Genomic DNA, 54,097 nt, shown 5'->3' with positions numbered 1-54,097 from the left:
GTGGACACCCTTGCCATTAGCTAACAGTTCCTACTGCCAAGCCTGTAGTGGACTTTCACCACCAAGTTATAGCCCATGCCGGGCGCACAAAAAAAGTATCTGAAAGGATTTCCTTTCAGATACATTAAATACGAACCTATTTATTTTGAAAATTATTTTCTAGTAAATCCTTCTTTTTGAAAAAAGATAGTTTTGTTTCTGAAATAAGAATGGCAATTAATATAAGTATTGCACCTATGATCATTCTTGTTGTAATAATTTCACTTAGTAAGATAATAGAGAAAACCATGCCCCAGAACGCTTCTGTTGATAAAATAATCGCTGCTTTTGTTTCGGAAGTATACTTTTGTGCAATTGTTTGGAAACAATAAGCTAATGTCGTAGAAAAGATACCTAAGTACAATACTGATAAAATCCCTTCCGTTTCAAATGAAAAGCTCATTTCTCCATTTAAAATAACAGCAATCCAACCTAATACTGCTGCTACACCCATCTGTATAACCGTTAATAGGATTGGATCTTCATCTTTAACAAATTTCGCAGTATAAAAGATTTGATAAGCAAATGCAAAAGCACAAGCAAGCGTTAATAAATCTCCAATATTTACTTCCGTTGTAAATTGTAGCGATAAAAAGGCAATCCCAATAATTGCAAGAAAGGCACCCGTTAATTCAAACTTGTCTATCTTTCTTCTATAAGCAAAAAACGCTATGAAAGGAACAATTACAACATTCACTGCAGTTAAAAAGGCATTTTTAGATGGTGTCGTATACTGTAAACCTATTGTTTGAAGTAAAAAAGCTAAGTAGAGAAATATCCCTAACAATAACCCTCTTTTCAATGTTGATTTTTTTATTTTCTTTAGACGTTTATAAAAAACGGCACTTAAAATGAGCACACCAATCGTAAATCTTAAAGCAAGAATTTGATAAGGGGTAAAATAATCTAACGATACAGCAGAGAATACAAATCCGCTCCCCCAAATAATTGCCGTAATGATTAACATGGCTTCTCCAATATATTTACGCATGTCTTCCTCCAAGTTTATTAATAATTACAATAAATCTAATAATATCAACTATTATATAATAGTTTCCATGATTTGTTTTCTTATTTTTATACTAAGATTAGTATACTTTTATTTAATTTCATCATTTTGATGAACTTATTAGCATATTGATATAGAGGATATAGAGAAAGTTGGATCATCCTTTAATTTTTCAATGTAGAATATAGAATCTAAGGCAAATAAATGTCATAAATCGGTATATTTTACAAGTTGACCTATTTTATTTCCATTCGACATTATTTCCCGAGAAATGATATTTACAGAATGTGGATAAGAAAATCTAAGTGTATTATGGATTATTTTATCCCATACAATTGTCGATATAGGTAATTTAGCAGTCTCTAAAATATAATATTCCACCTGGAATATAAAAAAAGTTTAAGCACCATTTCTATTAAGTGCTCAAACTCTTATTATTAACTACTTTATGTTGCTCTCTTTATTAATTTGATGAATTGATTTTATAAAGTTCTTAATTAAGAATTCAAAACTCTCTTCAACACTAATAGACATCGCAAATGCACCACTTTGTTCCAATGATGAAAATCCGTGCAATAAACTTCTTAATCCTCGGATTGTATGGATCATGTTATTATGATCTAAATTATAATCCTTTAACACATGTATGATGAGCTCAACAATCTCATCACTAGCTTTTTTTAATTCACCGTCAATTTCTTCAGGGGCCTGAATCGTAATTTCATACAAACCAGGATGTTCTCGTGTAAATTCTACATATGCATAAGCCATTGCAGAAAGGGCTTCATCTTGTTCTTTTCCTTCTATAGAAATTTTTAATTTTTCCAGAAGTAACCTTAAACCATATAACGACATTTCACTTTTCAAACTTGCTAAACCTTTAATATGATTAAATAATGAAGGGGATTTTACAGATAGTTTCCGCGCAAGTGATGCAAGCGTGACAGCTTCCAATCCCTCATTATCTGCTATCTCCACTGCAGTTTGAATAATTTTATTTAAATCTAATCCTACTCTAACCACTTTACATCATTCCTTAAACTGTAACTAATTTCTTTTCTGCTTCATGAATTGCTTGTTTTAATATATCCATTGGATTCTCTAACACTTTACCATGTCCTACAGCTACAAGCGATGGTTCTAATTGTAATATTTTTTTTACACTTTCAAGGGCAAGCTTTTTATTCCACGTACCAAAAGTCGGAAATGGAAACGTTGGTACTAATTGACCTACAACTGCTACTTTACCTTTTGTCTGCATAGCATCTCCAACTATTAATTGTTTGTTGATCGTATTAAATAACGATATAGAACCAGGAGTATGTCCTGGAGTAGAGATAACTTCAAAAGATCCAATTCGATCTCCTTCATTTAAAAGAAGATCCGGTATTGTTTTTAAATTTTTATCAAATCCACCTTTAATAGGCAACTTCGGCTCTTCATCACCTAAAGATTGATCCCCTAGTAATAGTCTGTTATCACGTACAGAAATTGAGACGATTACATTAGGAAACCGTTGCTTTAATTGATCCACTGAGCCAACATGGTCTCCATGGGCATGGGTTAAAATAATATTTGTTAATGGCTTATTAATTCGTTCGATTAAATGAACAATTCCTTTAAAACTGGCAGGCATTCCTGCATCAATAAGAATTAACTCATTTTCTTCTTCATAAAGATAACAATTTACAGGAAATAAACGTGGTAAAAGCGTTAATTGGTAAAGATTTCCAAATTTTGAAATTCTCATTTTTTTAGCCCCTTTAAAAGTGATATGTCGTTCTTAACACAAAACTAATACCGTTAGTTTTATAATATAACTAACACCATTAGTTTGCAACCACTTTTTGTAAATTTTTTTAAATACCTTTTCTCCTGAAACGATTTCATACTTTTACATAAGATGTAGAGAAGACTAAATAAGTAAGGAGTGATTTAGTTGTATCATACGGTATTGCCTGGAGAGACCCTTCTTCAAATATCACGTGATTACCGGCTACCAATAGCCGTTATCATCGGAGCTAATCCTACAATCAATCCAGATATAATTTATGTGGGACAACGCATTCTAATACCAGGATTACCTGATCCAAGCACAATCCCATATCACATTGATGTTTCAATTAATAATAGAAGATTAGATTTATATAGAAATAATGTATTACAAAAATCGTATCCAATTGCTGTGGGACGAATGCTCTTTGGAACCCCCATTGGGAACTTCGTTGTTATTAATCGTGCACCAAACCCTGGAGGTCCTTTCGGAACAATGTGGTTAAGTCTATCAAAAGAACATTACGGTATTCACGGCACTAATGATCCAAGTTCCATAGGTAAGGCCGTTTCAAGAGGATGTATTCGAATGCACAATCAAGATGTGGAAGAACTCGCAGCAATAATCCCGAATGGCACCGCTGTATCTATTCATGCTTGATTTCCAATTATATTAAACTCATTAATTATTTATTATTTTCATAAGATACATACATGTCCACTTCTTGGAGGAAATGTATGTATCTTATTAATAAAGGGTTCATCATTATAATTAGTAGTATTATTATCGCGATAGGTATAAACCTCTTTCTAGTCCCCTATGAAATATTAGACGGGGGCATTATCGGAATTGGGCTTATTCTAAAGTATATTTGGAATTTAAAACCAGGACTAATGATCATTTGTTTGAGCATTCCTATCTTTATGGTTGCTTGGTTTTATTATCGTGATTATTTTTACAATAGTTTGCATGGGATGATTATTTCATCTTTTCTTATAGATTTGTTCAAACCCTTTCAACAGTTCGCTCGCCTGGATCCAATGATCAATTCTATATTAGGTGGAATACTAGTTGGGCTTGGCATAGGTCTAATGCTAAAATATAAGACAAGCACTGGTGGAACCGACTTAATCGCACAATTCATTTGCGATAAAACAGGTATAAACGTAGGGGTTATCATTTTTTTCATAGACGCAGTCATCGTACTATTAGGTGGACTATTAATTTCTACTTCGACACTACTCCTTTCAATCGTAACGATTTTATTTGTTGGGATGACAACAAGCCTAATTACCCGGAATGTAAAAGTTACTACATAAAAAAAGATGTAACTAGTGGAATCTAGTCACATCTCTATAACAAATATAGTAAGAACAATTTAGTTTGTGTAGTTAATATCTTCTTCCTGGAGTTTCAAAACAACTTTTTCGAAATTAATTGGTTTACTAATATAATATCCTTGTATTAATTCACATTTATATTTCACAAGCATGTCAAGTTGTTCTTTCTGTTCAACACCTTCTGCAACAACTTCCAACCCAATATTATGTGCTAAACTAATGATCGTTTCAATAATTCTCTGTTCCTTTTCAGACCTTAACATCATATCAACGAAACTTTTATCAATCTTCACACGATCAATAGGTAAACTATTTAAATAACTTAAAGAAGAATAACCTGTCCCAAAATCATCTAAATGTATTGATATTCCCAATTCCTTTAGCATTTCTAATTTTTTAAAGTTAGTTTCAAAAGATTTCATTAAAGATGTTTCTGTAATTTCTAATTGTAACCATCCTGGTGGAATACCAGTACTTTCTACAATGTATTGAACATTTTCTACAAAATCTTGTTGCATTATATGGACGGGTGAAATATTAACAGAAATTTTTATTGGATTTACAAGTTGCTTATTAATTCGTTTAATTGCTATACATGCGTTCTCTAATACCCAATTATCGATCTCAACAATTTGACCTGTAAATTCAGCAATTTGAATTATTTTTTGAATTCCAAATTGTACCAATTCAGGAGACCTCACACGTAGTAAAGCTTCAATACTCGTAATCTTTTTATCTTTTGTATTATACAGAGGTTGAAAATGGAGTTCTAACCCATTCGTTTCTAAACTTTTACGTATACCTGATTCGATGACAGACTTTTCATGAATCTCCTTTTGAATACTCTCATCAAACAGTCGATAACCATTTTTACCTGAGCCCTTTGCACGATACATTGCCATATCAGCAGTCTTTAATAAATCCTCAGCGGTTGTGCCATGTTCGGGATACATAGATACTCCGATACTTGCCGTAACGTTTAGTATTTTTGAATCAATAACTATTCCCGTATCAAACAGGTCGACGATTTCTTTTGCAACTTCCTCTGCTTGTTGTTCTGACTCAATATCATAAATGAGAAGTATAAATTCATCGCCACTTATTCGAGCAACTTGTTTATAAGGTGGTGATATATTTTTCAACAACTCAGCTACTTTTACAATTAATCGATCTCCGAAAGAATGTCCAAGTGTATCATTTACCATTTTAAAATTATCTAAATCAATAAAAATTACTGCTATTGGACAATCTTTGTCATTTACTATTGATTTAGTTAATTCTTCATTTAATCTTCTACGGTTTAATAATCCAGTTAAAGAGTCATGAGAAGCAAGATGAGCCACTTTTTCTTCACTAAGTTTAAGTACCCTCTGAGATTCTTTTAATTCGTCGTATTTCTTACGTAATTGTTCCTCAGTCCGCTTTATCTCATTATTCGAGATCATTAGTTTTCGGTCACGCTTATTTATTGCTCGAATCATACTATTAAAGCCCATTGCCAAACGAGTTACTTCTTTATAGCTTTTCACATTTGCACGGACTTGGTAGTTACCATTTTCCACATGATTCATGAGAATTCCCAGTTTTTTTATAGGTCTTGTCCAAAGTAATGTAATTCCATAACCCATGAAGCTGAAAAATAATATACAAACAATACCAGCCACTAATATTGGGATTAAGTTTTCGATTAATTTATGGTTCACTTCATCTTCACTGATGGCCGTTAGAATATTCATACCGATTTGTTCTATTTCGTGGGAATGGAGAATAAAATTTTCTTCATTAATTATGTATGGGACATATTTTTCTCTCGTTTCTTCAATTAATGAATGATATTGTTCAGCAAATATGGGTTCACCAAGAAGATAGTTATGTCGATTTGCAATTACCGAACCACTTTGATTTAACAACATGACAAGGCCATCGTTACCAATTGTAGATTTACTAATGATGTCACTCAATTCATCTAATTGAAAATCAACAGCAATGACTCCATCATAGTTTGGACCTTTAACATATTTGGTTGCTGAGATAACAATTTCTTGATCGAGGTAATCTAGGTATGGATCTGTCCAGACTATGTCTTCTTTGTTCCATAATGCTTCCTTATACCACATCCGTTTAATAGGGGTAAAATCATTAGGTATTTCGGTGTCTACGCCTGTATAAAGTTGACCATTAACGTGGCCATAAACAAATGTACCTTTTAATGGAATTATGTATTGATAATCACTAAATAAAGATTCTAATTCATCACTCGTCAATTTTTGGTCAGTGGTAAGTGTTTGTTCTATTTTCTCTATTATTTTTTCAACTATGTTAAATGAACTTTCGAAATAGATGGCCGTACGATTTAATACCGTCTCTGATTCTTGTTCATATTGTAATTCAATATTTTTCTTAATGCTTTTAGAAGCAATAAAACCAAATAATGTCATGGTGGTTAAACACATAAATAGTATTAGTAATATTGCCCAAAACTTTATGCTTTTTGTTCTCAAGTTGGTCACTCATCCTCAAGTTTACTCATTCACTTTTTAGAAAAAATTCTATCATGTAATCTTTACCCAAAATCGTGGCAATATTTCTTATAGAATGATAGATGCTATTATCAACTTCAATGTATCTTTCAATTGAATCATCAAATTCTTCTAATGCTTTGGGTTGTTCTTGATGAATAGCCACCATTGCACTAATAAATTTCTCCTGTATTTTTTCATCAATATTAGTTCCAGCAACAAAAAGAGAACCTGGAATATCTTCTGACTTCCAGATTACTCTATAATCATTTTCGTCGATTTTATTTTCTTTTATTAATTTTTCAAATTGAATACTACTAATTGCTCCTGCATCTACTAGATTGCTTTCTATATCAATAGTTACTTGCTGATGGGTACCTGAGAAATGGACTTCGTCGAAGAAATCTTCAATTTCAATATCTCTACTTCTAAATAATGCAAACGGTAGGACATAGCCTGATGTTGAACCAGAATCTACAATTGAAAATGTGGATCCTTTTAAATCCTCAATGGTGTGAATATCCGATTCCTTCTTCGTTATAATCAAAGACTGATAGTATAATCCATCTACTTTTCTTTCTTGCACAACTAAAGGTTTTAAATCTAATAGACTATCTGCCGCTATATAGGAATATGCACCATACCACCCAATATCGATAGTTCCTTGTTCCATTCCTTTAACAAGACTCGCATAATCATCAGCAATAATAACATTAACTGAAGTCTTTATATTATCTTCTAGATAAAGTTTGATGGGATCAAAGTTATTAATCATCTCTTCTTTGTCTTTTAAAGGAATCAATCCTATCGTTATCTCCTCTTTGTTTCCGTTACATCCTACTAAAATTGAGCATAAAAGGACAATCACTAATGCAAATTTCAATTTTACCATCTATGGATTCACCCCATAATTAGTAGCTTTTTTTACATCATACTATACAAATGTAAATTCATTGTTAAGTCATTTTAATGAATCCATAGATTTCTACTACAAAATAGTATTTTTTATAGGTCTATTACATTCCAAATTTCTGACGAAAACCACATTTTCTACATAGTTCTTCTACTGCTACTCGATTCGAAAATCCATCGACAATACGATTTGCCCTTTCTCCCTCAACGATTTCTGAGAATGACTGTTCGTTAACATTTCCAAGTTTTATAATTCCATCTCCATCTAAGCAACATGGTACAACTGTTCCATCAACTAGTATGGCTGCATGACTTCTTAAGGCATGACAGAATCCTTTGCCTTCATCTTCTGGTGCAAGAAGACTTGGCCATCTGAATTCATGGTCTTGATTTAAGTAAATGTTTTTGTCAATTTTCACTCCGCCACCTGGAACAACTCTTTCTTCAATCCTATAGTCCAAGTTATATTCACGTTCAATAATTTCTAACGTTTCTCGATTTCTTCTCTTAGCAATTTCAGTTGATTGGCCTCTTTGCAAATTCCATAAACGGTAAGAGATAATTACACCATGTTCCTTCGCTTCACGAACAAACTCTAAAATATCTCCAAGGTATTTTTCACGATTTTCCGACCCTTCATGACCATCAAAACTATGTAATGAAAAGTTGATTTGTCTAAGAGCAGGTTTTCCTAAAAGTTTCTCTCGATTTTTCTTTATTAGAGTACCATTAGTTGTAATGTTAACTTTAAATCCTTTTTCATGGGCTGCATCTAATAATTGATCTATCCGAGGGTGCATTAGTGGCTCACCCTTTACATGCAAATAAATATATTTTGTATGTGGTTTTAGTTGGTCTAATATTCTATTAAAATCCTCAAGTTTAATAATCCCTTTCGTACGATTTGTTGGGGGACAAAAACTACACGCGAGGTTACAAACACTTATTATTTCTACATAAACTTTCTTAAAGGTCTTCACTATCTATTCTCCATTTCAGTTATATTGACATTCATTTTATCAAAATCCCTTAATATTAGCATTGTAGTTGTATTATTTCCACAAAAAATGACGTATTTGTTTTTAGAACAAATACGCCATTTATAGAAGTTAAATCATTTTCAATAAAGCTTCTTCACCAATCATGCCTTTTACAATACCAAACTTTTCTGCCTCATAGGTTACTGATTCAAGTGGTGCTTTTAACAATTCGTCAATCGTTTTTACACCTACCGCACGCCCAGCAACAATTTTACGATCTGCCAGTTTCTCATTCAACAATCCAACATCCAAGGCACCACACATTATATAACCAATATCATTAGAGATTGTTAACAATGTAGTCTTAGGTAAATACACAGTCACCGCATTAAAAATGTGCCCTTGAATAGTTAACGTTTCTGTTGATATCATGTAAACCCTCCTCCACTTCTAAAATATGGAGTAGGTTCGAATAGTGTTAACGATAATCACATATTTTGTTAAACCCAAGGACCGACAAGCCTTTTTTCATGTTTGTATTGGTTTATCATTAAACTAAGCATTTGATACCAATTCGTGCACTCTTTTATAGTATCTATATAGTCATCACTGTCTTTTTCTATTGGATCATCCTTCTCTAGAAAAATATACTCAATCGTGTGATTTGAAAAATCATCCACAACCAGCTTCAAAGATATTTTCTTTATTGTTTCATCGTCGTCTTCATATTCTGATTCCTCTGACTCGTAAAGGTTAATAATTGCTTGTCCTTCGTCATTGATTGTACCTCCGATTATACCTTCTCTTGGAAAAAGATATTTCACTTTCCCATCTTCTAAAATCGCTACTTCTAACAATTTTGAAAAAGGGAACGACTTATAGTTAAATTCATCATCAACATATTCTCTATTTGCAACGTAAAAAGTATTTGTTCTTTCATCTATTAACAAACTAGTTAGTAAATCTTCTGATAGAGTTGCTTTAGTATGAGGAATTTCATTTAGCATTTCCCTGGTTTCTTCTAAATCTTCTTCCATTTTTTTATCCATTTCTTTTCTTAGTTCTATATAACCCCATAGAAACATCATAAAAGCGATTAATAAATACGACCCAACCATCAATAGTGGACCTAGGAAAAAAGCTAATATAAAAAATGCTATGCCTAATAAGAAAATCCAACTAATCAAGAACATTTGCATTCTATTTCATCCCCTAATATATATTTTCCAAATTATAAACTTATAAAATTCTATTCGAGTTACTAGAGTTTCATACTTAATTTTTGAAATTTAATAGAAAAAAGTATGGAGAAAGAAAAATTTTAATAGCAAGTCATTGAGAAACATTCGTATAGAAAATTTTACAAATAGTTATACTAATCAATGTTTAGAAAACCTACCAATGATGAAATATGTAGAAATGACTGTATGCGAAGAGAGGGAGCTTAATTGTCTGAAAGTAAAAATACATTATCGATTTTTGCATTAGGTGGAATAAATGAAATCGGGAAAAACATGTATGTCCTTGAATACGGAGATGACCTAATCATTATTGATTGCGGTGCAAAATTTGCAGGAAATGATTTACTCGGAATTGATTTAATCATTCCTGATGTCACTTATTTACAACAAAATCAACACAAAATAAGAGGTTTAGTCCTAACTCATGGACACGAGGACCATATAGGTGGTATCCCCTATTTCCTAAAAAAGTTAAATGTTCCGATTTATGCAACAAGATTTACTCTTGGATTAATTGAACTGAAGTTAAAAGAACATAAGTTATTACGTGAATCGACTTTAGTTGAAATTAATTCAAACTCCAAATTAGATTTTGGCAATATACAAGTTAGTTTCTTTAGAACAAGTCATAGTATTCCAGATTGCTTAGGTATTGTATTCGACACTCCAGAAGGAAAAGTTGTGCATACAGGAGATTTTAAATTTGATTTAACTCCAGTAAATGATCAATATACGGACATTCATAAAATGGCTAACATTGGTGATGAAGGTATCGTTGCTTTAATTTCTGAAAGTACGAATGCAGAAAGACCTGGAATGACACCTTCGGAAAGTGAAGTTGGAAAACATATTGACGAAGCATTCTTTAGTGCGACAGGAAAAGTGATCATTTCGACATTTGCGTCGAATGTAAACCGTGTACAGCAAATTGTAGAAGCATGTAAAAAGACGAATCGAAAATTGGCATTACTTGGTCGAAGTATGGTGAATGTCGTTTCTATTGCTAGAGCAAGAGGATATTTAGATGTACCTGATTGGATGATGGTTGATGCTCGAGATGTGCGACATCTTTCACCTGAGAGTGTAACGATATTATGTACTGGAAGTCAGGGGGAGCCACTAGCAGCGTTATCACGTTTATCAACAAATAGTAATAGAGATGTAAAGGTCTACCCTGGTGATACAGTCATTTTCGCTGCTTCTCCAATACCAGGAAACGAAAAGGATGTCTCGAAAATTGTTGATAACTTATTCCAATTAGGGGCGAACGTCATTTATGGTTCCGCTAAAATTACAGGAATGCACGTTTCAGGTCATGGATATCAAGAAGATTTAAAGTTAATGCTTACTTTAATGAAGCCTAAATACTTTATACCAATCCATGGCGAATATCGTATGCTACACCTTCATCAAAAACTAGCTGAGGCAGTTGGAGTTGAAGAAGGCAATACATTTATTATTAAAAATGGTGAAGTTGTAGATATCCAGCATGGTGAAGCGAGACAAACTCGTAGTGTAACCGCTGGAGACACATATGTGGATAACACCGGTGACGATGAAGTGTTTGATATAGTCCTTCGTGACCGTAAACAGCTATCCGAAGAAGGGATGCTTGTCATTGTAGTTACGATAAGTAAAGAAAATGGTGATCGAATCTCAGACCCAGATAGCATTTCTCGAGGATTTGTTTACGCAAAAAATTCCGAAGAACTGTTAAGTAATATTAATGAAGTCGTAAAGAGAACGATTGATCCATTCAACGATGCCAATGTGCTAGGAATGCGCCGCGCTATTAAGAAAGAAGTCGGAAAGTTTGTTTACGATCAAACAAATAAACAGCCGATGATTTTACCAATCATCATTGCGATTTAAAAGTGCCCTTATGCAGGGCACTTTTTTTAATCAAAGCTTAAATTGAGCAAGTTTAGTCTGGAATTGAGCGATTTTGTCATGGAATTGAGCAACTTTCCACCACAATTGAGCGAGTTCGCCCTGGAATTGAGCAACTTTATTGCCGGATTGAGCAACTTTAGGCGTCTTATGATCAACTCACCATTTTTATTGCAACAAAACCCCATCTATTTTTCAAAAGAGCATTTTACCAATAGAAACTGATTAAGTTTCCACAACTAAGGACATCATTTTTATAAAGAACTATTATTTGCATTAGGAGGATTTAAATGACAAACGATCCATCAAACGAAGAAAAGTACCAAACAAATATTGAAAATGACGATACTCTTACAAACCGACAAGGACACCCAATTACAAACAACCAAAATATACGTACGGTTGGAAATCGTGGGCCTGCAACACTAGAGAACTATGACTTCATTGAGAAGATTAGTCATTTCGACCGGGAGAAAGTACCTGAACGAATTGTACATGCACGAGGTGCTGGTGCCCATGGTTATTTTGAGGCATACGGCACAATTGGTGATGAGCCAGCATCTAAATATACTCGCGCAAAACTCTTTCAGGAAAAAGGAAAGAAAACACCTGTATTCGTTCGTTTTTCCACTGTAGTACATGGAGTTCACTCACCTGAAACAGTCCGTGACCCACGAGGTTTCGCGGTGAAATTTTATACTGAAGATGGGAACTGGGACTTAGTAGGAAACAATTTAAAAATTTTCTTCATCCGTGATGCTATGAAATTCCCAGACATGATTCATGCTTTTAGACCAGATCCTGTAACAAACATTCAAGATGCACGTCGTTTCTTTGATTTTTGTGCAAATTCTCCAGAATCATTCCATATGGTGACCCTTGTTTATTCTCCTTGGGGAATTCCAGCGAACTATCGAATGATGCAAGGCTCCGGAGTAAACACATATAAAATGGTGAACAATGAAGGAAAAGCGGTACTAGTAAAATATCATTGGGAGCCAAAACAAGGGATTAAGAACTTAACGATAAAAGAAGCTGAAGAAATACAGGCGAAAAACTTTAATCATGCTACGCAAGATTTGTACGAAGCTATCGAAAACGGAGATTACCCAGAATGGGAATTGTTTGTTCAAATTATGGAGGATGGTCCACATCCAGAGTTAGATTTTGATCCACTAGATGATACAAAACTATGGCCAAATGACAAATTCCCATGGTTACCTGTAGGACGTATGGTGTTAAATAAAAACCCTGAAAACTATCATAACGAAGTCGAGCAGGTTGCATTTGGAACTGGGGTACTTGTCGATGGACTAGATTTCTCTGATGACAAAATGTTACAGGGAAGAACATTCTCCTACTCAGATACACAACGTTATCGAGTAGGCGCGAATTATCTGCAACTTCCAATTAATGCTGCCAAAAAGCGTGTTGCCACAAATCAAGAAGGTGGTCAATTACGTTATTATAATGACAAAGCACCCGGTCAAAATTTACATGTCAACTATGAACCATCTAGTATGGGAGGCTTAAAAGAAGCTGAACAGGTTGGCAAAGAATATACTCCAATGATCCAAGGTGAGCTTGTACGTGAATCAATCGACCGTAATGATAATACGAAACAAGCAGGTGAAACGTACCGAAACTTTGAACAATGGGAAAAAGACGAATTAATTAATAACTTAGTAAATGATCTAAGTATTTGCCCACAAGATATACAAGATAAAATGATCGCACTTGCTGAACAAGCCGACGAAGAATATGGACGTCGTTTAAGAGATGGACTAAGTGAGAAGAAAAAAGAAGCGAGCAACAACAAAGAGGAATTTGCGGAAGACTTTAATCCACGTCCACTTGGTGCAAAAGATTCGAAGAAAATAATTGATGATGTCATTAAAAAAGCTCGCAATTCCAAACCATATTAACACAAAAACGCCCGTGAATTTTTTTCACGGGCTTTTTTGAATTGTTTGTGTACCAGGTACACAAACAATTCTGAATATTCAAACTACAAAAGGGTTTAACTGAGTACCTGGCACCTAATCACATAAATCTACGGACGTTCTTTTTGCCATCGTAGGTATATAGAATTGGCTTTTCTTCCACAATGCTTTCTAGGTGGACGGGTCTACCCCATAATTTATAAATATATTGAAGTACCCTTTCTAAATAATTTACGTCTAACTCCATTCCTTCATAGCCATGTTTTAAATAAAGCTCACCGTTTCGTAAATAATCGCCATTTTCTACGACGATATAAGGAAATCCTCCATTTACACGCATGGATACTAGCTGATCTCTCACATTTTCATAATCTTTATCACTAATACGATATTCTAGCCCCTTCTTCTCGAAGAGATACATATCTTCTTGCTCAACAAGCTCTTTTGTTAAATAGTTCCTTATAAACGAAATATCCGATTCAATTTCCCGTACTTCAAATATTTTCTCTCTTCCTGTCCCAGGTTTAACTCCTCTTTTTAACATCTCCTCAGTTGGATTATCATAGCGTTTTTCGATATCTTCAAAGATTTTTAAACCGAGATAATAAGGGTTAATAGTCGTTTTTGATGGCTGCACAACACCTGCATTCAATTTTGCATATTCAATAGTCTCATCTGTTGTTAAATTAAGCTCGCGCATAATTCGTTGGTGCCAGTATGAAGCCCATCCTTCATTCATAATCTTTGTTTCTAGTTGTGGCCAGAAGTATAGCATTTCTTCTCGCATCATTGTTAAAATGTCCCGCTGCCATTCCTCTAGTTCTCGGCTATATTCTTCGATAAATAACAGTAAATCTTTCTCAGGCCTAGGTGGAAACTTTTTCTTTCTTGTACGAACTTTATTTTCATCTTTTGACTCGACATCTAAATTCCATAAATCATCATAAGGTGATTTTGGTTTTACAATGATCTCTTCTTCGTCATCCTCAAAATCGCTATACATCAGTTTAGGTCTTAGTAAAGAAGGGTCAATATGCTCTTGTATCGCTAGGACCGCATCTAAAAATTGTTCCACTTCATCTTTTCCATATAACATTTCATAATGAGCAATACGTTCGGCCGTTGAAGTCATGCTCTCAACCATATCTCTTCTTGTATTTGAAAAACGGACATTATTTTTGAAAAAATCGCAGTGGGCTAAAACATGGGCGATAATTAATTTGTTTTGCGTTAACGAATTTGTATCAAGCAGGAATGCATAACACGGATTGGAATTGATAACCAATTCATAGATTTGGCTTAAACCGAAATCGTATTGAAGCTTCATTTTATGAAATTGTTTACCGAAGCTCCAATGAGTGAAACGAGTAGGCATACCGTATGCACCGATTGTATAAATCACATCTGCTGGGCAAATCTCATAGCGCATTGGAAAGAAATCTAATCCAAATCCAACGGCTATTTCCGTAATTTCATCAATCGCCTTATGAAGCTCTTTTTCCATAAAATGAATCCCTCCGTCCATCAATTTTAGGGAATATTTAATTGTTCAAATGTTATGCTTCTACTGGCTTTTGGAAGAATCTTTTCAATGCTTCATATACGTCATTTTTTTGTTTTAAAATATAATATCTAAATTTTGGATCATCAATTTTACGATATACGCTCATTAATGTTGAGTAACGATTGTGTGCATTAACTTCTCCATAACCAAACATACTAGAAACTCCCATCAGTTCTTTTACTAATTTTAAACACTTTTCATTGTCTGTTGAGAAATTATCACCATCTGAAAAATGAACAGGATATATATTGTATCGTTTCGGATTATATTTTTCCGAAACTAATTCTAGCGCCTTTGCATATGCTGATGAGCAAGCTGTACCTCCACTTTCACCCTTTGTAAAAAATTCTTCCTCCGTCACTACTTTTGCCTCAGTATGGTGAGCAATAAATTCAATATCAACATATTCATATTTAGTTCTTAAAAACCGTGTCATCCAGAAGAAGAAACTTCTCGCACAATACTTTTCAAATGTTCCCATGGATCCGCTCGTATCCATCATCGCTAAAACGACTGCTTTTGATTCTGGCTTAATGACTTCATCCCACGTTTTAAAACGTAAATCATCGTTGTTGATAGGGGTAATTTTTGCTTCACCCTTCATTGCATTTCGTTTAATAGCTGAAAGAATCGTTCTTTTCTTATCGATATTTCCCATTAAGCCTTTTTTACGGATATCATTAAATTCAATTTTTTCAATCGTAATATTTTCTTTCTCTTTTTCTTGTAAGTTCGGAAGTTCCAGTTCATTAAACAATAAATTTTGTACTTCTTCTAAACTAACTTCAGCTTCATAGTAATCTTCACCTGGAGCATCGCCTGGTTTATTTCCTTTACCTGGCCCTTTTTCTGCAGTTCCTCGTTCTCGTGCAATTACGTCTCCAACTTTACTGTCGCCTTTTCCTTGGCCAACATGTTTAGATTTGTCGTAGTTATAGCGAATTTTGTATTCATCTAAAGAACGAATCGGTACTTTAATGACTTCTCGACCATTCGACATGATAATACTTTCTTCACTCACAATATCTGGTAGATTATTCTTAATAGCTTCCCTAACCTTTTCCATATGACGTTGTTGATCCTGATGCCCTTTGCGATGGAGGGACCAGTTTTCCTTAGAGATAACAAAGTTTTTTTGATCTTCGCTCATATTATCCTCACCCATCTATATTTTTAATTTTTTCATCGACTTTGGACAACTCGTCAAAAAGTGCAATACCTTGGTGAAATGACAAAGAGGAAAAGCACTTTTCTTATAATATGAGAATTTTCTGACATATTTCACTAAATTTTAAAAAATAAAAAAGAGTCATAGTAAATTCTTTTACAACATTACCTGAAACTTCTAATTATATTGATTTATTTCTTCCATTCGTCATATAATACAAAGCATATAGAAAAAGTTGGTATTATATTTGGAATTGAGGGGTGGCAATGAATATTGAACATATCGAGTCGTTTCTTTACGTCGTCAAGTATAAAAGCATCCATAAAGCAGCAAATGCATTATACTTAACACAACCAACCGTTTCGGCTCGTATTAAATCGCTGGAAGACTCACTCGGAATAACGCTTTTTCATCGTGAAGGTCGTAGTATAAGTTTGACGGATAGTGGAAAGGAATTTATTCCATTTGCAACTAACATTGTAGAATCTTATTACGAAAGTAAAAAATATCTTAATAGAAATAATCCATCTTTGTAGATGTCACACAATCTATGTTTGTGTGACTTTTTTTATTCTCTTTTTTATACAAATAAAGGTGCTTCTCCCACATTAGTCATTCAAACTGTTCATTAGTTTTCAGGTTGCTTAAGGCCCAAACCATTAATGATAGGTATTTTCTATCAACAACTAATGCCATCGTTTAAGCATTTTGTCTTGATAGTATTTTTCTATCACTAACCGTATTGCTAAATTTATCCTTGCAGTGTTAGAATTCAGTAAATTCCAATAATACTTAGCGGTTTGCTAGAAATTAAAAATAAATGTTTTTAGGGGGAGAAAATTTGGTTAAACAAATTCATTTTGGTGCAATTATTCACGGTGTCGGAGGAAACATTTCAGGGTGGCGTCATCCAGAAGTGAAAAAAGATCAAAGCGTTAACCTTGAGTTTTATACACAACAAGCTCAAAAAGCAGAAGAAGGAAAATTTGATTTAGTATTTATCGCAGACGGATTATTCATTAATGAAAAATCAATTCCGCACTTTTTGAATCGCTTTGAACCTGTAACAATCTTATCGGCTTTAGCTGCTCAAACAAAACAAATTGGGCTTGTAGGAACAATTTCAACTTCTTATAGCGAGCCATTTAATGTTGCAAGACAGTTAGCGTCACTTGATTTAATTAGTGATGGCCGCGCAGGCTGGAACGTTGTAACAACTCCATTAGAAAGTACAGCACTTAACTTCAACAAAACAATTGAAGACCATCCAAGTCATCCTGTCCGTTATGAAATTGCGGAAGAGTACCTCGAAGTAGTAAAAGGTTTGTGGGATTCATGGGAAGATGATGCGTTTATCGCAGATGTTGAAAACGACCAATTCTTTGACCCTTCGAAATTACATGTTCTTAATCATAAAGGGAAATATTTCTCTGTTCGTGGACCATTAAATGTAGCACGTTCTAAGCAAGGTCAACCGGTTGTGTTCCAAGCAGGTGCTTCTGAAGCTGGTATTCGTCTTGCGGCAAAAACTGCAGATTCCGTATTTACTCACGGTGCAACTCTAGAAGGAACTCAGGATTATTATCAAAAACTAAAAAAAGCTGTTCGTGAAGAAGGACGTAACCCAGAGGAAGTACTAGTTTTCCCAGGCATATCTCCTATCATCGGTGACACAGAAGAGGAAGCAGAGCGTAAATATTGGGAAGTTGCTAACTTAGTTTCTATCGACAAAGCACTAGCTTACTTAGGGCGTTACTTCGATCATCATGATTTCACGCAATATGATGTAGATGCACCTTTCCCTGAGTTAGGTGAAATTGGAGCAAATAGTTTTAGAAGTACTACTGACAACATTAAAAAATATGCTAAAGAACTAAATTTAACATTACGAGAAGTAGCTTTACGAGAAGCGACACCACGTTCTCCTTTCATCGGTACACCGGAAAGTGTTGCAAACGAAATCATTCGTTGGGTAGATGAACAAGGGGCTGACGGGTTCATTATTGCCACAACTGCACCACATACATTAGATGACTTTGTAGACAAAGTAATACCAATTCTCCAAGAAGAAGGTCGTTATCGTACGGATTATCCAGCTGATACGCTACGTGGAAACCTAGGAATTCCATTTGTTGAAAATCGATATGTAAAAGCAAAACAACCAATCTAATTTTTTGTTTTAAAACCTAGTATTTATATAGGTGTACTGATGAAATGGGGTAAAAATATTGATTCAGCTTTCTAACATTCAAAAAAGCTTTGGTAAAACAGAAGTGTTAAAAGGTATTGATTTACAAGTAAACAAAGGCGATATCGTCTCTATCTTAGGTCCAAGTGGTTCTGGAAAAACGACACTACTTCGATGCATTAACTTTTTAGAAAAAGCAAATGAAGGGACGATCAAAGTTGACAATATTGCCCTTGATGTAAAAACAGCTTCAAAAAAAGAAATAACAGAGCTTCGAAAAAAAACTGCAATGGTTTTTCAAAATTACAACCTATTCCAACATAAAACAGTACTTCAAAATATTACGGAAGGGTTAATGATCGTTCAGAAAAAGAGTGAAAAAGAAGCCATTGAAATTGCTAAAACAATGCTTACTAAAGTGAGCCTTGAGCATAAAGCAAATAACTATCCAAGTGCACTTTCAGGTGGCCAACAACAACGGGTTGGCATTGCCCGTGCACTTGCATTAAATCCAGAAGTTATATTATTCGATGAACCAACTTCCGCCCTTGACCCTGAACTTGTTGGCGAAGTTTTGGATGTGATACAAAAAATTGCTAAGGAAGGTATCACAATGATCATCGTGACACATGAAATGAACTTCGCAAGGGATATTTCGAATCGTGTTGTGTTTATGGATGGTGGCGTTGTCGTTGAAGAAGGCACTCCAAGTGAAATCTTTAACAATCCTAAGAGCGATCGAACAAAACAATTTTTACGAAGATTAGTCCCTGAATTCACATATGAAATTTAATTTTGAAAGGAAGTCAATCAGTTGAATTATAAAATTTCCTTGTTAGATCAAAGTCCTGTACTAAATCAAGAATCAAATGAAGCTACATTGGCACGAACAGTTAAACTTGCTCAAGGCGCTGAAAAGCTCGGATATCATCGTTTTTTAGTGTCAGAACACCATAACTCTTCTGAGGTAGCAGGTTCATCACCAGAAGTCCTTGTCTCTTACTTACTAGCAAAAACTGAGAAAATCCGTATTGGTTCAGGTGGTGTGATGCTTCAACACTATAGCCCATACAAAGTAGCTGAAAATTTTAACGTTCTTGCTAGTTTAGCAGGCGACCGTGTGGACTTAGGTATCGGCAAAGCTCCAGGTGGTCTGCCATTATCAACAAAGGCTTTACAATATAAAAAATTTTCTACCGAAAATGATTTTTATGAACGACTTTCCCTTTTGAACCAATTTATAAACAATACTGTTCCCGAAAATCATGAATTTGCAGAGTTAAAAGCTGCACCGATTCCAAAAGTAAAACCTGAGATCATTTTACTTGGGGCAAGTCGAGGAAGTGCGGAAGATGCAGCAAAACTCGGTATCTCTTTTGCCTATGCTCAATTCTTTAATAGTAATGACGAAGAATTAGAAGCAGCAGTAAAGGCTTACCGTGAACATTTCCCAACTGGACGATTTATTCTTGGAGTCAATGTTATAGCGTCAATAGATGAGGAAAAAGCGAAGGATTTTGCTGCAGGGCAAACACTATACAAAGTACACCTTGCAAGTGGTAAACGATTAACGTTAGTAACGGAAGAACAAGCAGAAAAACTTGGAAGAGAATCCGGAGAAAGCTTTACTATTGAAAAACATGAACCAAATGTTATTAGTGGTACCCCGGTTCAAATAAAAGAGAAACTCGATGAACTTCATACAAAATACGGAGTTGATGAGTTTATTTACCATACACCAGTGTTAAATGAAGAAGTACGTAATGAATCATTCCAATTAATAAGTCCAACTAATTTAGAAAAACTCGGAATCCCTTTAAAGATTTAGGAGGAAATTTGAACATGACAAATTTAAAAGTGGTCGTTTGGGCTAAACAAGGTTGCTCATATTGCGGGGAAGTTAAAAGTTATTTAGAAACAGAAGGGATTGACTACCAAACTATTGATGTAACTGAACACGATGAATTCAGAGATATTTTAGAAGTAAAATATGGAATTCGTTATGTACCAGTAGTAGAAATTGGTCAAGGCAACAAATTCACTGCGGTTACAGAATTAGGTGTTGAACATTTACAAAGTGCACTTGAAAAACTCAAAAATGAAGGAGTACAACTATCATGAAAAAATTGTTATCAGCTATTCTGTTAAGTGCCCTTCTATTATTATCCGCTTGCGGAAACTCTAGTGATTCATCAACTTCAGCTTCAGCAGCGGGCGTTGAGAAGATCATTATTGGTACAGGATCACAATTTATTAATATTTGTTTCTATGATGAAAATGGTAATTTAACTGGTTATGATATTGAACTTTTAAAAGAAATTGATAATCGACTTGAACAATATGAGTTTGAATTTCAAGTGATGGACTTTAGCAATTTACTATTAAGTTTAGAAACGAAGAAAATTGATCTACTAGCTCATAATATGGCAAAAAATGCAGAGCGTGAAGAAAAGTTTCTGTTCAACGAACAACCATATAATGCAATGCCTCTACATGTAGTTGTTCATGAAGACAACACAGAGATTAAGTCTATCGATGATATTAACGGAAAAACAGTTGCTGTAGCACCAACTAGTAATGCTTCTATCTTTGTAGAACAATATGTAAAAGATCATAGTTTTGACACTGAGATTTCCTATATCACTCAATCTGCTGATATGAATAACCAGCTAAAGACAGGAAGAATTGATGCGATTTTCAGTTTCCCATTTGCAGTTGATATTAATAATAATGCTGCTGATGCACAACAAAAAATCGTCGGTGACCCACTACTATTCACTGATATTTTCTTCATGTTTAACAAAGAAGATACTGAATTATCGAATGCTGTAGATGAAGTATTAAAAGAGTTAATCGAAGATGGAACTGTAAAAGAATTAAGCACAAAATGGTTAGGTGCTGACTATTCTGTACAATTATAGAATTTTATGATTGAAAAATTAAAGAAAATTGAGAGGAGGGCATCGTAATGGGAAGTTCCTTTGAACCATCATTAATAGTTGAATCTATTCCGAAGCTATTATCCTACCTGCATATAACAATCGAAATTTTAGCTTTATCTGTAGGACTTGGCCTATTACTTGGCATCCTAATTGCGATGCCAAGACTTTATCACATCCCAATTTTAAAGGAAATCGTAACGGTTTATATATCCTTTATCCGTGGCACACCAATCTTAATTCAATTGTTTTTAGTATTTTATGGTTTACCTGTTGTCGTTGGCCTATTTGGAATTGATATTACACGAATGGACCCATTTTATTTCGTCATTGTAACGTATACGTTAAGTAATGCTGCTGCTTTTTCAGAGATATTCCGTGGAGCAATTACTTCTGTAGATTATGGTCAGACTGAGGCTGCCTATTCAATTGGGTTAACACCACTTCAAAACTTTTACCGAATAGTGTTTCCCCAAGCCTTTCGTGTGGCATTCCCAAATATCGCAAATGCATCCATTAGTTCATTAAAAGACACTTCCCTCGCTTTTTCAATCGGTGTCATGGACATGATGGGACGTGGCGAAACGTTAATATCAGCCACAATGCATGCAGTAGAAATATATATATCTCTAGCAATTATCTATTACGTGATTGTGTTGATATTTGAACGCTTGTTTAAATGGATCGAACGATATTTAAATCGCTATTTGGTGAAAGATGAACTTTCGTTATAAAGGAGGAACATATAATGCAACTTGATATTCCATTTATATGGACAGCATTTACAGAAATCATTAAGGCTTTACCATTAACATTAATCATCGCTATAGCGCCTATTTTAATTGGTCTTTTGATTGGTATTGCAGTTGCGTTCCTTCGAATGAATCCTATAAAAATTCTTACTCCAATTGCGAACTTTTATGTGTCATTTTATCGAGGAACACCTGTCATCATGCATATTATGATTATCTATTTTGGGGTACCGATATTATTTGAATCTACTTTTGGAATTTCCTTAAACTTTGTCCCTATTGCCGTGTTTGTTATAATCGCACTCGCTTTAAATGCGGGAGCTTACCTTTCGGAAATTATTCGATCTGGTATTTTGAGTGTGTCAAAGGGGCAAATCGATGCAGCCTATTCTATTGGTATGACAACATCGGAAACATTAAGACGCATTGTATTACCCCAAGCATTTGCTTCAGCAATTCCAAATTTAACAAATATTATTATCGGATTTTTACACGCAACATCCATCGCCTTCCTTGTTTCTGTTAAAGAATTAACGGGCGCTGCGAATATTGTAGCTTCAAGTAATTTGAAATTTTTAGAGGCTTTCATTGCCGTAGGGATTATTTATTGGGGAATTACAATTATCATTGAATTGTTTGCCCAATTAATTGAAAGAAAAATTACTGCATACAGTAACACAGGTGTTGCGAGAAATTAGAGGAAAGGTGATTAATTTGAAAGCAATTATTATAAATGGCGGTAACAGTTTGAGCTCTCGACTAATTGGAGTTCAACTAGAAATAGAGAAGCTTCTGATTGAACATAATGTAGCATATGAATCGATTATCGTGCATCAATTACCTGCACATGATTTAATAACAGCAAACTTTGCTAGTCCTACGATTATTAGCAATTCACAGAAGGTTGAAGAGGCTGATATAGTTATTCTACTAACACCTGTATTTAAAGGGGCTTATTCGGGAATATTAAAGACATTTTTAGACTTACTACCGCAAAAAGCACTTGAAGGTAAATCCGTCATTCCAGTTGCTATTGGTGGTTCAATTGCTCATTTACTAACTCTTGAGTATGCATTAAAACCCGTTGTTTCGATTTTAGGAGCGACCCATGTTACGAGTCCGGTATATGTTGTTGATAAACAAATAACTAAAGAGAATGAAACATTCGTGGTAGAACATGACGTCATCTACCGTCTAGAAAATGCCGTAAAACAGGCACTTGTTTTAGAAACGATTAAAGCATAATTTAATAGTTTCAAAATAAAAAGTACCCATTTCTCGGGTACTTTTATCTTTTGAAGAGATAAAAGAGTGCCTGGATCTAACACATTACCAGGCACTCTAATTTTTGCATTATCTATTCAACAAACTTCCAACATATCTTAACAACTCATTTGCACTTGTTGTATTGTAACCATACTCATCAACAAGTGTCGCCACAACTTCGTTAATTTTCTTAAGTTGTGATTCATCAGGTGTTGTAGACGACGTTGTAATTTTGACGATATCTTTCAAATCTGCAAAGAGCTTTTTCTGGATAGCTTCACGTAATCTTTCATGGGAATTATAGTCAAAACGTTGTCCTTTTCTCGCATATGCTGATAAGCGAATTAATATTTCTTCACGGAATGCCTTCTTCGCATTTTCAGATACACCGATTTGTTCTTCTATCGAACGCATTAACTTCTCATCTGGATTCATTTCTTCCCCAGTCAATGGATCACGGATTTTGTTTTTATTACAAAATGCTTCCACATTATCAAGATAGTTATTCATTAAGTGTTTAGCAGACTCTTCATAAGAGTATACAAATGCTTTTTGCACTTCGTTTTTCGCAATTTCATCGTACTCACGTCTTGCAACAGCAATGTAATTAATATACTTCTCACGATCTTCTTGAGAGATGGATGGATGTTGGTCCAGTCCATCTTTTAATGATCTTAAAACATCGAGTGCATTAATTGACGGTACTTCCTTACGAATAATTGCTGATGAAATTCGGTTAATAACATAACGTGGATCTATTCCATGCATACCTTCGTTCGGGAATTCCTTTTTCAATTCCGCAACGTCTACTTCATTAAACCCTTCAACATTTTCTCCATCATACAAGCGCATCTTCTTAAGTAGATCAATTCCCTGTTTTTTTGGAACTTCTAGTCTTGTTAAAATTGAGAAGATAGCCGCCGCTCGTAATGCATGTGGTGCAATATGAACATGTGCCATATCACTTTCACGAATCATTTTTTCGTAAATGCGCTCTTCCTCACTCACCTTCAAGTTATAAGGTATCGGTATTACGATAATACGGGAGTGAAGCGCCTCGTTCTTCTTATTGGAAATAAAGCTTCGGTATTCCGTTTCGTTTGTATGGGCTACGATAAGCTCATCTGCCGAAATGAGAGCAAAGCGACCTGCTTTAAAGTTCCCTTCCTGTGTTAAAGATAACAGGTGCCATAAAAACTTCTCATCTAGTTTCAACATCTCTTGGAATTCCATCATACCTCGGTTTGCCTTATTAAGCTCCCCATCAAATCGATATGCACGTGGATCAGATTCAGATCCATATTCTGCAATTGTTGAGAAGTCGATACTTCCAGTTAAATCCGCAATATCCTGTGATTTAGGATCTGATGGTGTAAATGTTCCAATACCAACTCGTCTATCTTCAGAGAAGAAAATACGTTCCACCATCACATCTTCAATACGACCACCATACTCTTCTTCTAGGCGCATTGTATTTAGTGGCGATAAACTACCTTCAATACGAATTCCATACTCTTCATAAAATTCATCTCTCAAATGATGTGGTATTAAATGTAATGGATCTTCATGCATTGGGCAACCTTTTATCGCGTAAACTGCACCTTCTTCTGCTCTTGAAAACTGTTCTAATCCTCTTTTTAACATCGTCACAATAGTCGACTTACCACCACTAACTGGACCCATCAAAAGCAAAATACGTTTTCGAACATCAAGTCTTCTTGCTGCAGGATGAAAATATTCTTCTACTAAACGCTCTAGTGCTGATTCTAATCCAAACATTTCTCTATTAAAAAAGTTATATGACTTTTGTCCATCTTTTACTTCTACACCAGCATTTCTAATCATGCTGTAAACACGAGAATGAGCTGTTTGAGCGATTTCTGGCCTTTTCTTCACAAGTTCTAAATATTCCGCGAATGTCCCTTCCCACTTCAACCTGTTCTCATCATCACGGTATTTCCTAACCTTGTTTAAGATGCTGATAGTCTTACCTCCATTCCCCATGGCATGGTTTATTAAACATACTATGAAGTTCGAGGGATTAAGATTCATAGTCTTCACATATTACAAAAATGTTATTTTTATTTTTCCTTATTTAAAGCGGTTTTCAAAAGTTTTGTATATTAATATTTTTTGCTTGACCCATTGGGACGAGCAAAAAATTACTTTTATAGGAAATTCATTTGTATAATTAAGGTGCTTTACCTATACAAACACAATACAGCATAAATGGAGGTCTAAAAAATGTCCGAAAATTATTATGATAAAAGTGCTTCTAAGAACATTTTCCAATTAAAAGAGTTAGCCCCCGACCAGCTGAAAGCTTTTCAACAATTTGATGCCGCTGTTTTAAAAGCTGGTGCACTTTCAAAAAAGGAAAAAGAAATTATCGCTGTTGCTATCGCTCACGTGACTGAGTGTCCATACTGTATTGATACTCATACTAAAAAGGCAAAAGTAGCAGGAGCTACTTTAGAGGAATTAGTTGAAGCTGTTTTTGTTACAATGGCAATTGAAGCTGGTGGAGTAGTAACACATAGTACACACGTACACAATGCAAATCTTGAGAACTCTCCTGACGAGTTGTATACGCGTTCTAATTTGAGAAACTTAAAAGAGCTTAATAAATACGCACCAGATGGGTTTAAAGGATACTCAAATTTTAGTCAGACAGCCATGAAAGAGGGAAAATTGTCTGCAAAATTTAAAGAAATTATTGCCGTTGCGGTTGCAACAGCTACTCAATGCCCTTATTGTATCGATGTCCATACCAAAAATGCTCTTAAACTCGGAGCTACAAATGAAGAACTTGCTGAAGCGATCTTAGTTTCTTCTGCTTTATGTGCAGGTGGAGCCTATGCACATATGATCAATATGATTCAAAGTTATAACGAGTAAAATAACCTACAATATCACACAAAGAATAAAAGGGGCTACATCACTTTTTTTGTAAATTCTAACAAAAAAGTTGTAGTCCCTTAATCATTTTGAAAGAAACACTTTTAGTTTTTTATTTTGATCGATTGATGCAATTAATACATCTTCAATTTCAGCGTGATATGTTGCACTTAACTCAACTTTTAACCAGTTCTCATCGATCGAAGTTTTGTTTAACTCTTTATAATCAATCTTCCCTTCTTTTACAACTACAGTGGTAAAGGAAAATGGCTCTGAAGTTATTTGCAAATCCTTTTTCGTAACGGGTTGGTGTTCTGGGAAAAGAAAGCTTGTAATTGTTCCATCAGGTTCCCAATTTGCTAAAGCCACTTTTTTAATATCATCTATTTTCTCTTTTCTAAGTTCAGACAATAAATCATCAACTGAGATTCTTGCTTTTCTTAAGTTTTTAACTATTATTTGACCTTCTTTAACAAGTGGAATTGGTGAATGTGCAATAAAATGTCGGAATGGTAAAGACTTTAAAGTTAAAAAAGTACCTATTGTATATAGAATAACTAATACAGTCATTGTTATGAAAGAACCCATCAATCCTAATCCTTCATCGGACAATGGGTGAGCTATTATATTTCCAATTAAAATCGCCATTGCATAATCAAGTAATCTTAGCTGTGAGATTGAACGAAGGCCCATTACTTTTACAATAATAAATAAAAAGAAAAACCCTACTACTGCCCTTAAACCCCACTGAATTGCGGTTAATGATTCTTGTCCATGGAAAAAATCCACTTGTTATTCCTCCGTTTAACTATTCTCGTATTATTTTCACCCTTAACAAATGAAATATACGAGCACACCTTCGACTAATCATCATTATTAAAACTTTACGTTATTAATGAATATAACTTTAACAAGCATCATATATATTACTTGGTAATGATCAACTGAAAGGAGGATCTAATGCATTCTCAGTTCAAGTATTGGCGTCCCTATGTCAGTCCTTATGACCCTTGTAAACCAATACGAGTAAAAAGTTATTCCACACCTCCACACTTATATATGAATTTCCAGCCACCTGGACTACCACAATTCCAATCTCCCAAACAAGCATTAATGCACGGTACACTATGGCCACAATTATATAGCCCATATCCAGATCCAAATAAAGGGGTGGAAAAACCGTGAAGAAAATGCCACCCGAGTATTACCAACTTCTAGAAGAAATCCAAGCGATCGATTTTGTTATTGTTGATTTGAACCTCTATTTAAATACTCACCCGCATGATGTAGATGCCATCCAGCAATTTAACGAAGCATCACACCATTCCATGCTCCTTAAAATTGAATTCGAAAAACAATTTGGTCCATTAATGAATTTCGGAAAAAGCTTTTCAAACTATCCATGGGACGTAGATGATTCACCGTGGCCTTGGCAAGTATAGCGACATTGTTATGATGAAATTAGTCTAAAGCTAAGGGAGTGATTAGTTCTGTTTTACTACGAAAAGAAACTCCAGTATCCTGTCCGGGTAAGCGAATGTAATCCGATGCTTGCTAGGTTTTTAATTGAACAATATGGTGGGGCAGATGGTGAACTCGCTGCTGCACTACGTTATATGAACCAGCGGTATACTATTCCAGATAAGGTAATCGGTCTTTTAAACGATATTGCTATGGAAGAATTTTCCCATCTTGAGATGATTGCAACAATGATTTACAAACTTACTAAAGACGCTACCCCAGAGCAAATGAAAGCTGCAGGTTTAGGGGATCATTATGCAAACCATGATCACGCGTTGTTTTACCATAATGCTTCTGGTGTTCCTTGGACTGCATCCTATATTCAAGCAAAAGGGGACCCGATTGCAGATCTTTATGAAGACATCGCGGCTGAGGAAAAAGCACGTGCCACGTATCAATGGATTATTGATATGTCAGATGACCCAGACTTAAATGATGGGTTGAGATTTTTACGTGAACGAGAAGTTATTCATTCTTTAAGATTTAGAGAAGCTGTAGAAATATTAAAAGAAGATCAAGGTAAGAAGAAAATTTTCTAAATATAATAATTCCCCTCACAGAATGTAGTGAGGGGGATTTTTGTGTTAGAATTAGCAAATATTATCGTCTTGTACAATCAATCTATTACATGAGAAGATATAGTTTATGAATTAGCTAGAAAGTATGGTGTAGAAGTGAATTTAAAAGCGTTATTATTAGCACTCTTAACAGTAGTAATTTGGGGGTCAACTTTTGCGGCAAATAGTGTTGGTTTACAAGGGGGTTATCCTGCAGGACATTTAATTTTAGTCCGCTTCGTTATTGCGTCGATTCTCTTTATTATCATTGCATTATTACCAAACGTTAAGTTCAGATTACCTGCAAAAGAAGACATTTTAAGAATATTCTTTTTAGGGGTTTTAGGAATTAGTGGTTACCATATTTGTAATACATTTGGACAAGTAACAGTAAACGCAGGTACAGCAGGGTTATTAATAGGATCAGGTCCTATTTTTACAACACTGTTTGCGATGTGGTTCTTAAAAGAACGACTCGGGAAAGTTGGTTGGTTCGGCCTTGGTTTTGGTCTTTTAGGGATCATTATCATTTCTATCGGTTCAGGAGATGCGTTTGGCATTTCACCAGGGGTTATTTTAATTTTACTTGCTGCAATTGCCACATCACTATTTTTTGTGTTTCAAAAACCGCTATTTCAAAAATATTCAGCTATTGAATTAACAGCCTATTTTACTTGGGCAGGAACAATTCCCTTTTTCGTATTTGCTCCAGGATTATTCGAAACAATTCAAACGGCAACCTTGGAAGCGAACATCACTGCGATTTACATTGGTATCTTCCCTACTGCAGTAGCATATTTAACATGGGCGATTGCGTTATCATTAGCAACAGCAAGCTCTATATCTAGCACACTATACTTAGAGCCAGTTATTGCAATAATTGTCGCTTGGATTTGGATTAATGAATTGCCTACTATGATGTCAATTGCAGGTGGAGTCATTGCCATTACAGGTGTACTGATCGTAAATTATTTTGGAAAACGACATGAAATTTTAAGAAAGAAAAACATAGAATCGAGTGTAAATTAAAATAAACCCTTTCTAAAGAAAAATACTTTAGAAAGGGTTTTCTACTTAATTATTTATTCCGATGCACAATGTAATTTAAAAAATGTTTAAGGAATGATATATTTCTTGGGATTTTTTCTACCGATTCTATTGCAATGCAATAGTGATTCCACATCTCTTTTTTCGCTCCTTCGATTCCTAAAATGGAAACGAAGGTAGAATTATTATTTAGAACATCAATTCCTATTCTTTTTCCTAATAATGTAGAATCCCCTTCCACATCTAATAAGTCGTCTTTAATTTGAAAAGCGATTCCTGCATGTTTTGAAAACTTCTTCAATGATGTAATTTCCTCTTCATTCGCTTGAGCTAAAATGGCTGGCATTACTAATGAAGCTTCAAAACCTAATCCAGTTTTATATAAACTTATCGTATTTAACTCTTCTAAAGATAGAGATTTCCCTTTTGATGCTAAATCCATTGCTTGACCTTGGCACATTTCAGCAGTCATTTTCGCTGCGTATTTAATTAACTTTAAAACCGATTTCGAATCAAAATGTTCCATCGATGCTTGCTCTTCAAATGCTTTTTGCGTAAGGAAAAGACCCGCTAATTCTGCAGTTGCTACATTATACATTTGGTGAACCGTTGGATGTCCACGACGTGTTGACGCATTATCCTGTGATGGTAAGTCGTCGAAAATTAACGAAGCAGTATGCATATACTCTAACGATTTTAATAAAGGGAAAAGGTTGCTTTCGTTTAACCCATATACCTTTACACCCATAAACCATGTCATAATTGGTCTTAGACGTTTTCCCCCGCTATCTAGGCTATAATTCGCTGCATCAATGACAGACTCTTTTACGATTATATCGCTATCAGAATCTATTTTTAAATGATCATTTATTTTTTGCTGAACTTCTTTAATCGTTTGAGAGAATTCCTCATGCTCTTCTTTTTCTTTTTTAAATGAGGCTAACATTTGATCTCTTAAAAGTTTGTCATAAAAATCAACATCGTCAGCTTTATTGACCATTTGCTCTATTAGTTTTTGAAATTTCCCGTTTCTTAAAGAAAATAAATTCATTATCTTTTTAAACGTTTCATTTCCATGCTTTTCTTTAAATCGTTTTAACCCATTGATCGCTCGGTCAAAAATAATTTCTCGCGTTTTTTCATCTGAATGATACACATTATGAATTAAGTTAAAAATAACAGTCCAATACATTTCAAATGGATTCATTAAATCTTTTCTCGTTCTGTGATACTTCAAAAAATACGTATAAGGGGTAACGACGCCATCTTTTTCATCTTGAAACATATCAGCAAAATCATCTGCAAGCTGATTGTAAATTCCGTAATAGAATGTGCGCTCCTCAAACCCTTCATCCTCATCTACATTTACCATAGTCCGCGCAATTAATCTTGAAGATGAAGATTTTAATATGACAGGAATAAATAACTCTTCGTTCGTATATTGGGAGTAACTTAAATCTTTGCTACGATCAACTTCTTGGGAGTGGAAAAATACAAAGGATTGTTCATAAAATTTCGATTGTTCTTTTTGGTAGTTTTTTAAGTATAGAAAAGCTTCACTTAACTCGTCATGAATATATTCCATTAGTGCTCCATTTTTTCCGTGCCACACACCGAAGTCTGGAACTTCTCCTGTTATTAATGTTTCTCGGATTAAATTGGAATAGCGCACTTTTTCGTCAGAATCTAATACATTCGAATCTAGTAAATCATCTATAAACGGATATGTTAAACCATAGGAATAACCTAAACGGATCGCCTCTTCAAACTTTTTTGCACGTTCTTGTTCATTATAAGAGTCGTTCATCTCTTCATTCACGTGCATCATTACGCCAGCGATTATTTTTATGAGCTTTCGACGTGCATTTAGTGCATCCATTTCTTCTGGTAAATTTTTTGTCACTAAATGAAGTTTGTCAAACAACCAAATCATTGTCGCTTCTACTTTTTCTTCTTGTGCTTTCCGATACATTCCTTTATAACTAAACATTTCAACAAATTCATCATTACGTTCATTTGGATTTTTCATTTGTTTTATTAAATTATTAACTATGGTTTGGATTCTTTGTTGTGTATCTATTGAATTTAGAGTTCTCCCTAAATCTCGTAAAAAAATATATGATACACTACGCTCTAAATAATTTCTTAACTTCCCTTTATGTTCAAGCCAATTTATATATTGTTTATAATTTAATTTATTTCGAGGATCTTGTTTACGCTTAATGAGGGAAAGCACCCCTGAATGAACATGATTTTTCTTCCATGACTGAATGTCTTCTGTTAATGTTTGGATATATAATTGTTCATCAATTTGCGCTTGTAATGAGGAGTAGTATTGCATCGCCTTCTTTTCCGCTTCCATATAACACCTATTTGCATCTATTACGTTTAAATCATTCATTAAAACTCACCTTTACACATTTACTATTAACATCCAAACTTAAGACACTATACTTTAAACTATATTAATCTTTACTTCATTTTAAAACGATAAAGTGAAACTTCTATTAGAAGCTTGTAAAGATTCAAATGTAAAACAAAAGGGCTTAACCAGCAAACCGATTAAGCCTTCTATTATTATTGCTTTTTTACAGTGATATTTCCATTATGCGTTCTTAATTGGATTAAATTTTCGCCGTTTCCTACAACTGGATTAAAGTATTCTGAACCGAAAACCGTTACCTCTCCATTATGAGTTTTAAAATGATATGTGACATTTTCAGGTTCTTTTTTCGTTTGAACAGTAACATCTCCATTGTGCGTTTCAAGTTCCATTGGTTGATCAATTACATCTTTAGTAATAATGATATCTCCATTGTGAGTTTCACCAATAATTTTTCCTGTAATATTTTCTAATATTACTTTACCGTTGTTTGAATCTGTATAAATTGTAGAACTTATCACATCTTTCACAACAATTCTCCCATTATTCGTTTCCGTATTTAATTCTTTTACTTCTAATCCGTTCACATCAATTTTTCCATTGTTTGTTTTTACTTCTATCGTCTCATACATTTCTTTTGGTAAATATACATTTAACTTCGGTGTACGAAATGAAAAATCAAATGAAAACCAGTTAAACCAAGGTTCATCTACTTCAATATCCAATGATTTTCCTTTAACTTCAACTTGTAAGTCATACTTTTGTTTATTCACTAATTCTACATACGGTCTACTATCCGTAACATGTATTTGAATGTCAGCGTTTGTCGTGTCAATTTCAACATGTTCAAATTGTTCACGATCAATTTGAACTTCTTCCTTCCCGCCACCTGTGAAGAACCCCCATGCAACGTTTACTAAACTAATTCCAATAAGGATAACAAGTAAAATGATTATATAAGATTTTTTCATTATAATTACAACCTTTCGTCTGTTCGTTATAACTATATGATATATGATTGAAATATTGCATAACATGACCCAAAACTGTAACTTCATCTACGTCTCTAGTCGTATTTTAATAAAAAGTATCAATTCCCTAACAAGATGTTTATTTAAATAAGAAAAAACTACACCTAATACGAGTGTAGTTTGAGAATACCAATTAATTTTTCACATTTTCAAGAATTTCATCGATTGATTTTGCCACTGTATGAGGAATTGGTTTCCATTCAACTTTCTTAAATAACGCAACGATTGCAATTGGAATATACGTAAACATGAAAATTGGGAAGGTAAAAGTATACATAATCTTTTTCCAGCCTGAGCTATGAATTCGATTCCATTCCGTAATGGTTGTAATTACTCCTACAATAAATAAAATACTATAGTACCAAACAAAGGATTTGATAATGGACATCGTTGTAACTAATATAATATTCTTTTCATCTATAAAACCAAAGATGGCGGCCACATAAAAGCTACTATTTACTGCAATACTAAAACATGTAATTAACATCGCAGGCATGAGTGTCATGGCCATATCATAACAAGAAAATCTGTTACCTTTCTTAAATAAGATTCCACCCATTAACCGCTTTCCATAATTACTAATCACTTGATAGAACCCTTTTGCCCATCGTAATCTCTGATGCCATGATTGTTTAAATGTAATGGGTTGTTCATCATAAAGTACTGCATTTCTACAATAACCTATTTTTTCACCTTTAAGTATTTGAGAAACAGAGAACTCAATATCTTCTGTTAATAGGTGATGTATCCAACCACCATTTTCTCTAAATACATCCGCTTTAACTAAAAACCCTGTACCAGAAATAGCACAACTATTTTTAAGGGTCATACGAGGTAAATTTAAATACTCTGCTTCATGTAAAAACCAAAGGCCGTAGCCTGCGGAAATCCAATTTTGATCATAATTTTTAGAGTTTCTGTAACTTGTTATAACTCTGTATCCTTCGTTAAAGGTTCTATTCATTTCAGCAATATAATTTTTATCTAGCAAATTATCCGCATCAAGGACGAGAAATCCATCATAATTTCTATAGGAATATTCTTTCTCAATGAACTTTAGCATAAAATCTAATGCAAATCCTTTGCCTACGAGTTCGGTATTGAACCTCTCTTTTACGATTGCTCCTTCTCTTTTTGCTACCATTGCCGTTTGGTCTGTACAATTGTCTGCAACAACAAATATGTCGATTAATTCATTTGGATAATTTTGAGCATTGATACTGTTTATAAGTTGCCCAATTACCACTTCTTCATTTCGAGCTGCAATAATAACTCCAATTTTGTTATATTTAATTTTCTTATTCATACGCTTAAAAGTTCGTTTTGCCTTAAAAGCAATGAACATGTAGATCATCTGGTAAAAATACATTAATGCGAATAATAAAAACATAATAAAATTAAATCGTTCAATAAAAGTTGTAATTGGAAAATTCAAGTTTATGCCTCCACATAAAACGTTTTGAAAAGAAGTTGTTCATTGTTAGAAATTTGTGACTTCTAATATATTTGACGATTCAAGAATAGTACCGTTCTATATATAGTGTTAATTTTTGTAAATCTTTTGTAACCTTCCTGTAAAAGCACCACTTTCATCTTTTGAAAGTCAATTGTGTTAGTTATATCCTATTTGCCATATAAAAATGCATTTTCTGTAATTTTTTGTTGATTATGATTACTTTTACTTATTTTCCCAATATAAAAAGCTGTTTCTATAGAATTAATTTCTATAAAAACAGCTCTTATTCTAAATTTGTTATTGTTTTTGTTTTTCCGCTTCCCATTTTGCTACTTCTTCTCTAACAATTGGAGCAACTTCTTTACCTAACAGTTCTATTGATCGCATAACATCTTCATGTGGCATAGAACCTACAGGACAATGAAGCATAAAGCGTGTTACGCCTACATGTTTACGAAGATAGATAATTTTCTCCGCTACAGTTTGTACATCTCCAACATACAATGCTCCTTCAAGACTTCGTGCATGGTCAAAGGTTTCACGAGTATATTGTCCCCATCCACGCTCTCTTCCAAGAACATTCATAGCATATTGCGTTGGTGGGAAAAATTTTTCTATAGCTTCCTCAGTCGTATCAGCGACAAACCCATGGGAATGTGAAGCAACTGTAAGTTTTGATATATCATGTCCAGCTTGTTGTGCCGCTCTATAATACAGTTTCACAAGTGCACCAAATTGTAGTGGACTTCCACCAATGATAGCTAAAGCTAGAGGTAATCCTAGTACACCAGCACGGACAACTGATTGTGGAGTTCCACCACTAGCAATCCATATTGGAAGCGGGTCTTGAACAGGTCTTGGGTATACCCCCCTATTATGAATGGAAGGGCGATGTTTCCCTTCCCAATTTATAATCTCATTATCGCGAATCTTCAGTAGTAAATCTAATTTTTCATCAAATAATTCATCATAATCTTTTAAGTCATATCCAAATAACGGAAATGATTCAATGAAAGAACCACGACCAGCCATTATTTCAGCACGTCCATTTGAAATTGCATCTACAGTCGAAAACTCTTGAAATACACGTACAGGATCGTCTGAAGACAGCACAGTAACTGCACTGGATAATCGAATATTTTTCGTTCTAGATGCTGCAGCTGCTAATAACACTGCAGGTGTTGAACATGCATAATCTTTTCTATGATGTTCACCTACTCCATAAACATCTAAACCTACCTCATCAGCTAGAACAATCTCTTCTACTACTTCCCGTAAACGTTCTGCATGACTTTTAACTTCTCCCGTTTTAACATCAGGTGTTGTTTCAACGAACGTTGTTAAACCTATTTCCACGGTAGTTCCCCCAATCATTAAAAAAGTAACTATTACACATCTTATATAACAATTAATTTCCATCTTACATTACTGTTACTTAAATTTTCAATGTTCCTGACTTATCGGGAAATTATATGTTGCTTTTTATTATAATTCTACAACTTTGGAAAAGACTACTTTATATATGAACCTTAATGGATACATTCAAAAGTTTATCAATATGTATTTATACTGTTGAAATTCGGAGGTACGTTTTCATGAATTTATTACAAGTACGAAAAGGACAATTTGTTTACTATAACAATGAGTTACACAAGGTTTACTCGGTAAAAACAATGTTTAAACAATCTGTTCACTTATATCGCTTACGGGATATGTCACAACATTTATGTTTCGCAAAAGATATTGAAAAATATCAACCAAAAGTAAGCGATAGTTTTATTTTTAATAAAAAAAGATATACCCTTAACAAAGATCGTAATGCACAAGTTGGTGACTATATTTTAATTACCAATCCAGATCCAGATTATTTAGATCATTATTCTTTAAATGAGATTGAAGTTGTAGCATCGGTTGAATCGAAAGGGGTAGTTACAACAAACTCAAATGGTATTAAACATAGTGAATATTTATTAATGGTTCCTGGACGTTTTGAATATAGTAACCCAATCGATTATAAAGATAAATCGTATTCAAACGAGGAATACTGGGATGAGAACGATCTATTAAATGATGATGAGTTTAGCCTTTCTATTGGTGATGTTTTCAAGAAAACAGATATTGGTCTAGAAGCAATGGTAATTGCAATCCAAGGAGATACAGTATTCCTTGGTGGTGGTTTTCAACTTCATCAGAAGGAATTAATGGATTATGGGAAGTGGGAATATCTTTATAATATTTTAGACAATAACATATCAGACGAATAAAACAGCTAGATAAACTAAAAGCTCAAGAAAAAGAACAACTCCGAGAATCACTTTGATTTTCGGAGTATTTTTTATTATGCTTTTCTAACCTCATTCATTAAATATTCTACAAATTCTTCATCACGTACGAGCCATGCCTCATACGTCCTTTTTAAATATATTTCAGCTTCTAGGTAACTTTTAAATACTTTTTCCAATATGACCTTGTTATGTTCAATAATCCAGTTATCATCTTTTGGGTGAATAAAGAATAAATCTTCATTTCGACTTTTATACATAGCACCAAAGGCTGATTCTTTTAAGTTATGTCGATTCCGTTTTGCATCTTCTTGAATAGCATCTAAATGGAATGTATCCAACACATAAGATTTATAGGCATCATCCGTTAGATTACATCCTGATGCTTTTTGATGACCGCCTCCGCCATAATGGCCAGCTATTTCCGATACATCTACATGGTCATGAATGGTACGAAACGATACTCGCTTACCTCCCATATTTAGTATCGTAATATAATCAAGATGTGGGTGCTCTTTTCCTAACTCATTTCCTAATTCGGAATGGTAGGACTCAGCATACACTACGCCAGCATAATATTTACCTACTTTCGCTTGGACAATTTCTCTTCTTTTACGTCGTATATATCGCTCAATCTTATCTTCTTCCATGTTAAGCAATCTTTTTTCAAAATCATCGAAATCAAAACTGTCATTAGCTTGCAAACGTTCAATCATTGTTTCTTCAAATTCATCAATGGAAACTAAATAAAAGAGGGAATTTAATAGATGAGCTTTATGGTTCTCATTTTTCTCCCATTCCCACGTATCATACTGCCTTACAAGCTCAACAAACTCTGTAATTGCATTGCTTTTCTCCAAATAGTTATTAGAAGTCAAATATTCATAGAAGAGTGAGGTTGCACTCGTTAGACGACCATTAACATCTTCAACTAAAACATAACCCCATTCATATTCGTCCAAATGTTGTGCTGTTTTATGATGGTCGATTAGTTGAACATTTCCATGTTTCTTAAAAAACTGTTGTAATTTCTTTTCATTTTCTTCATTAGGTGAAAGATCTGTAATAAATAAGAAAGTATCAGGATGGTCATTTTCTAAGAAAAATTCTATTTCGCGATTTAGAGAGGATACGGAATTATAACGGACTTTCACATTTTGGCCAAAGGCAAGCTTCGCTAAAATACCACAACCAACCCCATCTAAATCATTATGGGATAACAGTTTATACATAGTTCCACCTCATAAGGAATAATCTTAATGTGTTAATTTTCTTTCAACGTTTCTAAGTATGATTCTACTACGTGGTATGCTTGGGAATTCATTCATCTCAAACGTTAAATCTTGCTCTGGTACTTCATATACCATATGATTCACTAAATAATCTAAACTTACTTTCATCATCTCAATCGTCAACTGTTCTCCAGCACATCGGTGTCCAGTTAAATATTCTCCACCACCTTGTGGAATAAAGCTGAATCGATCATTTCCTTGGTCTGCAAAACGGTTTGGATTAAATTCTTCAGGGTACAACCATAGATTTTCATCATGATTTGTACCATAAATATCTAAAAATGCGAGAGAACCTTTCTGAACTTTATAATCTCTCCATGTGAAATCATCTTTTACTTTCGCAGCAATAAATGGGAAGAATGGGTAAAATCTACGCACCTCATCAATAAACATATACGTATACTTTTCATCAGCATTTTTAAGTTTTTCTACCTCATCCGGATGCTCGATTAATGCCAGTGCAATAAAATTAATATAAACTGAAATAGCAATAATAGGTCTATAGACATTTAACAATTCGACAACTACAATATTTTTGTCTAATAAATTCCCGTTTAAATCTTTGTGCCATGTATATTTGTGTAAAGCCGTATCTTCAGGTGGAATGAGTCTTCCATCTCTAATTTTATGAACTAGTTCCATCATCCATTTTTCCAGTTGATTTTGGGCATTTCTCCCTTTCCAATGGGTTGGTCCGACTGAACCTGCGCCTTCAAACGTTTCACTCAGTTCCTTTGTAAGCCATTTAACTTCTTCTTCATCCACTAGAACTCCGGCCCAAGTACAAGCTACTTTACAAAGTAGTTCTTTCACTTCATCATACAATACTATTTCATATTTCTTACTCCATTGATCTAATGCTTTTTCCCAATATTGTACGGCGATTTCTGTAAATTTCTTTAGATTATCTTCGCTCATAATGGACATATGCATCTCTTTACGATGTCGATGTACTTCTCCATCAAGGGTTTGTACACCATTTTCCCCAAACAAAGTTTGTACTAAGCGATTTGGGGCTGCACCTTCTCTTTGAAAAAGATCTGTATCATAAAAGACTTGTGCCGCATCCCGCCCACTCATGCATATAGATTTCTTCCCCATAATACGAGTTTCAAAAATATTCGAATTGAAATTCCTCTTTCTATTCATAATGAACTCGTACCCTTCTTTTAGTAAAGGTAATGTATGATCCAATCCTTCTTCTCTTGGAATTCCATTATTTGTCATTAAACGCATCTCCTTTTAATCGTTGTACTGAATGTTTAAATTTACACATTCTTCGACCTCATTGATAATTTGTGCAATTATTGTCGATACTATTAGCAAGTTACAGAACCGCAATTTAAAGGGGAGCTGTTACTTACGAGGCGAAGTTCTAATATTCATTCCGCTAAAAAATCATTAAAGGATGCTAAATATGAGAAGACAAGTAACTAGAACAAATAACTATAATATGACCCACTTATTACTACTAAGCTTTTTAGGCTTTGGAATTGTAATAACTTTACTTAATTTATTTTCCATTAAACCAAGCTTATTAAACATTCAATTTTACTTAATTCTTCTGCTCGTTCTATCTTTTCTATATAGACCACTTGGATTATTTTTAATTAATAAAATAGGTACGATAATTAGACTTATAGCAAGATTTTTTAATAAATTGAAGGTTAGAAAACTATACAAATTGGAAAAGAAAAGAATTAACCAATTAAACTGTATTGAAGTAGTTCAATTCCTAAAACCAATCTTTAAAAGACAAGGTTATGAAACAAAATTATTAAAAGGTTCAAAAGAACGTGAAGCAGATTTAATCATTAGAAAAGGGTTGAAAACATATGTAGTTCAAACAAAACGAATGGCAACTAGAGTAGGACCGAATGTAATATACGAGGTACTAGACGTAGTAAATAAACATAATGCAAATGGAGCTATCATAATAACCAATCAATACTACACATCATCAGCGAAGAAATTTGCCAAAAAAAGTAACATAAAGCTAATTAATAGAGATGAACTTAAGAAAATGTTAAAAACAACGAACAATAAATACAGATTTGCCACAGCATTGTCATTCATATTAAACAAATAAAATTGGTGCCAGGTACTCACACAATTCAGAATTGTTTCTAAATTGTGTGAGTACCTGGCACTTTTCATATGATACACTTATTTCAATACATAAACTTTCGTGGAAAGGTTGCGATTAAATGGAGATTAAAACTGTTTCAATTATCGGTTTAGGTGCGTTAGGCATTATGTACGCACATCACTTTTCAAATGTATTACCTAAAGATAATGTAAGAATTATTGCCGATCAAGACCGTATCAATCGTTATAAGAAAACAGGTATCTATTGTAACGGAGAACTTTGTAATTTCAATTTTGTTACACCTGAGAGTGCAGTTTCACCTTCTGATTTAATTCTTTTTACGGTTAAGTTTGATGGATTACAAGACGCAATCCATTCTGTAAAGAACCATGTAGGACCGAATACAATCTTTATGTCAGCCTTGAATGGAATAATAAGCGAAGAAATGATTGGGCAAGCATTTGGGTTTGATAACGTTTTATATTGTGTCGCTCAAGGAATGGATGCTGTAAAAGTAAATAATGAACTAACATATGCACACAAAGGAATACTAGTCTTTGGCGATAAAGAACCCGGTACTATTTCTGAAAATGTGAAAGCTGTTGAAAAGTTTTTCAAACAAACTGAGCTTCCTCATGAAATTGATACAAACATGAACCATCGATTATGGGGGAAATTTATGCTGAATGTTGGTGTAAATCAAACAGTTGCGGTTTATAAAAGTAACTACGGTGAGGTACAAAATGAAGGTGAAGCGCGTCAAACAATGATTGCTGCAATGCGTGAAGTCCTCAAAATTGCGGACAAGGAAGGAATTAGTTTAACAGAGAATGATGTGGACTATTGGCTAAAAGTGCTAGGAACATTAAGTCCTGATGGTAAGCCATCAATGGCTCAAGATGTTGATGCAAAACGATTTAGCGAAGTTGAACTATTCTCAGGAACAGTTTTAAAATACGCGAAAAAACATGGTATTGAAGTTCCAGTCAACAAAATGTTATACGAAAAAATTTCTTCCATTGAAAGTGAATATGTTCGTTAATATTTGGCGATAACTTAGCTAACAAATAAATTCGTAAAAAGAGGCTGATTCAACATGTGAACCAACCTCATTGTTAAAGTATTATTCGCTTGGAGTTCTACCTCTTAATTGTGCTTCAGCCATTTGCACAAGGCGTTTGGTAATCTCTCCACCTACTGATCCGTTAGCGCGTGAAGAATTATCTGCTGATAACTGAACACCAAACTCTTGTGCAATTTCATATTTCATTTGATCTACTGCTGCTTGTGCCCCAGGAAATACTAACTTATTTGAACTGCTGTTGTTAGAAGCCATTTTCTTTCACCTCCTTGTGTCATTTAGAATGCACAAGGAGGCTTTTTTTAATACATCATTAAATAAATGCAATAGTTATGAATAATCAGCAATCCATTGTTCTTATCTATTAATAGTAGATAATTAGTTCATACATTATTAAAAACAACATTCGTTATGAAATGTTAATTTTAACTTTAAAAATTGACTAAAAAGAGTTCTACATCACTCATTCTTTCGTTTTAATTACGATCATCTCAACATACATTAAATTACTAAGGTCATTGGGATTTGAGAGGAGAGAACTTATTGGTTAAAAAAAGCCAGGATAGTTTTGATTTAGTTGTTTATTCTATTGGACTAGCCTTTACATTTTTAATGGTAATTTTATCAAGATGGTTATCCAAACCGATAATGGGCGAAATTGAATCGGGAAATTCTTTAGTAGATCTAGTTTTTAATGGGAATGATCAAATTAGTTTTCTTTGGAATTTGCTCTTACCTACCCTATTAATATTTACAGGGGTAATAATCTTAATAGGATTGTTATTTCAAATGGGAAAAGCTATCGTTTCAAAACATGATTCTAGATTAAACAAACTTCTCTTAATATTAATTGCTCATCTTGTTTTTATCGATTTAATTTTTGCAGTAAAGAATGGATGGCAATTACTCGTATTAAATTTTCAATATATCGCCATATTAGTTGTCCTATTAATTATTATCGGGACTACTATTCAATACTTCGTCAAATTGAAAAAGTGAAAATTAAAAGTTCCATACATAAATAAGTAATATTTCTATAAAATTTTCACACATTGTTTGTCTAACTATTCAGTAAAATATAAATATTATTTTTCATTATTTGTTTTTAGACATTTTTCGCTATTGCTTTTCAATTTGAAAAGGGGTATCATTTGGTTAATTATATAATTTCTTATTTCAAATTTTGAAGTAAGGATAGAGGCGCAAAAACCATTAGTACACGGTTGGAGGATAATGAGATCCGCTGATGATTGTGGAAAGGGGAATTTGCCGAAGTTTCAAGAAACCTCATTGTTCTTGAAGCTGGTTCTGCATTGAATAAGTGCAGGATTGTCATATAGGAAACTATGTGGAGGGCTATCTTACGCGAAGGAAATGAACTTTATTTCTAAGCAACAGCGAACCCTCGTTGTTGCTTTTTTGCGTTTACTGTAACGCCCTTCTCCCTCTATTTTCTAAAAAAAGTTAAGGATGTGGAGAAGAAATGAACTTTGGAAGAATTTTAACGGCAATGGTAACTCCTTTCGAGAATAACGGTGAAATCGATTGGAACGCAACTGAAAACTTAATTAATTATCTAATCGCAAACGGTACTGATGGTTTAGTTGTTTCTGGAACGACTGGAGAATCTCCAACGTTATCAGACGAGGAAAAAGTACAATTATTTAGATTTGCAGTAAAAGTAGTAGATGGACGTATTCCTGTTATTGCAGGCACTGGTTCATACAACACAAGAGCTTCAATCGAACTAACAAAGCAAGCAGAAAATGCTGGCGTTGACGGCATCATGCTTGTAACACCTTACTACAACAAACCTTCCCAAGAAGGAATGTTCCAACACTTTAAAGCAATTGCGGAAGCAACTACATTGCCTATCATTTTATACAATATTCCAGGTAGAAGTGTTGTTAATTTAGCTGTTGAAACAGTTGTTGAACTATCAAAAATTAAAAACATCGTTGCTATTAAAGAAGCTAGTGGAAATTTAAGTGCAATGGCTGAAATGATTGAAAGAACTCCTGAAGATTTTTCTTTATATAGTGGTGATGATGGATTGACTATTCCTGTTCTATCGATTGGTGGTACTGGTGTAATCTCTGTATCCTCACATATTATTGGAAATGAAATGCAAGCGATGATTAAAAAATTCCAACTTGGAAACTTCCAAGAAGCAGCTCGTGATCATCGTAGACTTCTTCCAATAATGAATGTTTTATTTGCTACACCAAATCCGACATCTGTAAAAGCTGCGTTAAATTTAAATGGTATTCCTGTTGGTGGTGTCCGCCTTCCAATGGTACCGTTAAATGAGAACGAGTTAAATACATTACAATCAGTGTTGGCACAATACTTAAAAGACGAAATTCTATTATAGAAACCTTTCTTTAGAGTGGGTGAATAATCTCCCACTCTCTTTTTTGTATTTATTTATTTTTCCTTTACACTTATAATTGTTCTAATAGTCAAAATATTCCTGAAAGAGGTGTCATTAATGAATACATATAAAATCGCCGTAATTCCTGGAGATGGAATTGGATTAGAAGTAGTACCTGCAGCAATTGAAGTTTTAGATAAAATCGCCGTAATTGATGGAAGTTTCCAATTTGAATGGACCTATTTCCCTTGGGGATGTGAGTATTACTTAGAGCATGGTGTAATGATGCCCGAGGACGGAATTGAAACATTAAAAAAATTTGATCAAATCTTTTTAGGCGCAGTTGGTATGCCTCATCTAGTACCTGATCATATTTCCCTTTGGGGGTTATTAATTAAAATCCGTCGTGAAATGAAACAATCTATCAATGTTCGTCCTGCTAAACTATTAGCTGGATTGGAGTCTCCTTTAAAAAACCCACAAAACTTTAATATTACCGTTGTACGTGAAAATTCCGAAGGTGAATATTCAGATAGTGGTGGTCGTATTCATAGTGGAGCGGATGAGATTGCAATTCAAAATGCAGTATTTACTAGAAAAGGTACCGAAAGAGCGATGCGTTATGCTTTTGAATTAGCGAAAAACACAAAAGGTCATGTAACAAGTGCAACAAAATCCAATGGACTTACCCATTCTATGCCATTTTGGGATGAAGTCTTTAACAGTGTAAAAAAAGACTACCCTGAAATTAATTCAGTATCTAATCATATTGATGCTTTAGCTGCCTATATGGTTATGAAACCAGAAACACTGGATGTAATTGTTGCATCTAATTTATTTGGTGATATTTTAACTGATTTAGGTGGAGCTATTATGGGAAGTATTGGAATTGCACCTGCTGCTAACTTAAATATTGAACGTGAATATCCTTCTATGTTCGAACCTGTTCACGGTTCTGCACCTGATATTGCAGGAAAAGGAATTGCAAATCCAATCGGCCAAATATGGACAGGCAAGATGATGCTAGATTTCTTAGGACATCACGAGGCGGGAACTCGTATTCTAAATTCCATTGAAAAAACACTTGCTTCAGGTATTAAAACTGGCGATTTAGGTGGAACATCTACTCTTGCTGATGTAAAAGATGCTATTATTAAAAATTTATAATTAAGTAATATGTTATTTGTAAGACCTCTTTCTTTAGGGGTCTTTTTTATGTTTGGAAAGGTTATACAATTTGATATTAGAGAAATAGTGTAACTTATTAGAAAATCTGATGTAGTTATTAGAATAAATGGAGCCATTATTAGAATCTAATTCAGATTCTTATTATTTTTAGTAAGTTATTAGAAAAAATCCATGACTTATTAGAATAACAAAAGGAGATATTAGAAAATATTAATGAGTTATTAGAATCCACCCTTCCGAAGGTAACTAGTAGAAATATTTTATTACTTAATAAAGTTCCTATCACAAATGTAAAAATGCCATCCACACCGATAGTTAGTGTAGATGGCTAAGTCGCTGTTTATATTATAATTCAGAATTTGGAATGCTAATCGTCGGATGACCTGCTGCGTATGGTGCTACTTCGTACTGTTGGAAGATTAAATCTATTCCACTTTCAGTAAAGTAAAATTGTGTATCTTCACTCACCTTAAATTCCCCAATTATATTTTCATCAAAGAAGAGTTCCTGATGGTCTTTCATAAATTTCTTTGCATATTCAGTTAAACTCTCAAATTTTGATTCATTTGAAATAATGTCTTTTAGTGTGTAAAGTTCTCCTGTTTTAGTATCAAAATTATAAGTTGCAACCGTTTCAATTCCATGGGCCCCACCAGAATATATTGAATCATAGAATAAAATACTCAGCTTACCATCTTGGTTGAACATAACTTCAAATCGAGTAATGTAACTATACTCACAAGAGTACGGGAATTCTTCACAATGCTTTTTTTCTTCTCCTTTAAACTTTTCCATGTCGTCTTTTAACTTCAAATAACCTTCATAAGAGGATTTAATTTGCGTTTTAAACACTTCATTTATTTTCCCCTGAGCTTTTTGATCGTTCATATTTGTTACTTGGGGATAAACTAAAAATTCCTCTTTATAAGTATTAGATTCGACGAACACGGATGTCTCAACTAACTCGCTTACTTCCATCATGTTCGATGGTTGCTCAAAATCAAAGTATGTAAATAATGTGCTAAAACCAATGAAAACTTTGATTAAATTTGTAGCAATCATACTTAAACCTCATTCCATTTTTTGAATTTAACATGAGCAAATTCCACTAATTCATACAATTTCGCGAGCATTTTCATTTATTTGACTAATTTTTTTACACATTACATGAATAAGCTTTATTAATAGCTTACTAAAACAGAAAGGTAGGCAACATATGGAAAATAATAGTACCTTTCAAAATCTTAGCGATAAGAGAATGTCTTTTGACCAAGTTTTCCGTCATATCATTCAATTTATGGAGAAAGATCCAACCGGTAATTTCCGGTTAATGTTTGGAACCGATTCTCAAGTCCATGGAAGGTTAACGAAATTTATCACTGGGATTGTCATTCAACAAGAACGAAAAGGTGTTTGGGCGTGTTTTCGTAAAGTGATCGTTCATAGAAAAATGACCAATTTACATGAACGCATATCCTATGAAACTTCTTTAACGGAAGAGGTTGTATCGTTATTTACAAGAGAGAAAAAAGATCAATTAATTGATATCGTGTTACCTCATATTTATAAAGGCGCAAGCTTCACAATTGAAGGTCATATTGATATCGGGTCCGGTAACCGAAACAAAACTCGTATTTTTGTTAACGAAATGATATCGCGCATGAAATCCATAGGTTTAGAAGCAAAAATTAAGCCGCACTCCTTTGTTGCAAGTAGTTACGCTAATCGATTTACGAAATAATATCCTCCAAAGCTTCCAATTCAATCAAAACCTTATAGGCGGATTCTCAGGTGGAGATCCGCTCTTTTTGTATTTCACCGCAAAATATCATCATATCACCCTGCATTTTTACTATTTTCTGGAAACATGAAGATTTAACTCATTGCTTGTCATAAGATTATTTGTTAAATAATGATTTGAATAATATATGCTAGACACTGGATATTCATTAGACATCCCAGTATTTCGAGTATAATCTTCTATTTCTTTTCATTCTTAGTATGTTACTATAAAACTATTAGTTAACCAAATTAAAACAATAGTTAACACACAATTCAACTAGGGGGAAAATTTATGATTCAATTACGAGGTCATCACCTATTTTGCCTATTAGGATATCGTGGCATGGGCTACTCAAAAGATTATGTAGAGAACATGACAAAATTACATCAAACATTGAGAAGTCATCCCGAAACTTTTGTGGAAATAGTTGAGGGACCTGACCAATTATGCGAAAAGTATCCGAATTCCGGAGAGTACCATTGTAAAAATGAAAATATTTATATTAGAGATGCAGTGATATTAGAAAAAATGGGGCTCATGATCGGAGAAAAACTAAAGTGGCAAGAAATTGAGCAACGGGTAAAAAAATTTGTTGTTCCAATGGACATTCAAACTGTTTGCGAAACTTGTAATTGGAGATCTTATGGAGTTTGTGAAGAAGGTATCCAACATATTATTGATGGCAAGGGGTTATGGGAAGTAAAATAATCACTTGCCTATAATTTTTAAAAATAAAAAGAGCATTTCTATTTTGAAATGCCCTGTAAAAGTTAATGTTTCACAATAATTTCTTCAATTCTGTTTGCCACATCTTCGACAGTTATTTCTAAACTGACAGAAAGCTCTTTGTGTAAAATAGGGGTTACTTGTTTTAAAATTTGTAGCTCTTGGCTCGCTAATTTCTTACCTTCTTGATCCAACTCATTTTTCTTTCTTAAAATCGTATTGACCATTTGAGCAATCATAAAATGATTGTTCGATTCTATAATTTTATGATAATTGTTTGTACGCTCCGTTGCACGATCATTCCATTCATCTGGCGGATTTTTAAATGTATCTAATAGTAATTCTGCCTTTTCTTTGGAAGCAATGGGTGTTAGTTTCGAATCCTCCGATTTAACAGGATGAAACAGTTTTAAAGTTGTATCGTGGAACGAACGTAAAATATAGTAAGCTTTTGTATTACCAAAAAAATTTTGATCCTGAATATCTTCAACAATGCATACGCCATGTGCTCCATAAAATACTGTATCCCCAATTGAAAACATCATACATATCTCCTTTTTATTAAACTTAAAAGAAAATACTCAAAATCAAAGAGCGTAATTGATCTTTATCAACCCGCTTTTTGAATCCCTAACTTTCAATCTAATTATCTCATATTTATCAGTCTATTTGTAATAGTCCGAATTTTGTATTTTTTATTGTACTTTAGCACCAATTACTTGAATCACTTTTAGCCTCACAAGTAAATTTCCATTCTTAATCTATTAAATTTAAATTATTGTTTCTTTGGATTTTTTGTAAAGAATGCTAGTACTAAAATAATTACAGCAACAGCTGCCACAAACGTGAATGCAGTTTGTATTCCTGCTGCAAGTACTTCTTGATCTGAACCAGTTGGTGTATTAGCCATAAAATTCTTTTGCCCAGTTGTAAATAATGTAATTGCAATAGATGTACCAGCAGCACCAGCAACTTGGTTTAATGTGTTCATTGCTGCCGCACCATCTGCATACCATTTACGCGGCAATACATTCATAGCATTCGTTTGAGCTGGCATCATAACAAACGTCATACCAAAGAACAGAATAATGAATGATAAAATTACTAACCATAAAGGTGTTGTTGCCGATAACGTTGTTGCAAATATGATAGTACCGATAACAATAAATAATGCTCCAAAAATGATAAACCCACGGGCTTTCCCTCCAGATTTATCAAATAATCCACCAACAACAGGTGCTAGAATAACGTTTACTGCGTTACCTGGTAATAATGACAATCCTGCAACAGCAGCACTTACTAATAACGCACCTTTTAAGTACATTGGCAGTAAAATGCCCGCTGCTAAAATAATTAAGATTCCCAGGAACATTGTTAATGTACCTAATGTGAACATTGGAATTTTAAATACACGAATATTGATCATTGGCGTTTCCATTTTTAACTGACGCATACCGAATAAGACCAAAGCAATAAGACCAATTAAGATCGGTAACCATACAACCATTGCAGTAAATGCATTACCTGCCAACTTACTTAAACCGTAAATTACACCTACTAAACCAATTGTAGATAATAGAATTGATAATAGATCCATTTTCGGTTTTGTAATATCTGATGCATTATCCAAATTAAAGCTACTTAATAATAAAAGTACATAAAGTATTGCTACAATCCAGAAAATCCAAGTCCAGTCTAATGCACTAATTATAAAACCTGATAAAGTTGGACCTACCGCTGGAGCAGTTGTAATAACTAGTCCCATTACCCCCATTACTAATCCGCGTTTGGCTACTGGGAAAATGACTAAAACAACAATATTCATAACTGGAATAATGATTCCAGTACCAATGGCTTGTACAATGCGCCCAGCCATTAGCATAGGGAAACTAATTGCTAAAGCCCCAAGCAACGCTCCTATTAAAGATAATAGTATCCCACCAAGAGCTAATTGCTTTGTTGTAAACCAACGTACTAAAAATGCTGAAATTGGAACAAATATTGCTAAAACTAATAAATACCCTGTCGTCACCCATTGGGCTACTGTTTGGTCAACAGCGAATTCATCCATAATTTCTGTCAACGCCATATTTAATGCCGTTTCACTAAATAATCCAATGAATGCACCTGTCATTAATACAAATGCTATTAATCTTGGATTTCTTACTTTTAAATGTGATTCCATTTTAATCTCCTTCTATCTATGAATCCTTGTTCAACAAAGCATTGACTCATGATGCTAATGATTTGTTGAGACATAAATAATTGATAATTCGGTTTCCCTCGCGCTTCTTCACCAAGACAACCAGCTGGTCTGTTTGTAACTTTATCAAATTTTTTCTTTAGAATTCAAGATAATCCGCATACTGTTATAGTACAAAGTTTCGTAATTTAGACACAATATGATTATTTTATAATGATAATAATTTCAAACTTAGTTCTATATGAAAACCTTTACAACTGCACTACGTCAACGTTTAATCGTGTCAATATAAAAAACGCATTCTTTTCTATAAAAAAAGCGTTAATACCGTCATTAACGCAGATTAAATAAGAAGATTAGAAACCCTCTATTATTTTATATATATTTTTTGAATAAATAAAACTTTCCAATATTTTATTTTGCACACACTGTTGTATAACAGTATGAATACTGTTATAATAGGTTTGAAGTAAAAAATAGTAACTTTCTAATATATTTAGTAATCCTTTTTTATATACAAAGAGATAAATTTTTTTAATTTTCTTATTTCCCTATTTAGAGAATCATGTTAAACTATTTTCTATCAAAACTGTCCATTCAGACAGTACAAATGTTCACTGTAAAAATATTCATCTACTACTTTGGGGGTACATCATGAAAAATGCGATTGTCAAATGGACTGAAATTAGTTTAGTAGGAAGAATTCTTGGAGGAATTATTCTTGGGATATTGTTAGCTCTAACAATTCCGCAATACACACAATGGGTAACTGTATTTGGAACGTTATTTGTTGGCGCACTTAAAGCTGTTGCACCAATTCTCGTATTATTCCTAGTAATACATGCGATCTCAAAACATAATAGTGGCAATAAAACAAATATGAAATCTATTTTGGGTCTATATATCATTGCCACATTAGTAGCCGGTGTCGTTGGAGTAGTCGCAAGTTTTTTATTCCCTGTAACTTTGACTCTTACAGAAGGAGCTAGTGACGTAGCTCCACCTAGTGGAATATTAGAAGTATTCCAAACATTACTGTTTAATTTAGTAGATAATCCAGTAAATGCATTATTAAATGCTAACTATCTAGGTATTCTAATATGGGCACTTTTACTAGGTTTCTTATTAAGAAAGGCTGCCGATTCAACGAAAACAGCCATTGCAAACATCTCTGAAGCAATTACAACTCTTGTAAAATGGGTAATCGAAATCGCACCATTTGGTATTATGGGTCTTGTTTTCAGTGCAATTTCTACGAATGGTATACAAGCATTAGCTGAATATGGACAACTTTTAATTTTATTACTTGGATCTATATTCTTTGTAGCATTCATCGTAAATCCAATCATTGCTTTTATTTATATTCGTAAAAATCCATATCCACTTGTATGGAGAACAGTGAAAGAAAGTGGTTTAACTGCATTCTTTACACGTAGTTCAGCTGCAAATATTCCGGTAAACTTAACTTTATGTAAAAAGTTAGGCTTAGATGAAGATACTTATTCTGTTTCAATTCCATTAGGTGCAACAATTAATATGGCTGGAGCAGCAATTACGATCTCCATCTTAACACTCTCTGCAGCTCACACACTTGGGGTAGAAGTCGACATTTGGACAGCAATTATACTGATGGTAGTATCAGCAGTCTCTGCTTCTGGTGCTTCAGGAGTTGCTGGGGGGTCATTACTACTTATTCCGCTAGCTTGTAGTCTGTTAGGTATTCCAAATGATATTGCAATGCAAGTTATCGGTGTTGGTTTTGTCATCAGCGTATTACAAGACTCAACTGAAACAGCATTAAACTCTTCATCTGACGTATTATTCACAGCAGTTGCTGATCTAGCGAAAAAACGAAAAGATGCTAAGGCAAATTAAATTCTTTAATAAATCATTACTACTAGTTGCAAAAAACTGTCCTTCAAAATCTATGAGGGACAGTTTTTTTATTTATATTAGTTAATTTTTATTCCATGAGTGAAATGAGTTTTAACCATACAAAACTGTTAAGTAAGATGATTTTCAAGTAAAATGGAAGTATGTATTGAAAGGGGTGTGGAAGGTTGAAAAAAATCATTTTGTTCGATGGGGAATGTAATTTTTGTGATGCTAGCGTACAGTTTATTATTAAAAGGGATACTAATAAAGTTTTCCAATTTGCATCATTACAAAGTGATATTGGAAAGGGGTTATTAAACAAATATAATGCTCCGGAAAATTTGGATAGCTTTGTACTCATTGACGGTGATAAATACTTTCTTCAATCCACCGCTGCACTCAGAGTTTGTAAAGATTTAAAAGGTGCATATAAACTATTATACTTTTTTGTCATCGTTCCGAAGCCAATGAGAAACTTTGTCTATCAATTCATTGCAAAAAATCGATATAAATGGTTTGGTAAAAATGAAAGTTGTATGATTCCATCGCCTGAGGATAGGCAGCGTTTTTTATAATAAAATGGTCCCTTCTTAACTATAGAAGCGGACCATTTTATTATCATTCCTCATTCAATTGAATAGCTTCAAGTATAAGTAATTTAATTTCTTCTTGCCTTATTTCCTCAACCTTCGTGATTTTTATATGGCGCATATTTTTTCCTGTTCCTTGCAATAACTGATTCGAGTCTTTTTCTTGCAGCTCATTCCCTTTATGAAACCCTAGATTGACGTGTTTTTTTGATGATTGTAAATAACATACTAACCCTTTATAAGAGTAATTAGGCATGGACCATTTATATTCTTCTATTAAAGCTGGTGAAGAATCTAATATAATTTCCCTTAAATTTTCAGTAATTATTTTTATTTCTTCAGGTAGTTTTTCCATATACTGGTCAACCTCTTGAACTGTTCTTTCTTCGGCCATTTGTACCACTCCTCCTTACACTTAATTATAACTTTAAAGAGTTCCTAATTATACCAATTATATATTCAGACTAGTGTGAATAATGGTATAATTCTCCTCGGAGAATATTCCAACAAAGTTCCAAAATGTATGGTAATATTGGTAAATAAATTCAACAGGGGTGAACCAAAAATGTTAGCTAATTTTGAAGAGAATTTAAAAAAATACGCAAAACTGCTTGTCTCTAAAGGGATTAATGTACAACCTGGAGATTGGGTAAAGATGACGATTAACGTTGACCAAGCTCCATTGGCTCGTTTAATTACAAGTGAAGCTTATGCATTAGGTGCAGAAAAGGTCATTGTGAAATGGTCTGATGATGAAATCTCGAAACTTCACTATTTACATCAACCAACTGAAGTTTTAACAGATATTCCTCAATATGAAATCGATGAAGTGGAAGACCATGTATTAAATAAACGCGTAAGTCGTCTTTCAATCGTATCCAGTGATCCTGGTTTACTAAATGAAGCAGATCCTGCCAAAGTAGCAGCATATCAACAAGTTGCAGGGAAGGCATTCCATGCACAACGTGTAGCTACACAAAATGATGATTTAAAATGGACAGTAGCAGCTGCAGCTGGCGCAGGTTGGGCTGCAAAAGTGTTCCCTAACCTAGCTACATCAGAAGAACAAGTAGCTGCCCTATGGGATCAAATCTTCAAAACATGTCGTGTTTATGAAGAAGATCCAATCGCTGCTTGGGATAAACATAAAGAAACATTAAATGAAAAGGCAGCTAAGCTAAATGAGTACCAATTTGACGCACTTCACTACACAGCACCAGGTACTGATTTAACATTAGGATTACCTAAAAACCATATTTGGGTATGTGCAGAAAGCTACAATCCAAAGGGTGAAGAGTTTATTGCAAACATGCCAACAGAAGAAGTCTTCACCGCACCTGATACTCGTCGTATGGACGGTGTTGTGCGTAGCACATTACCTTTAAGCTATGCTGGTACGTTAGTAGAAGGCATTGAAGTGACATTTAAGGATGGAAAAATTGTCGACATTTCAGCTGAAACTGGAGATGAGGCAATGAAAAAATTAGTGTTTGATAATGAGGGTGGAACAGGTTTAGGTGAAATTGCTCTAGTTCCAGATCCATCTCCAATTTCTCAATCAGGTATTACTTTCTTTAATACATTATTTGATGAAAATGCATCAAACCACTTAGCTATTGGTTCTGCTTATCCTACTACAATTCAAGGTGGCACAAAAATGAGTGCTGAAGAGTTAAGAGCAAATGGTCTAAATACAGGAACAGTACATGTCGACTTCATGATCGGTTCGGCAGAAATGAATATTGACGGCATTAAAGAAGACGGCACAGTAGTACCTGTCTTCCGTAGCGGCGATTGGGCATTTTAATAGTAAGCTGTTCGAATTAAAGGTTAAATAAGAAAGCAATCTTCCACCTTATACCGTGGGAGATTGCTTTTATTTTTATGCCTCTTTTAAATTTAAGAATAAGTTCAACACAAATAGTATTACACCTAAAATAACAATGAGCGAACCAATAATAATTCCAATTGTAAGTGACGTATTACCAGTTAGTAATTCAATAAACAATGACCCTTGCATAATCGGTAAACCAATATTATGGAGCCAAAAATGAGCTTTTGCTAATGACGTTTCTCCTGCGCGTTTATATACACTATAAATTAATCCGAATAACGCCATTGAAACCCAACCGAGTAAATTTAAGTGCGCATGAACAGAAGTAAAAGCAAAGTTTTGAATGATCCCCATTACAAGTCC

Annotated in this window: 53 protein-coding genes and 1 riboswitch (1 of these 54 only partly in view); of the genes, 29 read left to right on the top strand and 24 right to left on the bottom strand. The window is 34.0% G+C overall.

Annotated elements, in window-relative coordinates; all coding sequences use genetic code 11:
• Positions 1-136: 136 nt before the first annotated feature.
• The 3 genes from CRO45_RS12155 to CRO45_RS12145 all read right to left on the bottom strand — a co-directional run bounded on the left by CRO45_RS12155 (position 137) and on the right by CRO45_RS12145 (position 2,798).
• Positions 137-1,030 carry a DMT family transporter gene (locus tag CRO45_RS12155; RefSeq protein WP_097149917.1) on the bottom strand — a complete coding sequence of 298 codons (894 nt, stop codon included), beginning with the start codon at positions 1,028-1,030 and terminating at the stop codon, positions 137-139.
• A gap of 459 nt (positions 1,031-1,489) precedes the next feature.
• Positions 1,490-2,071, bottom strand: coding sequence for a TetR/AcrR family transcriptional regulator (locus tag CRO45_RS12150; protein WP_097149916.1), 582 nt, complete (start codon positions 2,069-2,071; stop codon positions 1,490-1,492).
• Between the two features lie 13 nt (positions 2,072-2,084).
• Positions 2,085-2,798: an MBL fold metallo-hydrolase gene (locus CRO45_RS12145; protein WP_097149915.1), complete on the bottom strand. Its 714-nt coding sequence runs from the start codon at positions 2,796-2,798 to the stop codon at positions 2,085-2,087.
• Positions 2,799-2,987: 189 nt separating this feature from the next.
• On the opposite strand from CRO45_RS12145, the gene CRO45_RS12140 reads away from it, so the two are divergent.
• Positions 2,988-3,482: a L,D-transpeptidase family protein gene (locus tag CRO45_RS12140; protein ID WP_097149914.1), complete on the top strand. Its 495-nt coding sequence runs from the start codon at positions 2,988-2,990 to the stop codon at positions 3,480-3,482.
• Between the two features lie 77 nt (positions 3,483-3,559).
• Positions 3,560-4,141, top strand: coding sequence for a YitT family protein (locus CRO45_RS12135; RefSeq protein ID WP_097149913.1), 582 nt, complete (start codon positions 3,560-3,562; stop codon positions 4,139-4,141).
• 59 nt (positions 4,142-4,200) lie between these two features.
• On the opposite strand, the gene CRO45_RS12130 is transcribed toward CRO45_RS12135, so the two are convergent.
• From CRO45_RS12130 to CRO45_RS12110, 5 genes are all read right to left on the bottom strand, one after another.
• Complete coding sequence (locus CRO45_RS12130; protein ID WP_170949485.1) at positions 4,201-6,600, bottom strand: bifunctional diguanylate cyclase/phosphodiesterase; 2,400 nt, start codon at positions 6,598-6,600, stop codon at positions 4,201-4,203.
• 88 nt (positions 6,601-6,688) lie between these two features.
• A complete protein-coding gene (locus CRO45_RS12125) occupies positions 6,689-7,573 on the bottom strand; it encodes a phosphate/phosphite/phosphonate ABC transporter substrate-binding protein (RefSeq protein ID WP_097149911.1) in 885 nt (294 codons plus the stop codon).
• 124 nt (positions 7,574-7,697) lie between these two features.
• Positions 7,698-8,573 (bottom strand): radical SAM/SPASM domain-containing protein, encoded by an 876-nt coding sequence (locus CRO45_RS12120; RefSeq protein WP_097149910.1) that lies wholly within the window; start codon positions 8,571-8,573, stop codon positions 7,698-7,700.
• Between the two features lie 129 nt (positions 8,574-8,702).
• Positions 8,703-9,005, bottom strand: a complete 303-nt coding sequence (locus CRO45_RS12115) for a YunC family protein (RefSeq protein ID WP_097149909.1) — start codon at positions 9,003-9,005, stop codon at positions 8,703-8,705.
• A gap of 68 nt (positions 9,006-9,073) precedes the next feature.
• On the bottom strand, positions 9,074-9,772 hold the full coding sequence (locus CRO45_RS12110; protein ID WP_097149908.1) for a hypothetical protein: 699 nt from the start codon (positions 9,770-9,772) through the stop codon (positions 9,074-9,076).
• A gap of 249 nt (positions 9,773-10,021) precedes the next feature.
• Here CRO45_RS12110 and CRO45_RS12105 point away from each other — a divergent pair, with 249 nt between their 5' ends.
• Positions 10,022-11,686 carry a ribonuclease J gene (locus CRO45_RS12105; RefSeq protein ID WP_097149907.1) on the top strand — a complete coding sequence of 555 codons (1,665 nt, stop codon included), beginning with the start codon at positions 10,022-10,024 and terminating at the stop codon, positions 11,684-11,686.
• 308 nt (positions 11,687-11,994) lie between these two features.
• Positions 11,995-13,629, top strand: a complete 1,635-nt coding sequence (locus CRO45_RS12100) for a catalase (protein WP_097149906.1) — start codon at positions 11,995-11,997, stop codon at positions 13,627-13,629.
• Positions 13,630-13,747: 118 nt separating this feature from the next.
• On the opposite strand, the gene CRO45_RS12095 is transcribed toward CRO45_RS12100, so the two are convergent.
• The gene (locus tag CRO45_RS12095) at positions 13,748-15,151 is read right to left on the bottom strand and encodes a SpoVR family protein (protein ID WP_097149905.1); all 1,404 of its coding nucleotides are present in this window, start codon (positions 15,149-15,151) and stop codon (positions 13,748-13,750) included.
• Between the two features lie 52 nt (positions 15,152-15,203).
• Positions 15,204-16,361 carry a sporulation protein YhbH gene (yhbH, locus tag CRO45_RS12090; RefSeq protein ID WP_097149904.1) on the bottom strand — a complete coding sequence of 386 codons (1,158 nt, stop codon included), beginning with the start codon at positions 16,359-16,361 and terminating at the stop codon, positions 15,204-15,206.
• Between the two features lie 284 nt (positions 16,362-16,645).
• Between yhbH and CRO45_RS12085 the strand changes: the two genes are divergently transcribed.
• From CRO45_RS12085 to ssuE, 9 genes are all read left to right on the top strand, one after another.
• Positions 16,646-16,915 (top strand): LysR family transcriptional regulator, encoded by a 270-nt coding sequence (locus tag CRO45_RS12085; RefSeq protein WP_097149903.1) that lies wholly within the window; start codon positions 16,646-16,648, stop codon positions 16,913-16,915.
• 305 nt (positions 16,916-17,220) lie between these two features.
• Positions 17,221-18,549, top strand: coding sequence for an LLM class flavin-dependent oxidoreductase (locus CRO45_RS12080; RefSeq protein WP_408057142.1), 1,329 nt, complete (start codon positions 17,221-17,223; stop codon positions 18,547-18,549).
• A gap of 58 nt (positions 18,550-18,607) precedes the next feature.
• The gene (locus tag CRO45_RS12075) at positions 18,608-19,360 is read left to right on the top strand and encodes an amino acid ABC transporter ATP-binding protein (protein WP_097149901.1); all 753 of its coding nucleotides are present in this window, start codon (positions 18,608-18,610) and stop codon (positions 19,358-19,360) included.
• 21 nt (positions 19,361-19,381) lie between these two features.
• Positions 19,382-20,395 (top strand): LLM class flavin-dependent oxidoreductase, encoded by a 1,014-nt coding sequence (locus CRO45_RS12070; RefSeq protein WP_097149900.1) that lies wholly within the window; start codon positions 19,382-19,384, stop codon positions 20,393-20,395.
• A gap of 14 nt (positions 20,396-20,409) precedes the next feature.
• A complete protein-coding gene (locus CRO45_RS12065; protein ID WP_097149899.1) occupies positions 20,410-20,688 on the top strand; it encodes a glutaredoxin family protein in 279 nt (92 codons plus the stop codon).
• The gene (locus CRO45_RS12060; protein WP_097149898.1) at positions 20,685-21,488 is read left to right on the top strand and encodes a transporter substrate-binding domain-containing protein; all 804 of its coding nucleotides are present in this window, start codon (positions 20,685-20,687) and stop codon (positions 21,486-21,488) included. The genes CRO45_RS12065 and CRO45_RS12060 overlap by 4 nt, the downstream gene beginning before the upstream one ends.
• 47 nt (positions 21,489-21,535) lie before the next feature.
• The gene (locus tag CRO45_RS12055) at positions 21,536-22,240 is read left to right on the top strand and encodes an amino acid ABC transporter permease (RefSeq protein ID WP_097149897.1); all 705 of its coding nucleotides are present in this window, start codon (positions 21,536-21,538) and stop codon (positions 22,238-22,240) included.
• A gap of 14 nt (positions 22,241-22,254) precedes the next feature.
• Positions 22,255-22,956 carry an amino acid ABC transporter permease gene (locus tag CRO45_RS12050; protein WP_097149896.1) on the top strand — a complete coding sequence of 234 codons (702 nt, stop codon included), beginning with the start codon at positions 22,255-22,257 and terminating at the stop codon, positions 22,954-22,956.
• Between the two features lie 7 nt (positions 22,957-22,963).
• The gene (gene ssuE / locus CRO45_RS12045) at positions 22,964-23,503 is read left to right on the top strand and encodes an NADPH-dependent FMN reductase (RefSeq protein ID WP_328588629.1); all 540 of its coding nucleotides are present in this window, start codon (positions 22,964-22,966) and stop codon (positions 23,501-23,503) included.
• Positions 23,504-23,611: 108 nt separating this feature from the next.
• Here ssuE and CRO45_RS12040 read toward each other — a convergent pair whose 3' ends face one another.
• The gene (locus tag CRO45_RS12040; RefSeq protein ID WP_097149923.1) at positions 23,612-25,507 is read right to left on the bottom strand and encodes a PrkA family serine protein kinase; all 1,896 of its coding nucleotides are present in this window, start codon (positions 25,505-25,507) and stop codon (positions 23,612-23,614) included.
• A gap of 261 nt (positions 25,508-25,768) precedes the next feature.
• Here CRO45_RS12040 and CRO45_RS12035 point away from each other — a divergent pair, with 261 nt between their 5' ends.
• On the top strand, positions 25,769-26,422 hold the full coding sequence (locus CRO45_RS12035; protein WP_097149894.1) for a carboxymuconolactone decarboxylase family protein: 654 nt from the start codon (positions 25,769-25,771) through the stop codon (positions 26,420-26,422).
• Positions 26,423-26,506: 84 nt separating this feature from the next.
• Here the strand turns inward: CRO45_RS12035 and CRO45_RS12030 are convergent, their stop codons facing one another.
• Entirely contained in the window at positions 26,507-27,211 is a 705-nt protein-coding gene (locus CRO45_RS12030; RefSeq protein WP_097149893.1) for a DUF421 domain-containing protein, read from the bottom strand.
• 171 nt (positions 27,212-27,382) lie between these two features.
• On the opposite strand from CRO45_RS12030, the gene CRO45_RS12025 reads away from it, so the two are divergent.
• From CRO45_RS12025 to CRO45_RS12010, 4 genes are all read left to right on the top strand, one after another.
• A complete protein-coding gene (locus CRO45_RS12025) occupies positions 27,383-27,607 on the top strand; it encodes a spore coat associated protein CotJA (protein WP_097149892.1) in 225 nt (74 codons plus the stop codon).
• Positions 27,604-27,864, top strand: coding sequence for a spore coat protein CotJB (locus CRO45_RS12020; RefSeq protein ID WP_328588628.1), 261 nt, complete (start codon positions 27,604-27,606; stop codon positions 27,862-27,864). Before CRO45_RS12025 ends, CRO45_RS12020 begins: the two co-directional genes overlap by 4 nt.
• A 48-nt stretch (positions 27,865-27,912) precedes the next feature.
• Positions 27,913-28,482 carry a manganese catalase family protein gene (locus tag CRO45_RS12015; protein ID WP_097149891.1) on the top strand — a complete coding sequence of 190 codons (570 nt, stop codon included), beginning with the start codon at positions 27,913-27,915 and terminating at the stop codon, positions 28,480-28,482.
• 135 nt (positions 28,483-28,617) lie between these two features.
• A complete protein-coding gene (locus CRO45_RS12010) occupies positions 28,618-29,529 on the top strand; it encodes a DMT family transporter (protein WP_097149890.1) in 912 nt (303 codons plus the stop codon).
• 49 nt (positions 29,530-29,578) lie between these two features.
• On the opposite strand, the gene CRO45_RS12005 is transcribed toward CRO45_RS12010, so the two are convergent.
• From CRO45_RS12005 to CRO45_RS11990, 4 genes are all read right to left on the bottom strand, one after another.
• The gene (locus CRO45_RS12005) at positions 29,579-31,948 is read right to left on the bottom strand and encodes a polyprenyl synthetase family protein (RefSeq protein WP_097149889.1); all 2,370 of its coding nucleotides are present in this window, start codon (positions 31,946-31,948) and stop codon (positions 29,579-29,581) included.
• Positions 31,949-32,124: 176 nt separating this feature from the next.
• Entirely contained in the window at positions 32,125-32,901 is a 777-nt protein-coding gene (locus CRO45_RS12000; RefSeq protein WP_170949484.1) for a DUF4097 family beta strand repeat-containing protein, read from the bottom strand.
• A gap of 193 nt (positions 32,902-33,094) precedes the next feature.
• The gene (locus tag CRO45_RS11995; RefSeq protein ID WP_235864583.1) at positions 33,095-34,396 is read right to left on the bottom strand and encodes a glycosyltransferase family 2 protein; all 1,302 of its coding nucleotides are present in this window, start codon (positions 34,394-34,396) and stop codon (positions 33,095-33,097) included.
• 318 nt (positions 34,397-34,714) lie between these two features.
• A complete protein-coding gene (locus CRO45_RS11990) occupies positions 34,715-35,773 on the bottom strand; it encodes an LLM class flavin-dependent oxidoreductase (protein ID WP_097149887.1) in 1,059 nt (352 codons plus the stop codon).
• A gap of 239 nt (positions 35,774-36,012) precedes the next feature.
• On the opposite strand from CRO45_RS11990, the gene CRO45_RS11985 reads away from it, so the two are divergent.
• Positions 36,013-36,681, top strand: a complete 669-nt coding sequence (locus CRO45_RS11985) for a hypothetical protein (protein WP_097149886.1) — start codon at positions 36,013-36,015, stop codon at positions 36,679-36,681.
• Positions 36,682-36,755: 74 nt separating this feature from the next.
• Here CRO45_RS11985 and CRO45_RS11980 read toward each other — a convergent pair whose 3' ends face one another.
• Positions 36,756-37,931: a DHH family phosphoesterase gene (locus CRO45_RS11980; protein ID WP_097149885.1), complete on the bottom strand. Its 1,176-nt coding sequence runs from the start codon at positions 37,929-37,931 to the stop codon at positions 36,756-36,758.
• A 24-nt stretch (positions 37,932-37,955) separates the two neighbouring features.
• On the bottom strand, positions 37,956-39,218 hold the full coding sequence (locus CRO45_RS11975; RefSeq protein WP_097149884.1) for a cytochrome P450: 1,263 nt from the start codon (positions 39,216-39,218) through the stop codon (positions 37,956-37,958).
• Positions 39,219-39,408: 190 nt separating this feature from the next.
• On the opposite strand from CRO45_RS11975, the gene CRO45_RS11970 reads away from it, so the two are divergent.
• Positions 39,409-40,080 (top strand): restriction endonuclease, encoded by a 672-nt coding sequence (locus CRO45_RS11970; RefSeq protein WP_170949483.1) that lies wholly within the window; start codon positions 39,409-39,411, stop codon positions 40,078-40,080.
• 118 nt (positions 40,081-40,198) lie between these two features.
• The gene (locus CRO45_RS11965; RefSeq protein ID WP_097149882.1) at positions 40,199-41,122 is read left to right on the top strand and encodes a ketopantoate reductase family protein; all 924 of its coding nucleotides are present in this window, start codon (positions 40,199-40,201) and stop codon (positions 41,120-41,122) included.
• An 81-nt stretch (positions 41,123-41,203) separates the two neighbouring features.
• Here the strand turns inward: CRO45_RS11965 and CRO45_RS11960 are convergent, their stop codons facing one another.
• Positions 41,204-41,416, bottom strand: coding sequence for an alpha/beta-type small acid-soluble spore protein (locus tag CRO45_RS11960; RefSeq protein ID WP_097149881.1), 213 nt, complete (start codon positions 41,414-41,416; stop codon positions 41,204-41,206).
• A 288-nt stretch (positions 41,417-41,704) separates the two neighbouring features.
• Here CRO45_RS11960 and CRO45_RS11955 point away from each other — a divergent pair, with 288 nt between their 5' ends.
• The 3 genes from CRO45_RS11955 to CRO45_RS11945 all read left to right on the top strand — a co-directional run bounded on the left by CRO45_RS11955 (position 41,705) and on the right by CRO45_RS11945 (position 44,702).
• Positions 41,705-42,160: a hypothetical protein gene (locus CRO45_RS11955; RefSeq protein ID WP_097149880.1), complete on the top strand. Its 456-nt coding sequence runs from the start codon at positions 41,705-41,707 to the stop codon at positions 42,158-42,160.
• Positions 42,161-42,348: 188 nt separating this feature from the next.
• A riboswitch (Lysine riboswitch) is annotated at positions 42,349-42,528 on the top strand.
• 116 nt (positions 42,529-42,644) lie between these two features.
• Positions 42,645-43,535, top strand: a complete 891-nt coding sequence (gene dapA / locus CRO45_RS11950) for a 4-hydroxy-tetrahydrodipicolinate synthase (RefSeq protein WP_097149879.1) — start codon at positions 42,645-42,647, stop codon at positions 43,533-43,535.
• A gap of 117 nt (positions 43,536-43,652) precedes the next feature.
• Positions 43,653-44,702 (top strand): tartrate dehydrogenase, encoded by a 1,050-nt coding sequence (locus tag CRO45_RS11945; RefSeq protein WP_097149878.1) that lies wholly within the window; start codon positions 43,653-43,655, stop codon positions 44,700-44,702.
• A gap of 366 nt (positions 44,703-45,068) precedes the next feature.
• Here CRO45_RS11945 and CRO45_RS11940 read toward each other — a convergent pair whose 3' ends face one another.
• Positions 45,069-45,785, bottom strand: coding sequence for a DUF3298 and DUF4163 domain-containing protein (locus CRO45_RS11940; protein WP_097149877.1), 717 nt, complete (start codon positions 45,783-45,785; stop codon positions 45,069-45,071).
• Positions 45,786-45,939: 154 nt separating this feature from the next.
• Here CRO45_RS11940 and CRO45_RS11935 point away from each other — a divergent pair, with 154 nt between their 5' ends.
• Both CRO45_RS11935 and CRO45_RS11930 read left to right on the top strand, forming a co-directional pair.
• Positions 45,940-46,464, top strand: coding sequence for a ribonuclease H-like YkuK family protein (locus tag CRO45_RS11935; protein ID WP_097149876.1), 525 nt, complete (start codon positions 45,940-45,942; stop codon positions 46,462-46,464).
• Positions 46,465-46,797: 333 nt separating this feature from the next.
• Complete coding sequence (locus tag CRO45_RS11930; RefSeq protein WP_097149875.1) at positions 46,798-47,214, top strand: DUF1284 domain-containing protein; 417 nt, start codon at positions 46,798-46,800, stop codon at positions 47,212-47,214.
• Positions 47,215-47,276: 62 nt separating this feature from the next.
• Here the strand turns inward: CRO45_RS11930 and CRO45_RS11925 are convergent, their stop codons facing one another.
• Both CRO45_RS11925 and CRO45_RS11920 read right to left on the bottom strand, forming a co-directional pair.
• Positions 47,277-47,777, bottom strand: a complete 501-nt coding sequence (locus CRO45_RS11925; protein ID WP_097149874.1) for a CarD family transcriptional regulator — start codon at positions 47,775-47,777, stop codon at positions 47,277-47,279.
• Between the two features lie 230 nt (positions 47,778-48,007).
• Positions 48,008-49,417, bottom strand: a complete 1,410-nt coding sequence (locus CRO45_RS11920) for a DHA2 family efflux MFS transporter permease subunit (RefSeq protein ID WP_097149873.1) — start codon at positions 49,415-49,417, stop codon at positions 48,008-48,010.
• 672 nt (positions 49,418-50,089) lie between these two features.
• Between CRO45_RS11920 and sstT the strand changes: the two genes are divergently transcribed.
• Together sstT and CRO45_RS11910 are read left to right on the top strand one after the other, a co-directional pair.
• Positions 50,090-51,310 (top strand): serine/threonine transporter SstT, encoded by a 1,221-nt coding sequence (gene sstT / locus CRO45_RS11915; protein WP_097149872.1) that lies wholly within the window; start codon positions 50,090-50,092, stop codon positions 51,308-51,310.
• A 185-nt stretch (positions 51,311-51,495) separates the two neighbouring features.
• The gene (locus CRO45_RS11910; protein ID WP_097149871.1) at positions 51,496-51,885 is read left to right on the top strand and encodes a thiol-disulfide oxidoreductase DCC family protein; all 390 of its coding nucleotides are present in this window, start codon (positions 51,496-51,498) and stop codon (positions 51,883-51,885) included.
• Positions 51,886-51,928: 43 nt separating this feature from the next.
• Here the strand turns inward: CRO45_RS11910 and CRO45_RS11905 are convergent, their stop codons facing one another.
• Positions 51,929-52,294, bottom strand: coding sequence for a DUF1801 domain-containing protein (locus CRO45_RS11905; RefSeq protein WP_097149870.1), 366 nt, complete (start codon positions 52,292-52,294; stop codon positions 51,929-51,931).
• Between the two features lie 171 nt (positions 52,295-52,465).
• Between CRO45_RS11905 and CRO45_RS11900 the strand changes: the two genes are divergently transcribed.
• Positions 52,466-53,707 (top strand): aminopeptidase, encoded by a 1,242-nt coding sequence (locus tag CRO45_RS11900; RefSeq protein ID WP_097149869.1) that lies wholly within the window; start codon positions 52,466-52,468, stop codon positions 53,705-53,707.
• A gap of 75 nt (positions 53,708-53,782) precedes the next feature.
• On the opposite strand, the gene CRO45_RS11895 is transcribed toward CRO45_RS11900, so the two are convergent.
• Positions 53,783-54,097, bottom strand: the 3' portion of a protein-coding gene (locus CRO45_RS11895) for a cytochrome-c oxidase (protein WP_097149868.1). 57 nt of this gene lie beyond the right edge of the window; 315 of the gene's 372 nt are visible here — the last part of the coding sequence; the start codon falls outside the window, past its right edge; its stop codon occupies positions 53,783-53,785.

The organism is Ureibacillus acetophenoni (assembly GCF_900220965.1).
Lineage (GTDB): Bacteria > Bacillota > Bacilli > Bacillales_A > Planococcaceae > Ureibacillus > Ureibacillus acetophenoni.
This window is presented reverse-complemented; position numbering and strand designations above follow the sequence as displayed.

What these genes read in the sequence shown, in the direction of transcription:
- CRO45_RS12155 (WP_097149917.1), bottom strand. Translation starts at nt 1,030, where the DNA reads ATGCGTAAATATATTGGAGAAGCCATGTTAATCATTACGGCAATTATT.
- CRO45_RS12145 (WP_097149915.1), bottom strand. Translation starts at nt 2,798, where the DNA reads ATGAGAATTTCAAAATTTGGAAATCTTTACCAATTAACGCTTTTACCA.
- CRO45_RS12135 (WP_097149913.1), top strand. Translation starts at nt 3,560, where the DNA reads ATGTATCTTATTAATAAAGGGTTCATCATTATAATTAGTAGTATTATT.
- CRO45_RS12130 (WP_170949485.1), bottom strand. Translation starts at nt 6,600, where the DNA reads ATGACATTATTTGGTTTTATTGCTTCTAAAAGCATTAAGAAAAATATT.
- CRO45_RS12125 (WP_097149911.1), bottom strand. Translation starts at nt 7,573, where the DNA reads ATGGTAAAATTGAAATTTGCATTAGTGATTGTCCTTTTATGCTCAATT.
- CRO45_RS12115 (WP_097149909.1), bottom strand. Translation starts at nt 9,005, where the DNA reads ATGATATCAACAGAAACGTTAACTATTCAAGGGCACATTTTTAATGCG.
- CRO45_RS12110 (WP_097149908.1), bottom strand. Translation starts at nt 9,772, where the DNA reads ATGCAAATGTTCTTGATTAGTTGGATTTTCTTATTAGGCATAGCATTT.
- CRO45_RS12100 (WP_097149906.1), top strand. Translation starts at nt 11,995, where the DNA reads ATGACAAACGATCCATCAAACGAAGAAAAGTACCAAACAAATATTGAA.
- CRO45_RS12095 (WP_097149905.1), bottom strand. Translation starts at nt 15,151, where the DNA reads ATGGAAAAAGAGCTTCATAAGGCGATTGATGAAATTACGGAAATAGCC.
- yhbH (WP_097149904.1), bottom strand. Translation starts at nt 16,361, where the DNA reads ATGAGCGAAGATCAAAAAAACTTTGTTATCTCTAAGGAAAACTGGTCC.
- CRO45_RS12085 (WP_097149903.1), top strand. Translation starts at nt 16,646, where the DNA reads ATGAATATTGAACATATCGAGTCGTTTCTTTACGTCGTCAAGTATAAA.
- CRO45_RS12065 (WP_097149899.1), top strand. Translation starts at nt 20,410, where the DNA reads ATGACAAATTTAAAAGTGGTCGTTTGGGCTAAACAAGGTTGCTCATAT.
- CRO45_RS12060 (WP_097149898.1), top strand. Translation starts at nt 20,685, where the DNA reads ATGAAAAAATTGTTATCAGCTATTCTGTTAAGTGCCCTTCTATTATTA.
- CRO45_RS12055 (WP_097149897.1), top strand. Translation starts at nt 21,536, where the DNA reads ATGGGAAGTTCCTTTGAACCATCATTAATAGTTGAATCTATTCCGAAG.
- CRO45_RS12050 (WP_097149896.1), top strand. Translation starts at nt 22,255, where the DNA reads ATGCAACTTGATATTCCATTTATATGGACAGCATTTACAGAAATCATT.
- CRO45_RS12035 (WP_097149894.1), top strand. Translation starts at nt 25,769, where the DNA reads ATGTCCGAAAATTATTATGATAAAAGTGCTTCTAAGAACATTTTCCAA.
- CRO45_RS12025 (WP_097149892.1), top strand. Translation starts at nt 27,383, where the DNA reads ATGCATTCTCAGTTCAAGTATTGGCGTCCCTATGTCAGTCCTTATGAC.
- CRO45_RS12005 (WP_097149889.1), bottom strand. Translation starts at nt 31,948, where the DNA reads ATGAATGATTTAAACGTAATAGATGCAAATAGGTGTTATATGGAAGCG.
- CRO45_RS12000 (WP_170949484.1), bottom strand. Translation starts at nt 32,901, where the DNA reads ATGAAAAAATCTTATATAATCATTTTACTTGTTATCCTTATTGGAATT.
- CRO45_RS11985 (WP_097149886.1), top strand. Translation starts at nt 36,013, where the DNA reads ATGAATTTATTACAAGTACGAAAAGGACAATTTGTTTACTATAACAAT.
- CRO45_RS11980 (WP_097149885.1), bottom strand. Translation starts at nt 37,931, where the DNA reads ATGTATAAACTGTTATCCCATAATGATTTAGATGGGGTTGGTTGTGGT.
- CRO45_RS11975 (WP_097149884.1), bottom strand. Translation starts at nt 39,218, where the DNA reads ATGACAAATAATGGAATTCCAAGAGAAGAAGGATTGGATCATACATTA.
- CRO45_RS11970 (WP_170949483.1), top strand. Translation starts at nt 39,409, where the DNA reads ATGAGAAGACAAGTAACTAGAACAAATAACTATAATATGACCCACTTA.
- CRO45_RS11965 (WP_097149882.1), top strand. Translation starts at nt 40,199, where the DNA reads ATGGAGATTAAAACTGTTTCAATTATCGGTTTAGGTGCGTTAGGCATT.
- CRO45_RS11960 (WP_097149881.1), bottom strand. Translation starts at nt 41,416, where the DNA reads ATGGCTTCTAACAACAGCAGTTCAAATAAGTTAGTATTTCCTGGGGCA.
- dapA (WP_097149879.1), top strand. Translation starts at nt 42,645, where the DNA reads ATGAACTTTGGAAGAATTTTAACGGCAATGGTAACTCCTTTCGAGAAT.
- CRO45_RS11945 (WP_097149878.1), top strand. Translation starts at nt 43,653, where the DNA reads ATGAATACATATAAAATCGCCGTAATTCCTGGAGATGGAATTGGATTA.
- CRO45_RS11940 (WP_097149877.1), bottom strand. Translation starts at nt 45,785, where the DNA reads ATGATTGCTACAAATTTAATCAAAGTTTTCATTGGTTTTAGCACATTA.
- CRO45_RS11935 (WP_097149876.1), top strand. Translation starts at nt 45,940, where the DNA reads ATGGAAAATAATAGTACCTTTCAAAATCTTAGCGATAAGAGAATGTCT.
- CRO45_RS11930 (WP_097149875.1), top strand. Translation starts at nt 46,798, where the DNA reads ATGATTCAATTACGAGGTCATCACCTATTTTGCCTATTAGGATATCGT.
- CRO45_RS11925 (WP_097149874.1), bottom strand. Translation starts at nt 47,777, where the DNA reads ATGATGTTTTCAATTGGGGATACAGTATTTTATGGAGCACATGGCGTA.
- CRO45_RS11920 (WP_097149873.1), bottom strand. Translation starts at nt 49,417, where the DNA reads ATGGAATCACATTTAAAAGTAAGAAATCCAAGATTAATAGCATTTGTA.
- sstT (WP_097149872.1), top strand. Translation starts at nt 50,090, where the DNA reads ATGAAAAATGCGATTGTCAAATGGACTGAAATTAGTTTAGTAGGAAGA.
- CRO45_RS11905 (WP_097149870.1), bottom strand. Translation starts at nt 52,294, where the DNA reads ATGGCCGAAGAAAGAACAGTTCAAGAGGTTGACCAGTATATGGAAAAA.
- CRO45_RS11900 (WP_097149869.1), top strand. Translation starts at nt 52,466, where the DNA reads ATGTTAGCTAATTTTGAAGAGAATTTAAAAAAATACGCAAAACTGCTT.